Raw genomic sequence first — 56,162 nt, forward strand, 5'->3', positions numbered from 1 at the left:
ACCGCACCTGGACCCGTGTCGCCGTCGCCCCCGACAGCGGCTGCAAGGACGCCTTCGACCCCCTGCTCCGCAAGGCCCTCGCCCCCGTCGGCTGCCGCCGCCTGCTGCGCGCCACGTACACCGACGCCACCCAGAGCCACGTCACCACCGTCGGCCTGCTGTTCACCGACGCCGACGCCGCCGCCATGACCACCCTCGCCGGCCGCTTCCGCAAGGACGGCCTCGACAGCCGCACCGACCTCATGCCGCTCCCGTACGCCGCCGAGGACACCCCCGCCGCACGCTTCGGCGCCGAGCAGCGCGCCGCCTGGGAGATCTCCGTCCTCACCGACGCCCCCGTCGTCGTGTTCGCCGTCTCCGGCTGGGCCGACGGCCGCACGGTCGACAAACCGCTGCCCGCCGAGGAGGCCATGAAGACCGGCACCACCGCGGCCCCCGCCCAGGCCGGCCTCGGCCACGAGGCGCGCGGCCTCGCAGACCGCGTCGAGCGCGGCCTGCGCAAGACCGTCGGCCGGACCACGGAGCAGCCGTCATGACCCGTCGCCCAGTGGCCCCGGTGGTCCCGGCGGCCCCAGTGCGCCCGGTGGCCCCGGTGGTCTCCCGCCGGGCGGCGACCCTGCTCGCGCCGCTCCTCGCCGCCGCCCTCGCCCTGATCCCGGGCACCGCCCACGCCGACGGCATCCGCGCCCAGCAGTGGGCCCTCGACGCCATGCACACCCAACAGGCCTGGCGCACCACCAAGGGCGAGGGCGTCACCGTCGCGGTCCTCGACACCGGCGTCGACGCCGACCACCCCGACCTCCGGGGCAACGTCCTCACCGGCAAGGACATGGTCGGCTTCGGCGCGAAGCGCGGCGACCGCGCCTGGGCCCGGCACGGCACCGCCATGGCCGGCATCGTCGCGGGCCACGGACACGGCAGCGGCGGCGACGAGGGCGTCATGGGCATCGCGCCCGAGGCGAAGATCCTCCCGGTCCGCGTGATCCTGGAGGACGGCGACCCCTCCCGCGCCAAGGCCCGCAAGACCCGCGGCAACGCCCTCGCCGAGGGCATCCGCTGGGCCGCCGACCACGGCGCCGACGTCATCAACCTCTCCCTCGGCGACGACTCGGCCTCCGCGCACCCCGAACCCGCCGAGGACGAGGCCATCCAGTACGCCCTGAAGAAGGGCGTGGTCGTCGTCGCCTCCGCCGGCAACGGCGGCGAGAAGGGCGACCGCATCTCCTACCCGGCCGCCTACCCGGGCGTGATCGCCGTGACCGCCGTCGACCGCTACGGCACCCGCGCCTCCTTCTCCACCCGCCGCTGGTACGCCACGGTCAGCGCCCCCGGCGTCGACGTCGTCATCGCCGACCCCGACCGCAAGTACTACGAGGGCTGGGGCACCAGCGCCGCCGCCGCGTTCGTCTCCGGCGCCGCCGCCCTGGTGACCGCCGCCCACCCGGACCTGACCCCGGCGCAGGTCAAGGACCTCCTGGAGGACACCGCCCGCAACGCCCCCGCCGGCGGCCGCGACGACTCACGCGGCTTCGGCTTCGTCGACCCGGCCGCCGCGATCGAGGCGGCGGGCGCGCTGAAGCCCGAACGGCTGCGCCCGGCGGCGTACGGCGAGAAGTACTTCGGCCCCGGCCCGGACGCCGCCGCCTCCGCCGACGACACCGCCGACTGGGCCGCCCCGCTCGCGGGCAGCGCGGGCGCCGTGCTGCTGGTCATGGCGGTGGTGATGTGGCGCGCCCGCCGCACCCCCGTCACCTGGTCCCCGGACCGGCACTGAGGCCTGTCGTCCGGATCGGCCCGGCAGCCCCGTACGGCGCCCCACGGCGCCCCCGATAGGGTCGGTGACCGTGGCGAACAAGAACATCCCCGACCCCGGCTTCTCCGACGACGACGGCTCCGCCGACCCCCGGCTGAGCGCGGCGCTCGCCGCCTGGGCCGAGGACCGCGCCGCCGTCGCCCCCGTCCTGGAGGCGCTCAAGGGCGCCCGGCTGCTCGTCCCCGTCGTCGCCGTGCTCGGCGAGGTGGAGGAGGACGAGAAGGGTCTGCGGCGCGAGAAGACCAGTGACATGGCCGTCCCCACCCTCAAGGCGGCCGGCCGCACCGCCCTCCCGGCCTTCACCTCCACCGACTCCCTCGCCCGCTGGGACCCGGCGGCCCGCCCGGTCGCCGTACCCCTGCACCAGGCGCTCCAGGCCGCCGCCCACGAGAAGGCGGACACCGTCGTCCTGGACCTGGCCGGCCCCGTGCCGTTCGAACTGACCGGCCCCGCGCTGCTGGCGCTCGCGGAGGGCCGCACCAGCGCCGACCCGCTCGCCGACCCGGCCGTCGTCGAAGCCGTACGGCGTGCCGTGGCCGCCGAACCCGCCGTCCTGCGCGCCCACCTCGGACCGGGGCGGGCCGACGGCACCCTCGCCCTCGTCCTCGACGCCTCCGCGCCGCCCGCCGAGACCGCCCGCGCTGTCGCCGGTCGCCTCGCCGCCGACGAAACACTGAGGGCCCGCCTGGTGCGGGGCCTCGACCTGGCACTGCTGCCGGCCGGGGCCACGCCACCGGGCGAGCCCTTGTACGTCCGCGACTGAACCCTTGTACGTCTGTACGTCCGCGACTGAGTCAGCCCCCGCCCCCGAGCGTCACCCGGGGGCCGGGCGCCGGCCGAAGCCCGGAGTTCACCCGAAGACGGGCCCCGTGTACTTCTCGCCCGGGCCCTGGCCCGGCTCGTCCGGGACGACCGACGCCTCGCGGAACGCCAGCTGCAGCGACTTCAGACCGTCACGCAGCGGCGCCGCGTGGAAGGAGCTGATCTCGGTCGTGCTCGCGTCGAGCAGACCGGCCAGCGCGTGCACCAGCTTGCGGGCCTCGTCCAGGTCCTTGTGGGCGTCGCCCTCCTCCGTCAGACCGAGCTTCACGGCCGCGGCGCTCATCAGGTTGACGGCGACCGTCACGATCACCTCGACCGCCGGGACCTCGGCGATGTCGCGGGTCATGGCGTCGAAGTCGGGCGTCTCAGGAGGGGTCTCACTCATGCCGCACACGATAGGCGCACGGCGACGGGCGGGCGCACTCGGCGTCGGTTAGCCCTTGCCCCGGCGACCTGCTAACCTTGAGTAAGGACCGGTCGGACGCGTACGCCCTCGGGCGACGGGCCCGGCCCACAAGTGGAGGCTTTCGAACTCCCACCTGACCGTCCCTCTGGGACGGCGGGTCACCGGTCAGGCGGCCCCGCCCCTCCGTGGCAGCGTCGACCCGAAAGCGTGCCCCGCGTTCATCGCGGCGGTGCTCCGGTAGTTCGAGGAGCCCCGCCTGTGATCGGCCGGGGCATTTTTGTTCCCCCGGTGCGGTTAGGTCTGTCAAACACAGACGTTACGCGGCTGTCCGCCAGACCGTCGCGTGGTGCTACCGAGGAGGATCCATCAGCGCCGAGCCCCGCATCAACGACCGGATTCGCGTTCCCGAGGTGCGACTTGTCGGTCCCAGTGGCGAGCAGGTGGGCATCGTCCCCCTGGCCAAGGCACTGGAGCTTGCGCAGGAGTACGACCTGGACCTGGTCGAGGTCGCGGCGAACGCCCGTCCGCCCGTGTGCAAGCTCATGGACTACGGGAAGTTCAAGTACGAGTCGGCCATGAAGGCCCGTGAGGCGCGCAAGAACCAGGCGCACACGGTCATCAAGGAGATGAAGCTCCGGCCGAAGATCGACCCGCACGACTACGACACCAAGAAGGGTCACGTCGTCCGGTTCCTCAAGCAGGGCGACAAGGTCAAGATCACGATCATGTTCCGTGGTCGCGAGCAGTCCCGGCCCGAACTGGGCTACCGACTGCTGCAGCGTCTCGCGGAGGACGTGGCCGACCTCGGGTTCGTGGAATCGAACCCGAAGCAGGACGGCCGAAACATGATCATGGTTCTCGGTCCGCACAAGAAGAAGACCGAGGCGATGGCCGAGGCCCGCCAGGCGCAGGAAGCCCGCAAGGCCGAAGCGAAGGCCAACCCCGGCCGCTCGCAGAACGCCGCGGAGCTCGACGCGCCGGCCGACGAGCCCGCCGAGGCGTGACCCCGGGGACGCCAGTCCCAGGGAAGCAGTAACCGATACAAGCGACGCTCCACCGTGCCCGGTTTCACGACCGGGCACCGGAGCGCCACCGACGAGGAGAGAACGGCGCTATGCCGAAGAACAAGTCGCACAGCGGTGCCAGCAAGCGCTTCAAGGTCACCGGCTCCGGCAAGGTGCTCCGTGAGCGCGCCGGCAAGCGCCACCTGCTCGAGCACAAGTCGTCCCGTCTGACGCGGCGCCTCACCGGCAACGCCGAGATGGCCCCGGGCGACGCCAAGAAGATCAAGAAGCTTCTCGGCAAGTGACGCTGCGGCGCCTGAGCGCCCTTCGTCTGGACCGGGACCCAATCGATATCGGGCCGCGTGACGACCACCGCGGCCCCGCTACAAGGAGTTAACAAGTGGCACGCGTCAAGCGGGCAGTCAACGCTCACAAGAAGCGCCGGGCGATCCTCGAGCAGGCCTCCGGCTACCGCGGTCAGCGCTCGCGCCTGTACCGCAAGGCCAAGGAGCAGGTCACCCACTCGCTGGTCTACAACTACAACGACCGCAAGAAGCGCAAGGGCGACTTCCGTCAGCTGTGGATCCAGCGGATCAACGCCGCCGCCCGCGCCAACGGCATGACCTACAACCGCTTCATCCAGGGTCTGAAGGCCGCCAACGTCGAGGTCGACCGCAAGATCCTCGCCGAGCTCGCCGTGAACGACGCGAACGCGTTCGCCGCGCTCGTCGAGGTCGCGCAGAAGGCTCTGCCGAGCGACGTCAACGCGCCCAAGGCCGCGTGACGCTGCGCCGGCTCTGAGCCGACGTGACGGAACGGACCCGTGGGGTGAACCCGCGGGTCCGTTGTGTTGTGTGAGTAGGTTGGTTCGGCACCGCCGAACACCGCCGTCGTGGCCGATCGCCGTCGCGGCGGATTTTTCTGCACCGAAGGTGAGTTGCTGCATGCCCCCCGCCGTCCCCGAGCTGATCTCTCCCCGCTCGCCCCGCGTGGTCGCCGCGCGGCGGCTCGCCAAGCGGAACTTCCGGGGGAAGGACCGGCTGTTCCTCGCGGAGGGGCCGCAGGCCGTGCGGGAGGCCGCCGGGCACCGGGTCGACGGCGTGCCCACCCTCGTCGAGCTGTTCGTCACGCCGGACGCCGCCGACCGGTACGCCGACATCGTCGGCGCCGCCCGTGACGCGGGCGCCCGCGTGCACCTCGCCGCCGAGCAGGTCATCGCCGACATCTCCACCACCGTCACCCCGCAGGGCCTCGTCGGGGTGTGCCGGTTCCTGGACACGCCCTTCGAGGACATCCTCGCGGCCCGGCCCCGCCTCGTCGCCGTCCTCGCCAACGTCCGCGACCCCGGCAACGCCGGAACCGTCCTGCGGTGCGCCGACGCCGCCGGCGCCGAGGCCGTCGTCCTCACCGACGCCTCCGTCGACCTGTACAACCCCAAGGCCGTCCGCGCCTCCGTCGGCTCCCACTTCCACCTGCCCGTCGCCGTCGGCGTCCCCGTCGACCAGGCCGTCGGGCGGCTCAGGGACGCCGGAGTGCGCGTCCTCGCCGCCGACGGCGCCGGCGACCGCGACCTCGACGAGGAACTCGACAAGGGCACCATGGGCGAGCCCACCGCCTGGCTGTTCGGCAACGAGGCCTGGGGCCTGCCCGAGGAGACCCGTGCGCTCACGGATGCCGTCGTCCGCGTCCCGATCCACGGAAAGGCCGAGAGCCTGAACCTCGCCACCGCCGCCGCCGTATGTCTCTACGCGTCCGCGCGTGCACAGCGCGCCTCCGGAGGGTGCCGCTCCGTCACCGACAGCTAGTAGGGTGACCAGCCCAGGGGCACCTCCCATGGCTTCTGAGAGGTGGGATACGGGGATGAGCGTCGGCACGAGCAGCGCACCGGGAACGCGGGAGGCGCGGCGGCGCCCGCCCACGCGCAGGCCCGGTGATACCGCCGAGCTCGGCATCGACCCCGACGAGCTGCCCGACGGCCTCGTCGTCGCCGACGAGGACGGCCGGGTGATCTGCTTCAACGCAGCCGCCGCCCGCATCGCCGCCGTCCCCGCCGAACAAGCCCTCGGCATGCGCCTGGAGGCGGCCCTGCCCCTGGAGGACCTGGAGGGCCGGCGCTGGTGGCAGGTCACCGACCCCTACGGCGGCCTCGCCATCCGCACACGCCAGCCCGAGCGGAACCTGTTACTGCCCGGCGGGCGTGAGGTCCTCGTCACGGCCCGCTACGTCCGCACCGAGCCCACCGGCCCCGTCCACCGCGTCGTCGTCACCCTGCGCGACACCGAGGCCCGCCGCCGCACCGAGCGCAGCCACGCCGAGCTGATCGCCACCGTCGCCCACGAACTGCGCTCCCCGCTGACCTCCGTCAAAGGCTTCACCGCGACCCTGCTCGCCAAATGGGAACGGTTCACCGACGACCAGAAGCGGCTGATGCTGGAGACCGTCGACGCCGACGCCGACCGCGTCACCCGGCTCATCGCCGAACTCCTCGACATCTCCCGCATCGACTCCGGGCGCCTGGAGCTGCGCCGCCAGCCCGTCGACATCGGCGCCGCCGTCGGCCGCCACATCCAGGCGTACGTCGCCGCCGGACTGCCCGCCGACCGCTTCCTGCTCCGCCTCGAACAGCCGCTGCCCGACCTGTGGGCCGACCCCGACAAGGTCGACCAGGTGCTCAGCAACCTCCTGGAAAATGCCGTGCGGCACGGCGAGGGAACCGTCACCATCGACATCACGGCCACGGCGTCCCCCCGCGAAGGCGAGGACACCGGAACGTCGGTCACGGTGAGCGACGAAGGGTCCGGCATCCCGGAGGAGTCCATGAACCGCGTCTTCACCCGCTTCTGGCGGGGCAGCAAGCGCGGCGGCACGGGCCTCGGGCTCTACATCGTCAAGGGCATCGTCGAGGCCCACGGCGGAACCATCACGGTCGGCCGCGCCCCCGGCGGCGGCGCCGAGTTCCGATTTACGTTGCCCGTGGCGGCACCGGCGTATCTCACCTGAGACGGCCGAGAGCCCCACGGGCGCGTTCGCCCACCTCCACCCCCGTTAGACTCGGCCTTTGGCACCTTTGTGTCCCGAAGTCGGCGACGATCCGCCATCGGATCAGTGACGGGGACCTCCAGCCAGCCAATCGGAAGCACGGGAAGAGATGTCGGCACCGAATAAGTCGTACGACCCTGTCGAGGTCGAGGCGTTGAAACCGGAAGAGATCGAGCGCATGCGGGACGAGGCGCTCGCCGCCTTCGCCGCCGCGGACTCCCTCGACGCGCTCCAGGAGGCGAAGGTCGCCCACACCGGGGGCACCTCCCCGCTGGCCCTCGCCAACCGCGAGATCGGCGCCCTGCCCCCCCACGCCAAGGCCGACGCCGGCAAGCGCGTCGGGCAGGCCCGCGGCGCCGTCAACAAGGCCCTCGCCGCCCGCCAGGCCGAGCTGGAGGCCGAGCGCGACGCCCGGGTGCTGGTCGAGGAGGCCGTGGACGTCACGCTGCCCCACGACCGCGTGCCGGCCGGCGCCCGCCACCCGCTGACCACGCTGTCCGAGCGCATCGAGGACATCTTCGTGGCCATGGGCTACGAGGTCGCCGAGGGCCCGCAGGCCGAGGCCGAGTGGTTCAACTTCGACGCCCTCAACATCGGCCCGGACCACCCCGCGCGCGGTGAGCACGACACGTTCTTCGTGCAGGGCCCCGAGGGCGGCACCGAGTCCGGCGTCGTGCTGCGCACCCACACCTCGCCCGTGCAGATCCGCTCCCTGCTGGAGCGCGAACTGCCGGTCTACGTGATCTGCCCCGGCCGCGTGTACCGCACCGACGAGCTGGACGCCACGCACACGCCCGTCTTCCACCAGGTCGAGCTCCTCGCCGTCGACGAGGGCCTCACCATGGCCGACCTCAAGGGCACCCTGGACCACATGGTCCAGTCCCTGTTCGGCGAGGGCATGAAGACCCGGCTGCGGCCGAACTTCTTCCCCTTCACCGAGCCGAGCGCCGAGATGGACATGCTCTGCTACGTCTGCAAGGGCGACTCCGTCGGCAACCCCGACCGGCCCTGCCGCACCTGCTCCAGCGAGGGCTGGATCGAGCTCGGCGGCTGCGGCATGGTCAACCCGCGGGTGCTCACCGCCTGCGGCGTCGACCCGGAGAAGTACAGCGGCTTCGCCTTCGGGTTCGGCATCGAGCGGATGCTGATGTTCCGCCACAACGTCGAGGACATGCGAGACATGGTCGAGGGTGACGTCCGGTTCACCCGGCCGTTCGGGATGGAGATCTGATGCGGGTCCCGCTTTCTTGGCTGCGGGAGTACGTCGACCTGCCGGCGACCGAAACCGGCCGTGACGTCCAGGCCAAGCTCATTTCCGCAGGCCTAGAGGTCGAGACCGTCGAGCAGCTCGGCGCCGACCTCAAGGGCCCGCTGGTCGTCGGCCAGGTCCTCACCATCGAGGAGCTGGAGGGCTTCAAGAAGCCCATCCGCTTCTGCACCGTCGACGTCGGCCGGGCCAACGGCACGGGCGAGCCGCAGGAGATCGTCTGCGGCGCCCGCAACTTCTCCGTCGGCGACAAGGTCGTCGTGGTCCTCCCGGGCGCGGTCCTGCCCGGCGGCTTCGCGATCGCCGCGCGCAAGACCTACGGCAAGGTCTCGCACGGCATGATCTGCTCCAGCGACGAGCTCGGCATGGGCGACGACGGCACCAAGGGCATCATCGTGCTGCCGCCCGAGACCGAGGTCGGCAAGGACGCCATCGAGCTGCTGGAACTGGTCGACGAGGTCCTGGACATCGCCGTCACGCCCGACCGCGGCTACTGCCTGTCCCTGCGCGGCGTCGCCCGCGAGACCGCCACCGCCTACGGACTGCCGCTGCGCGACCCGGCGCTCCTCGACGTGCCCGGCCCGAACGCCTTCGGCTACCCGGTGAAGGTCTCCGACCCGTCCGGCTGCGACCGCTTCACCGCCCGCACCGTGACCGGCCTGAGCCCCGAGGCGCGCTCCCCGATCTGGCTCCAGCGCCGGCTCCAGAAGGTCGGCATGCGCCCGATCTCCCTGGCCGTCGACGTCACGAACTACGTGATGATGGAGCTGGGCCAGCCCCTGCACGCCTACGACCGCGCCCTCGTCCAGGGCACCATCGGCGTGCGCCGCGCCGAGCCGGGCGAGAAGCTCACCACCCTCGACGGCGTCGAGCGCACGCTGGACGCCGAGGACCTGGTCATCACCGACGACCGCGGCCCCATCGGGCTCGCCGGTGTCATGGGCGGCGCCAACACCGAGATCGCCGACCACGACGGTGCGGAGAACGGCACGACCGACGTGGTCATCGAGGCCGCGCACTTCGACGCCGTGACCGTCGCGCGCACGGCCCGCCGGCACCGCCTGTCGTCCGAGGCGTCCCGACGCTTCGAGCGGGGCGTCGACCCGCAGGCCGCCGCCGCTGCCGCGCAGCGCACCGTCGACCTGCTCGTGCTCCTCGCGGGCGGCACCGCCGAGGCCGGCGTCACCGAGGTCATCGCGCCGACCGCGCCGCGCACCATCACCATCCCGGCCGACCACCCGGACAAGGTCGCGGGCGTCGCGTACGGCCGCGAGACCGTCGTGCGCCGGCTCCAGCAGGTGGGCTGCGACGTGTACGGCCAGGACGAGCTGATCGTCACCGTGCCGTCCTGGCGGCCCGACCTCACCGACCCGAACGACCTCGCCGAGGAGGTCATCCGGCTGGAGGGTTACGAGAACCTGCCCTCCACGCTGCCCAAGCCGCCGGCCGGCCGCGGACTGACCTACCGTCAGCGCCTGCACCGCCGTATCGGCCGGGCGCTGGCCGGGGCGGGCTACGTCGAGGCTCCGAACTACCCCTTCGTCAGCGAGCAGGTCTTCGACCAGCTCGGCCTCGACGCCGACGACCCGGCCCGCCGCGTCGTGAAGCTCGTCAACCCGCTCAACGACGAGGAGCCCGCGCTGCGGACCTCGCTGCTGCCGGGCCTGCTGGGCGCCCTGCGCCGCAACGACGGCCGGGGCTCGCACGACCTGGCGCTGTTCGAGACCGGCCTGGTCTTCCAGCCGCGCGAGGAGCAGCGGGCCGCCGCCGTCCTGCCCGTCGACCGGCGCCCCACCGACGCCGAACTCGCCGAGCTGGACGCCGCGTTGCCGCACCAGCCGCGTCACGTCGCCGTCGTCCTCGCCGGCGCCCGTGAGCAGGCCGGCTGGTGGGGGAAGGGCCGCCCGGCCGACTGGGCCGACGCGATCGAGGCCGCCCGCACCGTCGCCCGCGAGGCCGGCGCCGAACTCGCCGTCCGCAAGGGCCAGTACGGGCCGTGGCACCCGGGCCGGTGCGCCGAGCTGGTGGTCACCGTCGACGGCGCCGAGCGCGTCATCGGCCACGCCGGTGAACTGCACCCGCGCGTCCTCAAGACGCTGGGTCTGCCGGAGCGCGGCTGCGCGATGGAGCTCGACCTGGACGCCCTGGAGCGGGCCGGCGACGGCGCGCCGCAGGCGCCGGGCATCTCCACGTTCCCGGTCGCCACGCAGGACGTAGCCCTCGTTGTCGAGAAGCCGGTCCCCGCCTCCGAGGTCGAGGCCGCGCTGCGCGACGGAGCCGGTGAACTGCTGGAGTCCATCCGGCTGTTCGACGTCTACGAGAACGAGGACCAGCTCGGCGACGGCAAGAAGTCGCTGGCCTACGCGCTGCGCTTCCGCGCCGCCGACCGGACGCTGACCGTGGACGAGGCGTCGGCCGCCCGGGACGCGGCGGTCGCCCTCGCCGGCGAGCGCCTCGGGGCCGTACTGCGCGGCTGAGCGTCGCGAAGGGAACCGCGCCGCGCCCCGCGCGGCGTGCGGCGCGGTTCCCCGCACTCGTCTCTTTCAGGGCTCCGCGAGCCCTCTGCGGCTTCCCCCGGCACCTCACTCGTACGGGTGCTTCTCGGGCGATACGGCCTCCCGCGGCTGTGGCGTCGACAGAATCGGACCGGCCTTTCGGGGCCGTCTGCGCTGTCACGGCCTACTTGGGGGGCCATCGGCATGTTCCGCATCAGGTCACGGGCCCGGCCGGTCACGCCGCGGTTCCCCCGGACACCGCTCGCCCTCGGACTGGCCACGGCATGGGGGGCCGCCGGGCTCGTCCTGCACATGCGGCGGTGATGCTGCGCGAGGTGCGGCAGGCCCGCCGGGTGGCGAGCGCCGCGCAGCGCGCCCTGCTGCGTCCCCTGCCGCCCCGCGTCGACGGACTGCGCGTGGCCGCCGCGCAGCTCTCCGCCGACCGGGGCGCCTCGATCGGCGGAGACCTCTACGAGGTGATCCCCACCGAGCACGGCGTGCGGGTCGTCATGGGCGACGTACGCGGCCACGGCCTCGCCGCGGCGTCCACGGCGGCCGCCGTCCTCGGCAGTTTCCGGGAGGCCGCGCACGACGAGACCGACCTCGGGGGCGTGCTGCGCCGGCTGGACCGGGCGCTGGCCCGGCACCTGCGGGAGCACGCGCGCGACGAGGCCCCGGACCCCGGGCGGGAGGCGGAGGTGCCGGCCGGCGAGGAGTTCGTCACCCTGGTCCTGCTGGAGATCCGTGGCGACGGCGGCCTGCACGTCCTCAACTGCGGGCACCCCTGGCCGTATCTGCTGACCGGGCAGAGCGCCGCGCCGATCGCCGGGGCCGAACCCCTGCCGCCCGTCGGGCCCTTCCCGCTGCCGGCCGAACTGCCCACCCTGCCCTGCGGCCGACTGCGGCCCGGCGACGCCCTGTTCCTGCACACCGACGGGGTGGAGGAGGCCCGCGACGACCACGGCCGGTTCTTCCCGCTCACCGACGTCCTCGCCGAAGCCGTCCGCGAGACACCGGTCTGCCCGGAGAGCGTGCTGCGCACCGTCCTCACCCGACTCCTGCGCCACACCGGCCCGTCGCCCGCCGACGACGTCGCCCTGCTCGTCCTGCGCAACGACCGGCGCCCCGTCGCGCCGCACGCGGGCCCACCCGTGGGACACCGGGCGCACCACGTCACGTGACGTCGAGGCCGCGAAGCATCACGCTGCCGCGGCGCGCCCCGGCGGCCCGCCGGGTGTGTCCGCGCGGCGCGCCGTCCGCCCCGCCACGGAGTGTCGGGCAGGCAGCCGGGCGGACGGCGCGGGATCGGGCCGCCGCACTGTACGAGGGGGAGCCGGCGGCCCGGCCGGCCTCTTGCGAGGCATTTCAGTCAACCGGCGGGACACTCTCCGCGACAGCGCGCACACGGTGCGGATTCGAGCACTCCGTTCACACCCCGTGTGAAGCCGTCCGCACTAGTCTGTCCCGCACCCAGCCACCGGGGGGCCACCCATGCAGCCCAACACCCTGCTCGACGCGATCCTCGACGAGGCCGGGATCTCGCACGCGGGTCTCGCGGCCCACGTCAACCAGGCGGGCCGCGCGCGCGGGCTCTCGCTCCGCTACGAACACACCGCCGTGGCACGGTGGTTGAAGGGTCAGCGGCCCCGCGGCCAGGTCCCCGACCTGATCTGTGAGGTGCTCGCGGCCCGGCTGCGACGGCCCGTCACCCTGGACGACATCGGCCTCGGCGTGCCCGGCGAACCGTCCGCCCCGCACACCGGATCGCTGTCCGGCTTCGTGGAACGCGCCACCGCGCTGTGGCGCTCCGACCAGCAGCGGCGCCCGCACATCCTGGACGCCCCGGCCGTCACCGGCACCCCCGCCGTGATGCCCGTGTGGGAGTGGGAGAACCCGCCCGAGGACGTGGACGTCTCCCGCGGCGGGCGGCACCGCGTCACGACGGCCGACCTCCAGCTGCTGCGCGCCGCCCGCACCCACTACGAGCAGATGTACCGCAAGGCCGGCGGCGTGGCGACCCGCGCCCGCATCGTCGGCTTCCTCAACTCCGAGGCGGCGCCCCTGCTGCGCGGCGGCTACACCGACGCCACCGGACGCCAACTGCACCGGGCCACCGGCGGGTTGGTGGCGATCGCCGGCATCTGCGCGTACGACTCCGACGCGCACGGCCTCGCCCAGCGCTACTTCCACCAGGCCCTCAGACTCGCCAAGGCCAGCGGCGACCGGGGACTCGGGGCGTATGTCATCGCGCTGCTCGTCAACCAGTCGCTGTTCATGCGGGAGTACCGCCAGGCCGTCGCCTTCGCGGAGGCCGCGCTGCGCGCCGCGGGACGGCACATCACCCCGGCGCTCGCCTCCGACCTGTACGCGATGCAGGCCAAGGCGTACGCACACCTGGGCGACGGCAGCAGCGCCCTGTCCTGCATCCGGCGCGCCGAGCAGGCCGCGGAACGCATCCGGCGCGGCCACGAACCCGACGAGACCGGCTACGTGCAGCCCGGTCTGGTCAACGTGCAGGTGGCCGAGGCCCTGCTGAGCCTCGGCGAGCTGGCGGCGGCCGGGGAGCACGCCGCGGCGGCGGTGGACAGCCCCGCCCACGACCGGGGGCGGGTGCACCGGCTGGCCATGCTCAGCACCATCGAGCTGCGGCAGGGCAACGCGGACAAGGCGGTCGCCGTCGCCGTCCAAATGGCCGAGCAGGCGCGGGGGATGGAGTCGCAGCGGCTGCGCGACAGACTGCGCGCGGTCCGCGAGCGCCTGGTGCGCAGCGGCTGTCCGGGCACCGCCGAGGCCGCCGAACTCATCGACGGGGCGCTGCGCGTACCCCTGTAGGAGGCCGGTGCGGCCCGCGTGGCCGAAGGCCGCCCGAGCACCGACGCGTCACAGCTGCTGCTGCGATATTGCCACTCACCCGACGGAAGGTGGCAGAACCGTGCAGTGGACGAAACAGAGCGAACAGACTGTGTATGAAAACCGCTGGTTCACCGTCAACCTGGCGGACGTGGCGCTCCCGGACGGCCGGCACCTGGACCACTTCCTTTTACGGCTGCGGCCCGTCGCCGTGGCCACCGTGGTCAACGAGGCGAACGAGGTCCTCCTGCTGTGGCGCCACCGTTTCATCACCGACAGCTGGGGGTGGGAACTCGCGGCGGGCGTCGTCGAGGACGGCGAGGACGTCGCCGACGCGGCGGCCAGGGAACTGGAGGAGGAGACCGGCTGGCGGCCGGGACCCCTGCGCCACCTCATGACCGTGGAACCGTCCAACGGCCTCACCGACGCCCGGCACCACGTCTACTGGGCCGACGACGGCGAGTACCTCGGGCACCCGGTGGACGACTTCGAGTCGGACCGGCGGGAATGGGTCCCGCTCAAGGTCGTCCCCGACCTGGTCGCCCGCGGCGAGGTCCCGGCCGCCACCATGGCGGCCGCGTTACTCCTGCTGCACCACCTCAGGCTCGGAGAGGACTCCCTGCCCTGACCCCCCCCGTGCCGTGCCCGGCACCGAGTGGGGTGCCGGGCACGTCGGCCGGCCGACGTCCGACCGTGCGTGATCAGCCGTAGGTGTAGAAGCCGGAACCGGTCTTGCGGCCCAGCCGGCCCGCGTCGACCATCCGCTGGAGCAGCGGGGGAGCGGCGTACAGCGGCTCCTTGTACTCCTCGTACATGCTCTGCGCGACCGAGGCGACCGTGTCCAGGCCGATGAGGTCGGACAGCTTCAGCGGACCCATCGGGTGGGCGCAGCCCATCTCCATGCCGTTGTCGATGTCCTCGCGGCTGGCGATGCCCGTCTCGAACATCCGGATCGCGGACAGCAGGTACGGGATCAGCAGCGCGTTCACCACGAAGCCGGAGCGGTCCTGGGCGCGGATGGCGTGCTTGCCGAGCACCTTCTCGGTGAAGAGCTGGGCCCGGCTCAGCGTGCCCTCCGAGGTGGTCAGCGCCGGGATCAGCTCGACGAGCTGCTGCACCGGCGCCGGGTTGAAGAAGTGGATGCCGATGACCTGGTCGGGACGCGAGGTGGCGACCGCGAGCTTCACCAGCGGGATGGAGGAGGTGTTGGAGGCCAGGATGGCGTCCGGCCGGGTCACGACCTGATCGAGCACCTGGAAGATCTCGGTCTTGACCTGCTCGTTCTCCACGACGGCCTCGATGACCAGGTCGCGGTCGGCGAACTCGCCGAGGTCCGTGGTGAAGCTCAGGCGCGCCTGCGTCGCCTCCTGCTCCTCCTCGGTGATCTTGCCGCGCTGGGCGGCCTTGTCCAGGGAGTTGAACAGCCGGGTACGGCCTATCTCCAGGGCTTCGCCGGTGGTCTCGGCGACCTTCACGTCCAGTCCGGCCCGGGCGCAGACCTCCGCGATGCCCGCTCCCATCTGGCCGCAGCCCACGACTCCGACGCGCCCGATGTCTCCCGCTGGGGTGTCCGTCACATCGTCCCTTTCGCTGATCTACGGCTGGGGGCAGGTCGCCGGGTCACGGCCCTGCTCCGATCGAGCACGTTACCGCGAAGTACCGATGATCGATCGCCTGGGTCGGGCATGCTGGGGGACTTCGGTGCGATCCGTGACCGCACGGATCCGGAGGGTCCCCGGGGGCGCAGATGAGCAGATTGTCACGCAGGACGTTCGCGGCCGCGGCACTCGCCGCCCTGACGACCGTGCCGGGGTCGGCCGCTTCGGCGTCGGCCGCGCCGGGCGGCGGACGGCGGGTGATCACGGAGATGCGGGGCGTGTGGCTGGCGACCGTGGCCAACCGCGACTGGCCGTCCCGGCCCGGCCTGAGCGCGGCACAGCAGCGCGCGGAGCTGATCGACCACCTCGACACGGCCGTGCGCCGCCGGCTCAACACGGTGATCTTCCAGGTGCGGCCGACGGCCGACGCCCTGTGGCCCTCGCCGTACGAGCCGTGGTCGCAGGTCCTCACCGGCACGCAGGGCAGGTCGCCCGGCTGGGACCCGCTCGGCACGGCCGTCGAGGAGGCCCACGCCCGCGGCCTGGAACTGCACGCCTGGTTCAACCCGTACCGCGTCGCCAACCACACCGACCCCGGACGGCTCGTCGCCTCGCACCCGGCCCGCCGCAACCCCGAGTGGGTCGTGAAGTACGGCGGGAAGCTCTACTACAACCCCGGCCTGCCCGAGGTCCGCGCCTTCGTCGAAGACGCCATGCTCGACGCCGTGCACCGCTACCCGGTCGACGCCGTCCACTTCGACGACTACTTCTACCCCTACCCGGTGGCCGGCCAGACCTTCGACGACGACGCGGCCTACGAGGCGCACGGCACGGCCTTCCCGGACCGCGCCTCCTGGCGGCGCGACAACATCGACCGGCTGGTGCGGGAGACCGCGGCCCGCGTCAAGGGCATCAGGCCCACCACCCGCTTCGGCATCAGCCCGTTCGGCGTGTGGCGCAACGCCGCGACCGACCCGCGCGGCTCCGACACGCGCGCGGGCGTGCAGACGTACGACGACCTGTACGCGGACACCCGGCGCTGGGTGCGCCGGAACTGGATCGACTACATCTGCCCGCAGCTGTACTGGAACATCGGCTTCACCGCCGCCGACTACGCCAAGCTGCTGCCCTGGTGGGCCGACGTGGCGCGCGGCACCGGCACCAGCCTCTACGTCGGCGAGGCGCTCTACAAGGCGGGCGACCCGGCGCAGCCCGCCGCCTGGCAGGACCCGGCCGAGCTGTCCCGGCACCTCACGCTCGCCGAGCGGTACCCGCAGGTGCGCGGGCACGTCTACTTCGCCGCCCGGGAGGTGGCGGCGGACCGCAACGGCGCCCTGGCGCGGGTGGTCGCCGACCACTACCGGCGGCCGGCGGGCCCCCCGCGCTGATCTACTGCCGCGTCTCCCTGTGCCGGATCTCGGTGTCCGGGCCGGGGGAGCACACGCCCTCGTGCCCGTCCTCGAACCGGACGCGGTACGGCGGGGTGCCCTCCCGGCCCAGCACCTCGACGATCTCGCCGACCTTGTCGTGCTGACCGACCACCCTGCCGTGCTGGACAAGCTGGTCGCCCTCGGTTGCGCGCATCTGCGGGGCCTCCTCACGAAGGTGCGAAAGCAGCGGTCCACGGCCTCGCGTCCACGGCGCGGGGTCCCGGCCGGAGCCGGCCCGTGCGCCCCGTTCAGCCGCGCGCCCGCTGCGTGACGGCGATGCAGACGAGTACCGCGGCGGCCGTCAGCGGGGCGGCCACCGTCAGGTGCTCGCCCAGCAGCAGCACCGACCACACCAGTGTGAGCAGCGGCTGGGCGAGCTGCAACTGGCTGGCCTTGGGTATGCCGATCGCCGCCATGCCCCGGTACCAGACGACCAGACCGAGGAACTGCGAGCCCGCCGCCACCCACAGCAGCCCCGTCACGCTGTGCGCGGTCAGCTCCACCGGCTCGTACGCGAGTGCCACCGCGGCGGCCGGTACGGCGACCGGCAGGCACAGCACCAGCGCCCAGCCGATCACCTGCCAGCCCGGCATGACCCGGGCCAGCCGGCCGCCCTCGGTGTAGCCCGCCGCGCACACCAGCAGCGCCGCGAACAGATACGCGTCGGCGGCCGTGACGGCGCCGCCGCTCTGCTCCACGGTGAAGGCGACCACGGCCGCCGCGCCCGCCAGCGCCGCCGCCCAGAAGGTGCGCGACGGCCGGGTGCCGACCCGCAGCGCCGAGAACAGGGCGGTGGTCAGCGGCAGCAGGCCCACCACCACGGCCGCGTGCGCGGTCGTCGACGTCTGCAGGGCCAGCGTGGTCAGCAGCGGGAAACCGAAGACGACCCCGGCGGCGACGACCGCGAGCCCCGGCCAGTGCGCGCGGGCCGGCGGCCGGATCCGCAGCGCGAGCAGACAGCCGCCGGCGATCAGCGCGGCGAGGACGCTGCGCACGGCCACCAGCGACCAGGGGCCGAAGCCCTCCAGACCCCAGGCGGTGGCCGGGAAGGTGAGGGAGAAGGCGACGACGCCGAGCGCGGCGAGGGCGGTGCCGAGACCGGGGCGCTGTCCGGGAGAAGTGCCGACTGCTATCGAGGGTGACGCGATAGCGCTACTCTGTGCTCTCATGCACGAGCGTAGCAGTGTCAGTGACCTGGCGAACCGGCTCCGGAGTGAACTCGACCGCTACTCACCGGGTGGAAAGCTCCCGTCGAGCCGTGCCCTGGTCGAACGGTTCCGGGTCAGCCCGGTGACCGTCTCGCGCGCCCTGGCGCAGCTGGCCGCCGAGGGGCTCGTCGTCACCCGGCCCGGCGCCGGCGCCTTCCGGGCCCGGCCGCGCACCTCCGCCGCGCCCGCCGGGGACACCTCCTGGCAGGAGGTCGCCCTCAGCGCGGACGCCACCGCCGACCTCGTGCCGCGCTCCGTCGACGCCTCCGGAGTCCTCGTCTCGCTGGCCGCCCCGTCACCCGGCGTCGTGGAGTTCAACGGCGGCTATCTGCACCCCTCCCTCCAGCCGGAACGCGCCATGGCCGCCGCCCTGTCCCGGGCCGGACGCCGCCCCGGCGCCTGGGGCCGCCCGCCCATGGAGGGCCTGCCCGAACTGCGCGAGTGGTTCGCGCGCGGCATCGGCGGTGCCGTCACCGCCGCCGAGGTGCTCGTCACGTCCGGCGGGCAGACCGCCCTCACCACCGCGCTGCGCGCCCTGGCCCCGCCCGGCGCGCCCGTCCTCGTCGAGTCGCCGACCTACCCGGGCATGCTGGCCATCTGCCGCGCCGCCGGACTGCGCCCCGTGCCCGTCCCCGTCGACGCCGACGGCGTGAAACCGGCCCTCCTCGCCGACGCCTTCCGCGCCAGCGGGGCCCGCGTCCTGGTCTGCCAGCCGCTGTTCCAGAACCCGACCGGCGCCGTGCTGTCCCCCGAGCGGCGACCCGAGGTGCTGCGCATCGCGCGCGAGGCCGGGGCGTTCGTCGTCGAGGACGACTTCGTCCGGCGGCTGGTGCACGAGGACGCCGGGCCGCTGCCCCGCCCGCTCGCCGCCGACGACCCCGACGGAGTCGTCGTCCACGTCGGCTCGCTGACCAAGGCGACCTCGCCGAGCTTCCGGGTGAGCGCCCTCGCGGCCCGCGGTCCCGTGCTGGAGCGGCTGCGGGCCATCCAGGTCGTCGACACCTTCTTCGTGCCCCGGCCGCTCCAGGAGGCCGCGCTCGAACTCGTCGGCTCGCCCGCCTGGCCCCGCCATCTGCGCGCCGTCTCCGCGCAGTTGCGGGCCCGCCGCGACGCCATGACCGCCGCGCTCCGCCTCCGCCTGCCCGAACTCGCCCTGCCGCACATCCCGTCCGGCGGCTACCACCTCTGGCTGCGGCTGCCCGACGGCGCCGACGACACCGCCCTGACGGCCGCCGCCCTACGCGCCGGCGTCGCCATCACCCCCGGCCGCCCCTACTTCAGCGCGGAGCCCCCGGCCGCGCACGTACGGCTGAGCTTCGCGGCGGTCGCCGGGACGGGGGAGATCGCGGAAGGCGTACGCCGGCTGCGCGCCGCCTGGGACGAGCTGCCGGGGCGCGCGCCGGTCGCGGGCCGGCCCGCCGACGCGTGAGCGCGCCGCCGCCCGGACCGCTGGGGCGAAGCCCGTCGCCTGTCAACAGGTCGACGCCGGCCGCGCCCGCCTGCGACGATCCCTGCATGAGCGACACGCCGGGCCTCCCCGAGGGCTACGAGATCTCCACCGACCGCGAGCGCGTCGACGCGGGACGCGTGCACCACTGGCTGTCCACCGACGCCTACTGGGCGCTCGGCCGACCGCGCGAGACGCAGGACCGGGCCATCGAGGGCTCACTCAACTTCGGGGTGTACGACAGCGCCTCCGGAGTGCAGGTCGCGTACGCCCGGGTCGTCACCGACCGCGCCACCTTCGCCTGGCTGTGCGACGTGTACGTCGACCCGGCCGTGCGCGGCAAGGGCGTCGGCACCGCCATGGTCGCCGCCGTACGCGACCACCTGCGACCCCTCGGCCTGCGCCGCATCATGCTCGCCACGCACGACGCGCACGGCGTCTACGCGAAGCTCGGCTTCGCGCCGCTGGAGCGCCCCGACCACTGGATGCTGCTCGAATTCGACTGATGTGTCCGCCCGGTGACCCGGTCCTTCTGACCACCGAGTAAGGTCACACGCACCTTCGGTTAATCGCAGGTAACTCCTCTTGACCTGCGCACTTTCCGGGACCACCATCACCGCATGTCGCTACGCGTCACGTTCGTCGCCGCCGCGCGCAGTTCGCCGCTGCTCGCGGAACGCTTCGACGACGACCGGCCGCTGGACGCGGCCGGCTGGGAAGAGGTGCAGCGCGTCGGCCGTGACCTGCTGCCCCTCGCCGCGGCCGAGCTGCGCTACTGCTCGCCGACCCCGCGCTCCCGCGCCACCGGCGACGCCCTCGGCTACGCGCCGCTCGTGCAACTCGCCCTGCGCGACTGCGACATGGGCCGCTGGCGCGGACTCACCCTCGGCGAGGCGATGGCCCGTGAACCGCAGGCCGTGGACGCCTGGCTCGCCGACCCGCGCTGCGTGCCGCACGGCGGTGAGTCACTGATCGCCTTCATCACCCGCGTCGGCGGCTGGCTCGACACGCGGCCCGTCGGCGACGGCGGTCACATCGTCGCGGTGGCCGAGCCCGCGGTGATCCGGGCCGCCCTGGTCTACGTCCTGAAGGCGCCGCCCGCGACGTACTGGAACATCGACGTGCGCCCGCTGTCGGCGACGTCCGTGACCGGCCACGCCGGCCGCTGGAACCTGCGCTTCGACGGCGTGCCGCTTCAGCCCTCGCGCACGTAGTCCGTGGTCAGCACCAGGTCCTTGGCGGGACCGCCCACCCGCCACACGGTCCGCCAGCGGTCCGCGTCCAGGACCTCGAACTCGCCGCGGTAGAGGTCCGCCGCGCACGGATGGCCGGCGACATGGCGTCCGGTGGTCAGGTCCAGGTCGTGGAAGGGCCGTCCGTCCCCGAAGCGGACGTCCGCCGTCCCCGGGGTGCTCCCCGGCAGGAAGCGCAGGGTCCGCTCGGCGGGCCGGGCGACGCCCCGCCAGACGAACGTGCCGGACTCGTGGTGCAGCAGCCCTCCGCCGTCCAGCGGCCGGAAATCGGTGGTCCCGGTGAAGCGACCGTCCTGCCCGTTCGCCAGATCCCGCACCGACCGGCGCACCCGCCAGCGCCCCGCGAGGTACGCCAGCGTGTCCGGCACTGGCCAGAACTCGCCCATCCCGTCCCGTTCTTCCGTCCCATCGGTTCCTGCGCGACCCATTGACGCGTCAACGCCCCCTCCCTATCTTGCCGTTCGAAGTCCTGATCACCGTACGAAATATCGAACGAACGAGTCCGTGTCATCCCGTACGACCGCGAACGACCCATGCCTCCACCCATGACTCCACCCCCGAGCCGCGGAGCATCCATGTCACGCACCACCCGCACGCGCTGGAGACTCGCTCTCCCCGCCTGCGCGTTCCTGACGGCCGCCGCCGTCGTCTTCCCGGCACCCGTGCAGGCCGCCGACGCCGCCGACTACGCGATCACCGTCGACCCGGCCGAGCAGGGCGCGAAGATCGACGACACGATGTACGGCGTCTTCTTCGAGGACATCAACCGCGCCGCCGACGGCGGCCTGTACGCCGAACTCGTGCAGAACCGGTCCTTCGAGTACTCCACCGCCGACAACGCCACGTACACGCCGCTGACCTCGTGGGCGGTCGACGGCACGGCGAAGGTCGTGAACGACTCGGGCCGCCTCAACGAGCGCAACCGCAACTACCTCTCCCTGGGTGCCCGTTCGTCGGTCACGAACGCGGGATACAACACCGGGATCCGCGTCGAGGCCGGAAAGAAGTACGACTTCTCCGTGTGGGCGCGGGCGGAGTCCGGCACCACGCTCTCGGTGACGCTGAAGGACGCCGCGGGCAGCCTGGCGACCGCCCGCCAGGTCGCCGCGCAGGGCGGCTGGGCCAAGTACACGGCGACCTTCACCGCCTCGCGCACCAGCAGCACCGGCCGCCTCGCCGTCGCCTCCTCGGCCGACGCCGCCCTCGACATGGTGTCGCTGTTCCCGCGCGACACGTACAAGGGTCAGGCGAACGGCCTGCGCAAGGACCTCGCCGAGAAGATCGAGGCGCTCCAGCCGGGCTTCGTGCGCTTCCCCGGCGGCTGCATCGTCAACACCGGCTCCATGCGTGACTACAGCGAGGCGTCCGGCTGGGAACGCAAGCGGGCCTACCAGTGGAAGGACACCGTCGGCCCCGTCGAGGAGCGCGCCACCAACGCCAACTTCTGGGGCTACAACCAGAGTTACGGTCTCGGCTACTACGAGTACTTCCGCTTCGCCGAGGACGTCGGCGCGATGCCGCTGCCCGTCGTCCCGGCCCTGGTGACCGGCTGCGGCCAGAACCGCGCCACCGACGACGAGGCGCTGCTCAAGCGGCACATCCAGGACACCCTCGACCTCATCGAGTTCGCCAACGGCCCGGCGACCTCCACCTGGGGCAAGGTCCGCGCGGACATGGGCCACCCGAAGCCCTTCGGCCTCACGCACGTCGGGGTGGGCAACGAGGAGAACCTGCCGGTCGAGTTCATGGACCGCTTCAAGCGGTTCCGGACCGCCATCGAGGCGAAGTACCCGGACATCACGGTGGTCTCCAACTCCGGCCCCGACGACTCCGGCACGACCTTCGACACCGCCTGGCGGCTCAACCGCGAGGCCGGCGTCGACATGGTCGACGAGCACTACTACAACAGCCCGCAGTGGTTCCTGCAGAACAACGACCGCTACGACTCCTACGACCGGCAGGGCCCGAAGGTCTTCCTCGGCGAGTACGCCTCCCAGGGCAACGCCTGGAAGAACGGCCTCGCCGAAGCCGCCTTCATGACCGGCCTGGAGCGCAACGCCGACGTCGTCGAGCTGGCCTCGTACGCGCCGCTGCTGGCCAACGAGGACTACGTGCAGTGGCGGCCGGACATGATCTGGTTCAACAACCACGCCTCCTGGGGCTCGGCCAACTACGAGGTCCAGAAGCTGTTCATGACCAACACCGGCGACCGCGTCGTGCCGTCGACGGCCACGACCACGCCGGACGTCAGCGGCCCGATCTCCGGTGCCGTGGGCCTGTCGACGTGGGCGACCAGCGCGGCGTACGACGACGTGCGGGTGACCGCGGCGGACGGCTCGACGCTGCTCAGCGACGACTTCTCCGGTGACGCGTCGAAGTGGACGCACCACGGCACCGGGAACTGGAGCGTCGTGGACGGCGCGTACGTCCAGACCGACGCGGCGGCCGAGAACACCCTGGTCACGGCCGGCGACCCGGCCTGGCACGACTACGACCTGCACGTGAAGGCCACCAAGAAGTCGGGCAACGAGGGCTTCCTCGTCGCCTTCGGCGTCAAGGACACCGGCAACCACTACTGGTGGAACCTCGGCGGCTGGAACAACACCCAGTCCGCCGTGGAACAGGCCTCCGACGGCGGCAAGTCCACCCTGATCTCGAAGGCGGGGTCCATCGAAACCGGCCGCGCCTACGACATCGACATCAAGGTGCGCGGCCGCCAGGTGACCCTGTACCTCGACGGCCAGGAGTGGGGCAGCTTCACCGACGACAAGCCGGCCGAGCCCTTCCGGCAGGTCGTCACCAAGGACGCGAAGACCGGCGACCTGATCGTCAAGGTCGTCAACGCCCAGTCCACGGCCGCCCGTACGGCCATCGACCTGGGCGGCGCCAAGGTCGCGTCCACGGCCCGCGTGACGACGCTGGCGGCCGACCCGGAGGCGGTCAACACGCAGACGGACACGCCGGTCACCCCGGTCGCGTCCACCTTCCGCGGAGCGTCGGCGAAGTTCACGTACACCTTCCCGGCGAACTCGATCACGTTCCTGCGGCTGAAGCGGGGGTGACGTCCTCCGGCTGAGGCGGCAGGGGTGACGGGACCCGGTCGGGGCGGCGGCGATCAAGGCTGTCGCCCCGACCGGGGCGCGGGACCGGCCGCGGCGGGAGCCGTGAACGGGCCGTGGGACCGTGGCAAGAGCCGTGAACGGGGCCCGGGGCTGCGGCGGGAGGCGTGGGCGAGTATCCGGTTGCCTGCCGGGACGGCGACGGATGCAATGTCCGGCATGGCCTCCCCACTGCGCCCGCCGTCACCCGTCCGGATCGGCGCCCTCGCGCCGCTCACCCGCCCGGGGTGGGTGGAGGCGGGTCAACACCTCCTCGCCGGCCTGGAGTTGGCCACCGAAGAGGTCAATGCGACCGGCGGGATCGACGGACGGCCGATCGAGCTGCTGGTCCGTGACACGGCGGCCGACCCGCGCCGCGCCGAGGCGGCGGTGGACGAACTGGCCGGCCTGGGTGTGGCAGCGCTGGCGGGGGAGTACCACAGTGTCGTCGCCCGAGCCGTCGCGGCCAGGGCGCATGCCCTGCACGTGCCGTTCCTCTGCTCGTCGGCGGTCCTGGACACGCTCACCGACGAGCCGACGCCATGGGTCGCGCGGCTCGCGCCGCCCCAGTCCCGAGGCTGGCGGATCTTCGCGGACTTCCTTCTCGACGCGGGCCACGGCCGCATCGCCGTGGCCACCCAGCCGAGCGTCTACTGGGCGTCCGGGACACGAATCCTGCGGGACCACGCGGCACGACGCGGCGGCACGGTCGTGGAACTGGAAGCCGCCACGCTCCCCCCAGAGGCGATGTGCGACGCAGTCTTCTCGAACCGCGCCACGGCTCTGCTCCTCCTGACCGGCCACCCGGAACCGGCCGTCCCGCTCGTCAGCGCCGTCCGCCGCGACCCACGCCTCGCCGACGTCCTGATCGGCGCCCCGGCGGGCCAGCCCGAGTTCCCGGAATGGCAGACCCTGCTGGGCGACGAGGGCGCCGCGATCCCCTTCCTGCGCTACCTCCCCGAGCGCCTCGGCCCACTCGGCACACGCGTCGGTACGGCCCTCCGCGGGCGCCTGGCCGCCCCACCGTCCTTCGTCGCCTTCGAGGGCTACGACACGATCACGGTCCTGGCGAAGGCCCTGCGCACCCACGGCACGGACCGATCGAGCATCGCGGCCGCCTGGCCGGACGTCGAGGCACAGGGCACCCGAGGCCGCATCCACTTCTCCCGCACCCCGGACACAGGCATCCACCAGTGGCCGGGCCCGCCCACCCAGATCGCCGACCGCCCCCCGGCCAGCCCTGACCGCTTCCGAACCCTCCGCACGGGCTGAACAGGTACGGCGGGTGAGGGACCGGACTGCCGTCGGGCCGCACGACGAACATCGACGCGTTGCATAAACGTGCAGCGATACGTATAGTCATGCCATCGAGAGAGTCGGTGGAGGATGTCCATGACGGTACGTGCGGCAGTGGCCGGGGCGAGTGGGTACGCGGGTGGGGAGCTCCTGCGGCTGCTCCTCGCCCACCCCGGGGTCGAGATCGGTGCCCTGACCGGGAACTCCAACGCCGGGCAGCGGCTCGGGGCGCTTCAGCCGCATCTGCTGCCGCTGTCCGACCGGGTGCTCGGGGAGACGACCGCCGATGTCCTCGCCGGTCACGACGTCGTCTTCCTCGCGCTGCCGCACGGCCAGTCCGCCGCCGTCGCCGAGCAGCTCGGACCGGACGTGCTCGTCGTCGACATGGGCGCCGACTTCCGGCTCACCGACGCCGCCGACTGGGAGAAGTTCTACGGCTCCCCGCACGCCGGCACCTGGCCCTACGGCCTGCCCGAACTGCCGGGCGCCCGCGCCGCGCTGGAGGGGTCCAAGCGCATCGCGGTGCCCGGTTGCTACCCGACCGCCGCGTCGCTGGCGATGTTCCCGGCCTACGCCGCCGGGCTCGCGGGGACGGAGGCCGTGATCGTCGCGGCCTCCGGCACGTCCGGCGCGGGCAAGGCGCCCAAGCCGCACCTGCTGGGCAGCGAGGTCATGGGCTCCATGTCGCCGTACGGCGTCGGCGGCGGCCACCGGCACACCCCCGAGATGATCCAGAACCTCAGCGCGGTCGCCGGCGAACGCGTCTCGGTGTCCTTCACCCCCACCCTCGCCCCGATGCCCCGCGGCATCCTCGCCACCTGCAGCGCGAACGCGCCGGAAGGCGTCACCGCCGAGTCCCTGCGCGCCGCCTACGAGAAGGCGTACGCCGACGAGCCGTTCGTCCACCTCCTGCCCGAGGGGCAGTGGCCCGCCACGGCGTCCGTCCACGGTTCCAACGCCGTTCACGTGCAGGTCGCGTACGACGCGGCGGCGGGACGGATCATCGCGATCAGCGCCATCGACAACCTGACCAAGGGCACCGCGGGCGGTGCCGTCCAGAGCATGAACATCGCCCTCGGCCTCGACGAGACCACCGGACTGACGACGATCGGAGTTGCGCCGTGAGCGTGACGGCAGCGAAGGGATTCACGGCGGCGGGCATCGCCGCCGGGATCAAGGAGAACGGCAACCCTGACCTGGCCCTCGTGGTCAACACCGGTCCCCGCCGCGCCGCCGCAGGCGTGTTCACCTCCAACCGCGTCAAGGCCGCCCCCGTCCTGTGGTCCGAACAGGTGCTGAAGAGTGGACAGTTGAGCGCCGTCGTCCTCAACTCGGGTGGCGCCAACGCCTGTACGGGTCCCAAGGGATTCCAGGACACCCACGCCACCGCCGAGAAGGCCGCCGACGTGCTGGGCGTCGGAGCCGGCGAGGTCGCCGTCTGCTCCACCGGCCTCATCGGCGTGCCGCTCCCGATGGACAAGCTGCTCCCGGGAGTCGAGACCGCCGCCGGTCAACTCTCGGAGCACGGCGGCGAGAAGGCCGCCATCGCCATCAAGACCACGGACACCGTCCACAAGACGTCCGTCGTCACGAAGGACGGCTGGACCGTCGGCGGCATGGCCAAGGGCGCCGGCATGCTCGCCCCGGGCCTCGCCACCATGCTCGTCGTCCTCACCACCGACGCCGACATCGAGGCCGAGGCGCTCGACAGGGCCCTGCGCGCGGCCACCCGCACGACCTTCGACCGCGTCGACTCCGACGGCTGCATGTCCACCAACGACACCGTGCTGCTGCTCGCCTCCGGCGCGTCCGGCATCGCGCCCGGGTTCGCCGAGTTCGCCGAGGCCGTGCGCGCCGTCTGCGACGACCTCGGCCAGCAGCTCATCCGCGACGCGGAGGGCGCCAGCAAGGACATCAAGGTCGAGGTCGTGGGTGCCGCGAGCGAGGCCGACGCCGTCGAGGTGGGCCGCTCCATCGCCCGCAACAACCTCCTCAAGTGCGCCATCCACGGCGAGGACCCCAACTGGGGCCGCGTCCTGTCCGCCATCGGCACCACCTCCGCCGCCTTCGAGCCCGACCGGCTGAACGTCGCCATCAACGGCGTCTGGGTCTGCAAGAACGGCTCCGTCGGCGAGGACCGCGAGAAGGTCGACATGCGCTACCGCGAGGTGCACATCGTCGCCGACCTCGCCGCCGGCACCGAGACCGCCACCATCTGGACCAACGACCTCACCGCCGACTACGTCCACGAGAACAGCGCCTACTCCTCATGAGCACCCGCAAGCACACCGCCCTGCCCAAGGCCCAGATCCTCATCGAGGCGCTGCCCTGGCTCACCCGGCACCACGGCAAGATCGTCGTCATCAAGTTCGGCGGCAACGCCATGGTCGACGAGGAGCTGAAGGCCGCCTTCGCCCAGGACGTCGTCTTCCTGCGGCACGCCGGCCTCAGGCCGGTCGTCGTGCACGGCGGCGGCCCGCAGATCAGCGCCGCCCTCGACAAGCACGGCATCGTCAGCGAGTTCAAGGCCGGCCTGCGCGTCACCACCGAGGACGCCATGGACGTCGTACGGATGGTGCTCGCCGGACAGGTGCAGCGTGAGCTGGTCGGACTGCTCAACCAGCACGGCCCGTTCGCCGTCGGCCTCACCGGCGAGGACGCGCACACCATCACCGCCACCCGCCACCGGCCCGAGATCGACGGCGAGCCGGTCGACATCGGCCGGGTCGGCGAGATCACAGAGATCGACACGGGCGCGATCGAGGCGCTGCTGGCCGACGGCCGCATCCCGGTCGTCTCCTCGATCGCGCGCTCCCAGGACGATCACCATGTCTACAACGTCAATGCTGATACGGCGGCTGCGGCACTCGCTGCTGCGCTCGGCGCCGAAACGCTCATGGTCCTCACGGACGTCGAGGGCCTCTACGAGGACTGGCCCCACAGCGACGAGGTGATCAGCCGCCTCACCGCCTCCCAACTGGAGAAACTGCTGCCGGAGTTGTCGTCCGGCATGGTGCCCAAGATGGAGGGCTGCCTGCACGCCGTCCGCGGCGGCGTGAACACCGCACGCGTCCTCGACGGGCGGGTCCAGCACTCGATCCTGCTGGAGATCTTCACCGACGAGGGCATCGGAACGATGGTCGTGCCCGACGAGCACGAGGGGGAGTCGTCATGAGCGACGTCACGAGCGACGTCACGAGCGACGTCACGAGCGAGGCCACGGACAGCCGGGGCACCGGCAACCAGGAGCTCACCGCCCGCTGGCAGGGCGCGCTCATGAACAACTACGGCACCCCGCGCCTGCCCCTCGTACGCGGCGCCGGCGCGAAGGTGTGGGACGCCGAGGGCACCGAGTACCTCGACTTCGTCGGCGGCATCGCCACCAACGCCCTCGGCCACGCCCACCCGGCCGTCGTCGAGGCCGTCACCCGGCAGATCGGCTCCCTCGGCCACATCTCCAACTTCTTCATGGCCGAGCCGACCGTCGCCCTCGCCGAGCGGCTGCTGCGGCTGTTCGGCCGCGACGGCAAGGTCTTCTTCTGCAACTCCGGCGCGGAGGCCAACGAGGCCGCGTTCAAGATGGGCCGGCTCACCGGCCGCAGTCACGTCGTCGCCACCGACGGCGGCTTCCACGGCCGCACCATGGGCGCCCTCGCCCTCACCGGCCAGCCCGGCAAGCGCGACCCGTTCCTGCCGCTGCCCGGCGACGTCACGCACGTGCCCTACGGCGACGCGCAGGCCCTGGCCGCCGCGGTCACCGACGAGACCGCGCTCGTGATCATCGAGCCGGTGCAGGGCGAGAACGGCGTCGTCGTCCCGCCGTCCGGGTACCTCAAGGCCGCCCGCGCGATCACCGCCGCGACCGGCGCGCTGCTCGTCCTGGACGAGGTGCAGACCGGTATCGGCCGCACCGGCCACTGGTTCGAGTACCAGGCCCACGAGGGCGTCCTGCCCGACGTCGTCACCCTCGCCAAGCAGCTCGGCGGCGGGCTGCCGCTCGGCGCCACCGTCGCCTTCGGCCGGGCCGCCGACCTGCTCCGGCCCGGCCACCACGGCACGACCTTCGGCGGCAACCCGGTGGCCTGCGCCGCCGGACTCGCCGTGCTCGACACCATCGACCGCGAGGGACTGCTGGACAACGTCAAGCGGCAGGGCGAGAAACTGCGCGACGGAATCGAGGGTCTCGGCCACTGTCTGATCGACCATGTCCGGGGCGCGGGCCTGCTCCTGGGTATCGTGCTCACCGAGCCGCTCGCGCCCAAGGCGCAGCAGGCGGCTCAGGACGCCGGCCTCCTGGTGAACGCGCCCGCCCCCGATGTCGTACGGCTGATGCCACCGCTGAACCTGCGCGACGACGAGGCGGACGCCCTTCTCCGGGCGCTGCCCGGCATCCTTGACCAGGCCCTGGAAGGGGCCGACGGGGAAGGACGATCCGGAGAATGAGACGACGATGAGCCAGGCGCAGGACCACGAGCCGGGCGGCGGGCCCGCCGTGCCGCAGACCCGCACCGCACGCCACCGCCGGATCGTGGACATCCTCAACCGGCAACCCGTGCGCTCGCAGAGCCAGTTGGCGAAGCTGCTCGCCGACGACGGGCTGACCGTCACGCAGGCGACGCTCAGCCGCGACCTCGACGAGCTGAACGCGGTGAAGATCCGCAACACCGACGGCGACCTCATCTACGCGGTCCCCAGCGAGGGCGGCTTCCGCACGCCGCGCGCCCCGCTCGGGGAGTCCGCGAAGGAGGAGCGGATGCGGCGGCTGTCGCAGGAGCTGCTGATCTCCGCCGAGGCGTCCGCGAACCTCGTGGTCCTGCGCACCCCTCCGGGCGCCGCGCAGTTCCTCGCCTCGGCGATCGACCAGGCGGAACTGCACGACATCCTGGGCACGATCGCGGGCGACGACACGCTGCTGCTGATCTCACGGGAGCCGACCGGCGGCCAGGCCCTGGCGGACCACTTGCTGCGCCTGGCCCAGAACGGGCACTAGGCGGGCGAGGGTTGAGGGCCGGGGGGTTGAGCAACCGGCGTCCCCCCGAGCCCTCGCCCCTCACCCCAGTCGGGACGCCAGGCCCGCCGTGCACCGCACCTCGTCGCCCGCCGTGATCAGCAGCGCCTCCACGTCCGGCAGCGACTCCAGCCACGCCAGCCCGGCCCGCGCCCCCATCGCGAACGCCGCCGTCGCCCAGCAGTCCGCCCACGTCAGCGACGGCCCGATCACGGTCACCGCCAGCAGGTCCGTCACCGCCGACCGCCCCGTGCGCGGGTCCACGATGTGCGCGCCCCGCTCCGCCGTCCCGGACGTCGCCACCGCCAGCTCGGCGGCCCCCGCCGCCGAGACCACCGCCGCAAGACCCCCGGGCCGCAGCGGATCCGACACTCCCACGCGCCACGGCCGCTCCGCGCCCGGCACCCCGAGCAACTGCACGTCACCGCCCCCGTTGACGCTCACGCCCGCCGCGCCCGCCGCCGCGATCCGCCGCGCCGCCCGCTCCACGGCCCAGCCCTTCACGATCCCGGTCGGGTCGAGCCGTCCCTCGTACGACGTGCTGAACCAGCCCTCGCTGACCCGCTCCGCCTCCGCCGCCAGCTCCAGCACCTCGGCGACCTCGGCGTCGCAGTCCCCGACGGTCAGCTCCCCGCGCGCCAGCCGCATCACCTGACTGTCCTCGCGGTACGTGCTGAACACCGCGTCCGCCCGGTGCAGTCCGGCGACCGCCCCGTCCAGCGCGGCCCGCACGGCGTCCGGATCCCCGCCGCGGACGTCGAAGGAGAAGACGGTCCCCATCGCCTCCTCCACGTGACGCACCGCGGCGGGAGCCTGCCCGGACCCGGCCACCGCGTCAGCCACTGGCCCGGTCCAGCGCCGACTGCAGCGACTCCTTGTACCCGGCGCTCGTGTACGTCGCCCCCGACACCGCGTCGATGTCCGCGCTTCCGGCCGCCACCGCCGCCATGTTGAGCCTCGGCACGGCGTTGTTGGTGATCCGGTCGCTGCGCCCGCCCTGCGGCGCCTGGACGGCGACGGCCTTGGTGATCCGCCCGCCGCTGAGCGTGACTCGGACCTGCACGGGCCCGTACTGCGTCCGCACGGCATCACCGGTGACGGTCCGGACCCGGGGGTCGCCACCGGCACTCGACCCCGCGCCCGAGCCGGCACCCGCACCCGCACTCGCACCCGACCCCGCGCCCGCCCCGTCCTCCGCGGGCGCCTCCGACCGCTGGGGCGGCCGGGAGGCCTCCGGCGCCCGGGACTCCCGCGCCGCCCCGCCTCCCGCTCCCGCCCGCACCTGGTCCAGCGCCGACTGCAACGACGTCCGGTACCCCGCGCTCGTGTACGTCGCCCCGGACACCGCGTCGATGTCGGCGCTCTGCGCGGCGACCGCCCGCTGATTGAGCGTGGGAACGGCGCTCTCGGTGATCTGGCTGCTGCGCCCGCCCTCCGGCGCCCGCACCGCCTCCGCCTTGGTGATCCGCCCGCCGCTCACGGTGAGCCGGACCTGCACCGGCCCGTACTGCGTCCGCGCCGCGCCGCCCGTGACCGTGCCGGACCCGGACGCCCGGGCGCCGCCCTGCGGCGCGTCGGCCGCGGCCGGTGGGACCGCGCCGCCCGCGGCCGACGCGCCCGCCGGGTCCGACGCCGGCTTCAGCGACAGCAGCAGCACGATCCCGGACACGGTGGCGGCGGTGGTGAGCACGACACGCCGGACCGGATGACTCTTCTTCATCGTTCCCACAGCTCCTGAAGTCCCTTGCTCCTGCGGTCCGTCGACGACCCGTCGGTCACATCTCGAACGACTCGTGATGGATGCGGCGGGCGGGCACACCCGCGCCGCGCAGCGCCTCGTACACCGACTGCGCGAAGCCCGGCGGCCCGCACAGGAAGACGTCGTGGCGGTCGACGTCCGGGATCTTCCGCCCGAGGCTCTCCGCGGAGATGTCCGGTCGTTCGCCGTCCGGGCTGTTGACCGCGTACATCAGCCGCGCGCCGCGCTCTTCGGCGATCTCCGCGAGCTCGTCCCACAGCGCGAGGTCCTGCGTGCTGTTGGCCCGGTACAGCAGCGTGATGTCGCCGGAGGCGCCCGGCAGCGTCTCGAACAGGGCCCGCATCGGGGTGATCCCGACACCGCCCGCGACCAGCAGCACCTTGCCCCGGCTGCGCCGCTGGGCGGTCAGCGCGCCGTACGGCCCTTCCGCCCACACGCGGGTGCCGGGCGCGAGCTCGCGCAGCCGGGAGCTGTGGTCGCCGATCGCCTTGACGGTGATCCGCAGCATGCCCGGGCGGGGCGCCGCCGACAGCGAGTACGGATGGGAGCTGAACCGCATGCCCGGCGCGAGGAACCGCCACCGGAAGAACTGCCCGGCCTCCGCGCCGATCCGGTGCAGCCTCCGCCCGGAGATCAGCACCGAGACGATGCCCGGCGTCTCCTCGATCACCGCCTCCACGCGCAGCCGGTGCCGCAGGTTGAGCCGGACCGGCGTGAGGATCCGGTACCAGAGCACCAGCGTGGTCACCGCCCCGTACAGCCCGTACCAGAAGGTCTTCGCGGCCGGCTCGACGGCGAACTCGTTGCCGGCGCTGATCTGGTGCCAGAACGTCAGGAACACCGCCGCGTACGTCAGCAGGTGCACGTGGTACCAGACGTCGTACGGCAGCCTGCGGCGCACCGGCCCGATCGACAGCAGGCCGATGACGAGCAGCAGGGCGGCGCCGATCGCGGCCTTGCCCATGTCCGGCAGCCGGTTCAGGGTGTCCACGAACTGCGCCACGACGTCGCCGAAGCCCTGGCCCGCCTGGAGGGCGTAGGCCCACATGGTGAGGACGACGTGCGCGGCGACCAGGCAGAGCGTGTAGCGGCCGGTCATCGCGTGCCAGCGCGCGACCCGGTCCGAGCCGACCCGCCGCTCCAGCGCGGGCACCCGGGCCATCTGGAGCACCACGAGCGCCATCAGGTACCCGGCGAGCAGCCCGGTGATCCGCCCCGCGCCCAGGACCCGGCCCGCGAGGTCCGCGATGGACGCCGTGTTGTGCCACCACAGCCACAGCACGCCCGCCGCGCCGGCCCACACGGCGATCAGCAGCGGCACGGCCGGGGAGCGACGCGGACGGATCCGGCGCATCGTCTGGCGTCGGGCGGCACGTCCGCCTGCGAGCGTGGTGGTCACGGTTCCTCCGGGGGCGGGAGCAAGGGGAGTGGCGTGGTCCCTCGGCCCAGAGATACGTGCCGTGCGGCGCGAGTGTTCAGCGCCTTCCCGCCCGCCTCCCGCTCAGTACCGCGTGATCGCCGTGCGCCCCCGCGCGGTGCCGATCGCGATGTGCGGGCGGGCCGCCGGGTCCGCCCAGCGCAGGATGCGGCGCATCGCTTCCTCGGGGACGGACACGCAACCGGCCGTCGCGCCGCGCCCGTTGACGTGCAGGAAGATGCCGGCGCCGCGACCGCGCACCGGGCGGTCGTAGTTGAAGCCGACGACGAGGGCGTGCGCGTACTGCGTGCCGTACGTGACGAGGTGCTCGGACTCGGAGGCCCGGCAGTCGGCGGCGCGGGGCTCGGTCCAGCGGTTGTAGGAGCGCGAGTCGTTGTCCTGGCACCACCAGGAGTCCGGGCCCACGCGGCGGTACGTGTAACGGGTCCCGTCCGGCGCTGCCTCGATGCCGAAGGCGTACGGCAGGTCGTACAGGCCGGTCGGGGTGGTGTTCGTGCCCTGCTCGCGCGAGGCGCCCTCGGTGAGGCCGTTCGCCCCGAAGCGGGCCGGTGCCGAACCGGCCGCCGTCCAGCGCCCGTCGCGCAGGTCCCACCAGGTGACCGTGCCGGTGGTGGAGCCGGGGGCGGGGGCCCGCGCGGTGATCAGCTGGGTGCCGCCGCCGGTGTCCGCCATCCGGGCCGGCAGCGGCGGCGGGCCCTCGTGGGGCGGCGCGGCGCCGAGCAGCAGCAGGGACAGGGACGCGAGGGCGACGACACCGGGGCGCATGCGTCAGACGCTAGAGGGCGGCAGGGGCAGCGGCAGCCCGGGAAGGCCGTCCAGGCTAGTGGCGACGTGGTCCTTCTTGGCGAAGTAGGCGCTGAGCGAGGCGTCGTCCTCGCGTGCGAACCGCTTGCCGTGGAGGTCGCGGTCCTCGTCGTACGTCATGTACGGCACCGCGTAGCCGCAGGAGTCGCGGACGAGTTCGGCGGTGACGACGACGATCGCGCGCAGGCCGTGCGGGGACGGGTCGATGCCGGGGAAGTGGGCGAGGAGTTCCTTGAAGCGCGGGTCGTCGCGGAAGACCGGCTCGCCGCGGCCGTGCACCCGGACGATGTTCGGCGGGCCCTGGAAGGCGCACCACATCAGGGTGATGCGGCCGTTCTCGCGCAGGTGCGCGACGGTCTCGGCGGTGGAGCCGGCGAAGTCGAGGTAGGCCACGGTGTGCTCGTCCAGCACGGCGAAGGAGCCCTTGAGGCCCTTGGGCGAGAGGTTGACCGTGCCGTCGGCGGACAGCGGGGCGGTGGCGGTGAAGAACAGGGGCTGCGACTCGATGAAGGTGCGGAGCCGGCCGTCTATGCGCTCATAAGTCTTTCCCATGTCTAACGATTATGGTCGCGGATCTTTCGGCTGTCTAAGGAATTGGCTGAATTGACGAATCATGCGGACTCCTGCATACTCATGCATGTCAGCGAATGCACTGTGAGGAGAAACCCGTGACCGAGCGCGTCGTACTCGCCTACTCAGGCGGTCTGGACACCTCCGTCGCCATCGGCTGGATCGCCGAGGAGACGGGCGCCGAGGTCATCGCCGTTGCGGTCGACGTCGGCCAGGGCGGCGAGGACCTGGACGTCATCCGCAAGCGCGCGCTCGCCTGCGGTGCCGTCGAGGCCGAGGTCGCGGACGCGAAGGACGAGTTCGCCGAGGAGTACTGCCTCCCGGCGATCAAGGCCAACGCCCTCTACATGGACCGCTACCCGCTGGTCTCCGCCCTGTCCCGGCCGACGATCGTCAAGCACCTCGTCGCCGCCGCGCAGAAGCACGGCGCCACCACCGTCGCCCACGGCTGCACCGGCAAGGGCAACGACCAGGTGCGGTTCGAGGCCGGCATCGTCGCCCTCGCCCCCGACCTCAAGTGCATCGCCCCGGTCCGCGACTACGCCATGACCCGCGACAAGGCCATCGCCTTCTGCGAGGACAAGGGCCTGCCGATCGCGACGACCAAGAAGTCGCCGTACTCCATCGACCAGAACGTCTTCGGCCGCGCCATCGAGACCGGCTTCCTCGAGGACATCTGGAACGCGCCGATCGAGGACATCTACGAGTACACGCAGAACCCGGCCGTCGCCCGCGAGGCCGACGAGGTGGTCATCTCCTTCAAGGAGGGCGTCCCGGTCGCGATCGACGGCAGGCCCGTCACCGTCCTCCAGGCCATCCAGCAGCTCAACGAGCGCGCAGGCGCCCAGGGCGTCGGCCGGATCGACATGGTCGAGGACCGCCTCGTCGGCATCAAGTCCCGCGAGGTCTACGAGGCTCCCGGCGCGATCGCCCTGATCACCGCCCACCAGGAGCTGGAGAACGTCACCGTCGAGCGCGAACTCGCCCGCTACAAGCGGCAGGTCGAGCAGCGCTGGAGCGAACTGGTCTACGACGGCCTGTGGTTCTCCCCGCTCAAGCGCGCCCTGGACGGCTTCGTCAACGAGGCCAACCAGCACGTCACCGGCGACATCCGGATGACCCTGCACGGCGGCCGCGCCGTCGTCACCGGCCGGCGCTCGGAGTCGTCCCTGTACGACTTCAACCTGGCCACGTACGACACGGGCGACACCTTCGACCAGGCCGCGGCCAAGGGGTTCATCGACATCTACAGCCTGTCGTCGAAGATCGCGGCCAAGCGTGACCTCGCGTGAACGACCGGCGTCCGCGCGCACGCGCCTGACGACCCCTCACACGCACTAGCCTGACAGCCGCCTCCCCGCTTGCCGAGAGTGGGGAGGCGGTCGCACATCGCCACCTTCGAGGAGTAACGCAAGTGAGCAGCAACAGCGGTGACGTACGGCTCTGGGGCGGCCGTTTCGCCGACGGTCCCGCCGAGGCCCTGGCGAAGCTGTCCGCGTCCGTCCACTTCGACTGGCGGCTCGCGCCCTACGACATCGCCGGTTCGCGTGCCCACGCGCGCGTGCTGCACAAGGCGGGACTGCTCACCGAGGACGAGCTCACCCGCATGATCGAGGGGCTCGACCGGCTCGAGGCGGACGTGGCGTCCGGCGCGTTCGTGGGCACCATCGCCGACGAGGACGTCCACACCGCCCTGGAGCGCGGCCTGCTGGAGCGCCTCGGACCCGACCTCGGCGGCAAGCTGCGCGCCGGCCGGTCCCGCAACGACCAGGTCGCGACGCTGTTCCGGATGTACCTGCGCGACCACGCCCGCGTCATCGGCGGTCTGATCGCCGACCTCCAGGACGCCCTGATCGGCCTCGCCGAGGCCCACCCCGACGTCGCCATGCCGGGCCGCACCCACCTCCAGCACGCCCAGCCGGTGCTGTTCGCCCACCACGTCCTCGCCCACGTGCAGTCCCTGTCACGGGACGCCGAGCGGCTGCGCCAGTGGGACGAGCGCACCGCTGTCTCGCCGTACGGCTCGGGCGCCCTGGCCGGCTCCTCCCTCGGCCTGGACCCGGAGGCCGTCGCGAAGGACCTCGGCTTCGAACACGGCAGCTCCGCCAACTCCATCGACGGCACGGCGTCCCGCGACTTCGTCGCCGAGTTCGCCTTCATCACCGCGATGATCGGCGTCAACGTCTCCCGGATCGCCGAGGAGATCATCATCTGGAACACGAAGGAGTTCTCCTTCGTCACCCTGCACGACGCCTTCTCCACCGGCTCGTCGATCATGCCGCAGAAGAAGAACCCGGACATCGCCGAGCTGGCCCGCGGCAAGTCCGGCCGCCTGATCGGCAACCTCACCGGCCTGATGGCGACCCTGAAGGCCCTGCCGCTCGCGTACAACCGCGACCTCCAGGAGGACAAGGAGCCGGTCTTCGACTCCATCGACCAGCTGGAGATCCTGCTGCCGGCCTTCACCGGCATGATGGCCACCCTCACCGTGCACCGTGAGCGCATGGCGGAGCTGGCCCCGGCCGGGTTCTCCCTCGCCACCGACATCGCCGAGTGGCTGGTCCGCCAGGGCGTGCCGTTCCGCGTCGCCCACGAGGTCGCCGGCGAGTGCGTGAAGGTCGCCGAGGCCGAGGGCAAGGAACTGGACGAGCTGACCGACGAGCAGTTCGCGAAGATCTCCGCCCACCTCACCCCCGAGGTCCGCACGGTCCTCGACGTCCCGGGCGCCCTGGCCTCCCGCAACGGCAGGGGAGGCACGGCCCCGAGCGCGGTCGCGGTCCAACTCGCCGAGGTCAAGGCGGACGTGGCGGCCCAGCACGAGTGGGCCGGGGCGAAGAAGCAGGCCTGAGGGCAGCGCCTTCGAGGGGCGAACGGCATCACGGGTTACGTTGGTCGGAGCCGGAACGAGACCGGCCCGGAGCCGACCGAACGGAGCCCGCGATGCCCTTCGCCCGCCTCGCGACCGCGACGACCCCGACCTGCCACATCGGCCTGGGCCTCGCCGCCGTCGGCCGCCCCGGCTACATCAACCTCGGCAGAGACCGCGACCTCGGCGAGGACCGCGGCGTCGAGACCCTGCGCGCCCGCACCCACGAACTCCTCGACGCCGCCTACGCGCAGGGCGTCCGCTACTTCGACGCCGCCCGCTCCTACGGCCTTGCCGAGGAGTTCCTCGCCGCCTGGCTGCACGCCCGCCCCGACGTGAACGACGTGGTCGTCGGCAGCAAATGGGGCTACACCTACACCGCCGACTGGTCCACGGACGCCGAGCGGCACGAGGTCAAGGACCACGGCCTCGCCACGTACGAGCGGCAGCGCGCCGAGACCGACGCCCTGCTCGGCGAGCGGCTCGACCTCTACCAGATCCACTCGGTGACCCCGGACAGCCCCGCCCTCACCGACAAGGACCTGCACGCCCGGCTCGCGGAGGCCGCCGCCCAGGGCGTCAGCGTCGGGTTCTCCACCAGCGGCCCCGCCCAGGCCGACGCGATCCGCGCCGCGCTCGACGTGACCGTCGACGGCGCCCCGCTGTTCCGCACGGTCCAGTCCACGTACAACCTCCTGGAGACCTCGGCCGAGTCCGCGCTCGCCGAGGCCCACGCCGCGGGACTCACCGTGATCGTGAAGGAAGCCATGGCCAACGGGCGGCTCGCCGCGCCGCACGCCCCCGATGCCGTGCGGGCGGTCGCGGCGGAGACCGGCCAGGGCCCCGACGCGGTCGCGCTCGCGTTCGTCCTGAGCCGGCCGTGGGCCGGTGTGGTCCTGTCGGGCGCCGCGACCGTGGGCCAGCTGGCCTCGAACCTGCACGCCGCGGTGGTCGACCTCGACGACGACCGGCTCGCCCGGCTCGCCGGCCTCGTCGAGGACCCGGCCGCGTACTGGGAGCGGCGCGGACAGCTGCCCTGGCACTGAGCCGCAAGATCACCGGACTGCGTCGGGATGGTGAGACGCCAACGCCCCTGATGAGACAATCATGTCTCATGTGCGCTACGGTTGTCGCATGGCTGTCGACCGTGACCACGTGCTGCGCACCGCCGCGGCCCTGCTGAGCCGCAAATCCACCGCGACCATGGACGAGGTCGCCAAGGCCGCCGGCATCAGCCGGGCCACCCTGCACCGGCAGTTCGCCGGGCGGGACGCGCTCGTCCGCGCCCTGGAGGCCCTCGGCATCGCCGAGTGCGAGGCCGCGCTGGACGCGGCCCGCCCCGACGAGGGGCCCGCGGGCGACGCCGTACGCCGCATGGTGCGCGCCCTCGAACCGGCCGCCGGGCTGCTCGCCTTCCTCTACTCCGAGAACCAGCTCTTCGAGGGCGAGGAGCGCAACGCCGGCTGGACCCGGCTCGACGACCGCGTCGAGGCGCTGTTCCGGCGCGGCCAGCTGAGCGGCGAGTTCCGCATCGACCTGACCCCGGCCTGGCTCACCGAGGCGCTGTACGGCCTGCTGGCCTCCGCCGCCTGGGCCGTGTCCGAAGGCCGCGTGGCAGGCAAGGACTTCACCCACATGGTCGTCGAGCTGCTGCTCGGCGGCGCCCGACGGAGAGAGGAATCATGAGCAGCACCCTGCGGCCGGCCGACGCGACGGAGGCGGTGAAGCGTCCGGGCCGCTGGCTCGCGCTGTCCGTCCTCGTGCTCGCCGTGCTGCTGGTGGCCGTCGACGCGACCGTGCTCGGTCTCGCGACCCCCTACATCAGCGAGGACCTCGCGCCCACCGGCACCCAACTGCTGTGGATAGGTGACGTCTACTCGTTCGTCATCGCCGGACTGCTGGTCTCCATGGGCGGCCTCGGCGACCGCGTCGGCCGCAAGCGGATCCTGCTCGTCGGCGCCACCGCCTTCGGCGCCGTCTCCGTCCTCAACGCCTACGCGTCGACACCGGAGTTGATGATCCTCGCGCGGGCCCTGCTCGGTGTCGCGGGCGCCACCCTGATGCCGGCCACCCTGGCGCTCATCCGCAACATCTTCCACGACCCGCGCGAGCGCAGCCTCGCCGTCGGCATCTGGGGCGCCACCGCCTCCGCCGGCACGGCCGTCGGGCCCGTCGTCGGCGGATTCCTGCTGGAGCACTTCTGGTGGGGCTCGGTCTTCCTCATCAACCTGCCGGTGATGGCGGTACTCGTCGTCGTGGGCGCCCGGCTGCTGCCCGAGTCCCGCAATCCGCACCCCGGCCCCTGGGACCTGCGCAGCGTCGCCCTGTCACTGGTCGGCATGATCGGGATCGTGTACGCGGTGAAGGAGACCGCCGCGCACGGCTTCGCCCCGGAGGCACTGGCCGCCGGACTGCTCGGCGCCGCGGCCCTGCACGGCTTCGTACGGCGGCAACTCACCCTGCCGGCACCACTGCTGGACATGCGGCTGTTCGCGCGCCGCGGCTTCAGCGGCGCGGTGCTCGCCGACCTGCTGACCATCCTCGGCCTGTCCGGCCTGGTGTTCTTCCTCTCCCAGTACCTGCAACTCGTGCAGGGCCGGGGGCCGTTCGAGGCGGGCCTCGCCGAACTGCCCGCCGCGATCGGCGCGGTGGCGGCCGGTCTCGTCGCGGGGCGCGCGGCCCGGCGGTTCTCCGTGCGGGCGGTGGTCTCCGGCGGACTCGCGGCCGTCGGCCTGTCCCTGGCCGCGCTCGTCGTGATCGACCAGTCCACCGGCTACCCGCTGATCGGGGCCGTGCTGCTGGTCGTCGGCCTCGGTGCGGGCTTCTCGTTCACGGTCACGGCCGACGTCATCCTGTCGTCCGTCCCCAAGGACCAGGCGGGCGCGGCGTCCGCGGTGTCGGAGACGGCGTACGAACTGGGCGCCGCCCTCGGCATCGCCGTCCTCGGCTCGATCGTGACGGGCGTCTACCGGGGCTTCTCGGCCCCGCCGGGCACACCGGCCGCCGCCCACGAGTCCCTGGGCGGCGCGGCGGAGGCGGCGCGAGGCCTCCCGGCGGACACGGCGGCGGACCTCATGTCGGCCGCCCGGGAAGCCTTCGTCCACGGCCTCACCCTGGCAGCGGCAACGGGCGCCACGATCCTCCTCGCGGCGGCAACGGCGGCGTGGTTCCTGCTGCGGAACCAGCGCTTGGACGACGCCTGACCCGCCGGAAAACCTACGCGGCCTTCGCCTTGCTCGCGTACATGTCCACGTACTCCTGCCCCGACAGCCGCATGACCTCGGCCATCACGGAGTCGGTCACCGCGCGCAGCACGTACCGGTCCCGGTCCATGCCCTCGTAGCGCGAGAACTCCATCGGTTCGCCGAACCGCACCGTGACCTTGCCGGGCCGAGGCAACCCCGCACCCCCCGGCTGCAGCTTGTCCGTGCCGATCATGGCGAACGGCACGACCGGCGCCCCCGTCATCAGCGTGAGCCGCGCGATGCCGGTGCGGCCCCGGTAGAGGCGGCCGTCGGGGGAGCGGGTGCCCTCCGGGTAGATGCCGAAGACCTTGCCCTCCTCCAGCACCCGCCGGCCGGTCATCAGCGCCGCGACCCCGCCCCGGCCGCCGTCGCGGTCGACGGGGATCATGCCGACGCCGGTGAAGAACCACGCCATCAACCGGCCCTTGAGGCCCTTGCCGGTGACGTACTCGTCCTTGCCGATGAAGAACACCTGCCGGTCGCAGACCAGCGGCAGCACCATCGAGTCGATGAACGTGAGGTGGTTGCCGGCCAGAATGACGGGCCCGTCGCCCGGAATGTGCTCCATGCCCTCCACCTGGGGGCGGAACATCAGCCGCATGATCGGGCCGAGCACTGCCTTGATGAGCGCGAAGCGGGACAACGGGCCCTCCGGGGTCAACGGTTCTGTATGTGTCTGTGCAGGTGAGGACATTACTCGCGGCCCAGGGGGTCGCGCACATCGGGCACATCGGATTCACCGAGGTCTTACGTGCCGTTGACGCACGTTTACCTGCGGTGGCCTGCCGACGGCCGGACGTCACGCGGCCGCCACGTGTGACGGACGTCGCCCGGGGCAGGCCCGACGGGTTCCCCGCCGCGCCGCACCGAATCCCGTGTCGGTCATATCCGCCTGTGTCGGGACCTGGCGCCGGAACGGCCCCTGACCGGACGCCCCGTCACATCTCCTTCCCCGTACGACATCCGGGATCACCCGGGTGTTCCGCCGGAGGTCTCCCGCACGTCATGTCCGCGCCCATACGATCGGCCCGCACCGACGACAGACGGCACGGCAGGAGGCGCTCATGGGAACGCAAGGGTCGGACGAGCAGACGGGCGGTACCGGGCGGCGGGCGCTTCTCGGCGCGGCGATGCTCGGCGCGGGAGGGGCGGTCCTCGGACTGTCCGGCACCGCGAGAGCCGCCGGGGCCGCGCCGCGCGGCAGCGGCGGACTGCGGGGGCTGCCCGTCCCGACGATCATCGGCCACCGCGGGGCCAGCGGCTACCGCCCCGAGCACACCCTCGGCGCCTACCAGCTCGCCCTCGACATGGGCGCCGACATCGTCGAGGCCGGCGACCTGGTGCCCACCAAGGACGGCCACCTCGTGTGCCGCCACGAGCCGGAGATCGGCGGCACCACCGATGTCGCGGACCACCCCGAGTTCGCCGACCGCAAGAAGACCAAGCTGCTCGACGGCGTCTCCACCACGGGCTGGTTCACCGAGGACTTCACGCTCGCCGAGCTGAAGACCCTGCGGGCCAAGGAGCGCATCCCCGCCAACCGCCCGCACAACACCCTCTACGACGGCCGCTGGGAGATCCCCACCTTCGAAGAGGTGCTCCGCTGGCAGGACCGGCAGACCCGCGAGACCGGCAAGCAGGTGTGGATCTACCCCGAGCTCAAGCACCCCACCTACTTCCGCGAGCTGGGCCTCGGCCTGGAGGACCTCGTCGCCAAGGTGCTGCGCCGGCACGGCAAGGACAAGAAGGGCTCGCCGGTCATCCTCCAGTCCTTCGAACCGACCAGCATCCAGCGCCTGAACAAGCTCGTCGGCAACCCGCTGGTCGTCCTGCTCTCCGGCGCGAACAGCCGCCCCTGGGACTTCCAGAAGACCGGCGACCCGCGCACCGTCGCCGACCTCGTCACCCCCGAGGGCCTGCGGGAGATCGCCGGCTACGCGCAGGGCATCGGCCCGACCCTCGACCTGGTCATCCCGAAGGACTCCACCGGCAGGCTGACCGAGCCGACCACGCTCGTCCGGGACGCCCACGCGGCCGGCCTGATCCTGCACCCGTACACGCTGCGCAACGAGAACCCGTTCCTGCCGGCGAACTTCCGCAAGGGCACCGACCCGGACGCCTACGGCGACGTGTTCGGCGCCTACCGCGCCTACTTCGCCACCGGCATCGACGGGGTCTTCACCGACCAGCCGGACACCGGCCTGCTGGCCCGCGAGGACTTCGTCAACGACTGAGCCGCCGCGCCCCGATCGGGGTGACCCACGGCCGCCCGGGCAACCCGTCGCCCGGGCGGCCGCGTCGCTCCGCACATGACACCCGAACGCGCCGCCTCACACCCGTCGCCCCACGCGGTCCACGCCCCGCCCCCGGCGCCCCACGCGGCCCACGCCCCGCGCCCGCCCTCGACGCCCCGGCCGCTCTCCGCCTCGCCCCCGACGCCCCGCCTGGTCCTCGCCCTGCGTCCGCTGCTCGCCGCCGAGGCCGCCGCCGAGGCCCCCGCCGCCGGGACCGAGCCCGGCGACCTGGAACAGGCGGTCTGGCTGCGTCTCCTGGAACGCCTCGCGGCCCACGACCCGCCGCCCGACCCGCCCCGCTGGCTGCGCGCGGCCGTCCGCGCCGAGGCTCGCCGCAGCCGCCGCGCCCACCGCCTCGAACGGCCGTACGTCACCGAACCCGCCGACGACGGCCGGTACGACCCCGAGCGCCTCGCCCTCGCCGCCGCCCACGGTCGTGCCCTGCGCGAGGCGGTGCGCCGGCTGCCGGGCCGCTGCCCCCGCCTGCTGGACGCCCTGCTGTCCCCGCGGGACCTGACATACCGGGAGATCGCGGGGGAGTTGGGTATCTCACAGGGCGGTCTTGGACCGGAACGTTCCAGATGCCTGGGATGTCTGCGTCGATTGCTCACATCGGAGGTTGCGGCCCGCTGAGCGCGGGGATAGGAGTGAGGGACAACAGGTGATCAGGTGAGCGGGAGGCGTGCGCACATGGGCATGAGCGTGACCATCTCTGCGGCGGCCGAGCAGGACGCGGAGCAGATCTTCAGGCTGCAGTACCTCTGCTTCCAGAGCGAGGCCGCGCTGTACGGCAACTACCGCATCGACCCGCTCGTCCAGAGCCTGGACTCCGTCCGCGAAGAGGTCGCCACCGACTGCGTCTTCGTGGCCCGGCTCGGCGACGAGGTCGTCGGCTCCGTGCGCGGCCGCGTCACGGAGGACGGCGCCGCCGCCATCGGCAAGCTGTGCGTCCACCCCCGCCTCCAGGGCCACGGCATCGGCGCCCGCCTGCTCAAGGCGGCCGAGGCGGCCCTCGCCGACGAGCGCGGCGCGACGACGTTCCGCCTGCACACCGGCCACCGCAGCGAGGGCAACCTCAGCCTCTACCGCAAGGTCGGCTACGAGACGGTGGGCACCGCGCAGGGCACGGACGGCGTACCGATGATCGTCCTCGAGAAGCGGGCCGGGGCGTACGTCCAGACGGCCTGACGCCAGGAGCCCGCGCCGCCGGAGCGCGTGACGCTCAGGCGGCGTGCGGCTCGGCGGCGCGCGCCTTGCGCAGCCAGTGGATCGCCGACAACGGCAGCAGGACCGGGATGAAGAGATAGCCCATCCCGTAGTCGGACCACACGGTCGCGTCGGGGAACGCGGACGGATCCAGCACCGTCCACGTCCCCACGACCAGCACACCGGCCAGTTCGGCCGCGCAGCACACCAGTGCCGCGCGGCGAGCCGTCTCCCCGCCCCGCACCAGCGAGTACGTGATGAACCCGTACACCAGCCCCGCCGCAGCGGACAGCGAGTAGGCCAGCGGCGCCCGGTCGAACTCGGTCGCGATCTGGTACACCGACCGCGACACCGCGCCGACCACCATCACGCCGTACAGCCAGACCAGCAGCATCCCGGGTCCGCCGATGAGCCTCTTCCCGGCCATCTCAGCCTCCCCAGATGTCGTACAGCCGCACCTCGAGCACGGCCAGCACCACGCCGCTCGCGGCGACCGTCACCGAACCCCAGCGGGTGCGCTCCGCCAGCGACATGAAGGCCGCCGCGGGCACGCACGCGAACGCGCCGATCAGATACGCCACGAAGATCGTCGTGCCCTGGCCCGGCTCCTCGCCCCGCGCCAGCAGCACGATGCCGACCACCAACTGGATCAGGGTCAGCAGCGTCACCACGGCCATCCCGATGAAGTGCCAGTCCTTCGTCGGCTCGTCGCGGTAGGCGGCCCAGCCGCACCAGGCGGCGAGCAGCAGCGCGGCGACGCCGGTCGCCGGCATCAGGACATCAAGCATGGCAGTGACCCTATTACGGCCCCGGGGCCGTACCGAGGCCGACCCCGGGCCGCACCGGCACGGCACCTCGCCGCGTTGCCGCGCCTGCCGGCACGCCCCGTACCGACCGTGGTCTTGGCCACAACCCACCCGGCCGGGAACTCGGCGCCGGCCTCCTGGTGCCCGACCTGCCGGCCCTGTCCGCGCTGGTCACCGGCGGTGTCGTGGAGATCGCGGCCCGCGCCCGACAGGTGTCCACGGCTGTCCGGCATGCGGACAGCGGATGCCCGGTCAGCACCGTAGGTCTGGTTTACTGATCGCATGACCACGACGAGCGACCGCATCCCTGCGACCGAGGCGACGATGACGCCCGGTGCTCGTTGTCTGTGTCGGCTGTGCCGAATGCGCGCCTTCTAGAGGGCCCCCGCACCATCTGAGCCTCGCGCCCCGAAGCGAGTGCCCGCTCCTTTCCCGTGTGCGCCCCGCGTACCGGACCGGAGCCATGCCCCCGCGCACCGGTTTCTCCCGGTTTCACCACGTTCGTGAGAGCCGTGCCGCGTTTCCCCGGAACCCGGAAGAACAATGCCCCGTGCCCGGCGCCCACTCCCGCGCCGCGCACTCGACAGTGACGGAAACCCACGTGATCACCACATCGGGCCTCACCAAGGTCTACCGCTCGCGCGGCCGAGAGGTCACCGCCCTGGACGGCGTCGACCTGCACGTCCGCGAAGGCGAGGTGTACGGCGTCATCGGCCAGTCCGGCGCCGGAAAGTCCTCGCTGATCCGCTGCATCAACCTCCTGGAGCGCCCCACCTCCGGCACGGTCACCGTCGCCGGACAGGACCTCACCGCGCTCGCCGGCCGCGGACCGCGCGCCGGCCGGGAACTGCGGCAGGCGCGCAGCCGGATCGGCATGGTCTTCCAGCACTTCAACCTGCTGTCCTCGCGGACCGTGCAGGACAACGTCGAACTGCCGCTGGAAATCCTCGGCGTCTCGGGGAAGGAACGTTCCCGCAAGGCGCTCGGGCTCCTCGACCTCGTCGGTCTCGCCGACAAGGCCAAGGCCTACCCCGCCCAGCTCTCCGGCGGCCAGAAGCAGCGCGTCGGCATCGCCCGCGCCCTCGCCGGCGACCCCAAGGTGCTGCTGTCCGACGAGGCCACCAGTGCCCTCGACCCGGAGACCACCCGCTCCATCCTCCAATTGCTGCGCGACCTGAACCGGCAGCTCGGCCTCACCGTCCTGCTCATCACGCACGAGATGGACGTCGTGAAGTCGATCTGCGACTCCGCCGCCCTCATGGAGAACGGCCGCGTCGTCGAGTCCGGCACCGTGAGCGAACTGCTCGCCACCCCCGGCTCCGAACTGGCCGCAGCCCTCTTCCCGGTCGGCGGCGAGGCCTCCGCCGGGGACCGCACCGTCCTGGACGTCACCTTCCACGGCGAGTCCGCGACGCAGCCCGTCATCTCCCAGGTGGCGCGCACCTACAACATCGACATCTCCATCCTCGGCGCCGCCATCGACACCGTCGGCGGGCTCCAGGTCGGCCGGATGCGCCTCGAACTGCCCGGCCGCTACGAGGACAACGTCGTCCCCATCGGCTTCCTGCGCGAACAGGGCCTCCAGATCGACGTCGTGAACCAGGACGAGCCGTCGCTGGTGAAGGAAGGTGCCAAGTGACCTGGTCCGAGATGCAGCCCCTGCTGGAACAGGCCTGTCTGGAGACGCTGGTCATGGTCGGCTGGTCGACCCTGATCGCGGTCCTCGGCGGCCTCCCCGTCGGCATCCTGCTCGTCCTGACCGACCGGGGCGGCCTGCTGCAGAACACCGTGGTGAACAAGGTCCTCGGGCAGATCGTGAACATCGCCCGCTCGATGCCGTTCATCATCCTCATGGTCGCGCTGATGACCTTCACCCGCTGGGTCACCGGCACCACCATCGGCAGCGAGGCCGCGATCGTGCCGCTCGCCATCGGGGGCATCCCCTTCTACGCCCGGCTCGTCGAGACCGCCGTGCGCGAGGTCGACCACGGGCTCGTCGAGGCCGTGCAGGCGATGGGCGGCAACGTGTGGACCATCGTCCGCAAGGTGCTCGTCCCCGAGTCGCTGCCCTCCCTGATCGCCGGCACCACCACCACGGTCATCGCCCTCATCGGCTACTCCGCCATGGCCGGCACCGTCGGCGGCGGCGGACTCGGCGACCTCGCCGTCCGCTACGGCTACCAGCGCTTCGAGGCCGGCCTGATGTGGGTCACCGTCGCGATCCTCGCGGTCGTCATCTCCCTCATCCAGTTCGCCGGCGACTACGCGGCCCGCGCCCTGCACCACCGCGGCGCCCGCTCGGGACCCGGCCCGCGACTCCGCCTGCTGAAGGCGAAGGAGCCCGCCGCGGCAGACGTGACAGCCGCTGTGAAGGCCGACGCCAAGGCCGACGCGAAGGCCGACGCGAAGGCCGACGCGAAGGCCGACGCGAAGGCCGGCGTGAGCAAGGTCGCGTAACTCCCCAAGACCCCCCGTCCTACCCGTTGACGGGGTCGCACCACCCATCAGGAAAGGCACTTTTCGTGCGTAACACCGCCAAGATCACCACTGCCGTCCTCGCCGCCGGAGCTCTCACCCTCGGGCTCTCCGCCTGCGGCGCGGACCAGGACGCCGCCACCGACACCTCCGGGCCGCTCGTCGTCGCCGCGAGCCCCGTCCCGCACGCCGAGATCCTCACCTTCGTGAAGGACAACCTGGCCAAGGACGCGGGACTCGACCTGGACGTCCGGGAGTTCACCGACTACGTCACGCCGAACACGGCGACCGAGGACGGCTCCGTCGGCGCCAACTACTTCCAGAACCAGCCGTATCTCGACGACTTCAACAAGAAGAACGGCACCCACGTCGTGCCCGTCGTCACGGTCCACCTGGAACCGCTCGGCCTCTACTCCCACAAGGTCAAGAAGGCCGACGACCTCAAGAGCGGTGCGACCGTCGCCGTCCCCAACGACACCGTCAACGAGGCCCGCGCCCTCAAGCTGCTCGCCGACAACGGGATCATCGCCCTCAAGGAGGGCGTCGGCAACGAGGCGACCCCGGCCGACATCACCAAGAACCCCAAGAACCTCAAGTTCAAGGAGCTGGAGGCCGCCCAGACCCCGCGCTCCCTGGACGACGTCGACGCCGCCGTGGTCAACGGCAACTACGCCATCGAGTCCGACCTCGAACCCTCCGAGGACGCCCTCGTCCTGGAGTCCGCCAAGGACAACCCCTACGGCAACTTCCTCGCCGTGAAGGAGGGCAACGAGGACGACCCGCGCGTGAAGAAGCTCGCGAAGCTCCTCACCTCGCCCGAGGTCAAGAAGTTCATCGAGGACAAGTACGCCGGCTCCGTCGTCGCCTCCTTCTGAGGGCCGCTCGCGGTCCGGCACGCACGGGGTCCGCTTCCTGAAGGGAGCGGGCCCCGTGGTGCGGTTCAGTGCTTTCATGCTGCATGCTGGGCAGTTCAGCAGGCCATGAAGGTTCCCGAAGGTTACGGAGCGGCGCATGACTAGCACCTTCCCCAACGTCTCCATCAGCACGGAGCGGTTGGTGCTGCGCCCCTTCGAGGAACCGGACGTCGAGGCCTTCGCCGAGATGATGAACGACGAACTCGTCACCGCCTGGACCTCCGCCCCGCACCCCTACACCGAGGCCGACGCCCGCGCCTGGATCACCGAACGCGCCCCGGCCGAACGGACCGAGGGCCGCGGCATCGTCTTCGCCGTCACCGAGTTCCTCACCCAGCGCCTCGTCGGCATCGTGCACCTCCAGCACACCGACTGGCGCGTCCGCTCCAGCGAGATCTCCTACGTCATCGCCCCCTGGGCGCGCGGCGAGGGCTACGCCTCCGAGGCCGCCTTCGCCACCGCCCGCTGGCTGTTCCAGGACCAGAAGTTCGAGCGCCTCGAACTGCGCACCGCCGCCGACAACACCGCCTCCCAGCAGGTCGCCCAGAAGATCGGCTGCATCAGCGAGGGCGTCCTGCGGGGCGCCTGGATAGCCCGCGCCAAGGCCGAGGACGGCCGGTGGACCGACGTACGCACCGACGTCATCGTCTGGAGCCTGCTCCCGGAGGACCTCGCCGGTGTCGCCGAGCAACTCGCCGACACCGGCGGTTTCACCTCCTTCGACGACTGGAACTGAACCCACGGGCGACGCCACCGCCGTCCGCCCCACCAGGTAGTCTCACCAAGCCCGCCCTCGCGGGACGACCAGCCGACCTGCGCAAACCCCCTGGAGACTGACGACGATGGCCGACCGGGTCACGGTGATCGGCTGGGACGGTTCGCCGCTGACCGCCGCGGCACGAGCCGCCCTGGGCGCAGCAACACTCGTCGCGGGCGCCGCCCACCACCTCGCGCTCCCCGAAGTCCCGCGCGGCGCCGAACGCGTCCGCCTCGGCAGCGTCGCCCTCGCCGCCCGCCGCATCGCCGCCCACCGCGGCACCGCGGTCGTGCTCGCCGACGGCGACCCCGGCTTCTTCGGCGTCGTACGGACCCTGCGCGCACCCGAGTTCGGCCTCGAGGTCGAGGTCGTCCCCGCCGTCTCCTCCGTCGCCTCCGCCTTCGCCCGCGCCGGCATGCCTTGGGACGACGCCCACGTGGTCGTCGCACACCCCCGCACCCTGCGACGCGCGGTGAACGTATGCCGCGCCCACACCAAAGTCGCCGTCCTCACCTCGCCCGGCGCCGGCCCCGCCGAACTGGGCCTGCTCCTCGAAGGCGTGCACCGCACCTTCGTCATCTGCGAGGAACTCGGCACCGACCGCGAACAGGTCAGCGTCGTCACCTCCGACAACGCCGCCGACCACACCTGGCGCGACCCCAACGTCGTCATCGTCATCGGAGGCCCCGTCGGCGGCGCCGAGAGCGGCGGCTGGATCGCCGGACGCGACCCCGCCACCGGACCGCGCGGCTGGACCCTGCCCGGAGAGACGTACGGCAGCCTCGGTGAGGGCGAGAACGACCTGCTGCGCGCCGCCCAACTCGCCCGCCTGGGACCGCGAACCGGTGACCTCGTGTGGGACATCGGCTGCGGCGGGGGCGCGTTCGCCGTCGAGGCCGCCCGCGCCGGCGCCGCCGTCATCGCCGTCGACCGCGACCCCGACGCCTGCGCCCGCACCGCCGCCGCCGCGCGTCGCCTCGGCGTCCAGCTCCAGATCGTCCACGGCACCGCGCCGCACGTCCTGGAGAACCTCCCCGAACCCGACGTCGTGCGCGTCGGCGGCGGGGGAGCGGCCGTCGTCTCCGCGGTCGCCGACCGGCGCCCGCAGCGCGTCGTCACGCACGCCGGCACCCGGGACGCCGCCGAACTCGTCGGCCGCGACCTGACCGAGCACGGATACGGCGTCGAGTGCGCCCTCCTCCAGTCCGTCGAACTCGACACCCGGGCCTGGACGGAGAAGGAACGGAGCGTCGCGTTCCTGCTCAGCGGCGTGCTGCCGGTCCGCGCGGGCTGATCCCGACACCGTCCCGGTGATCCGGTTGTCGTACCGCGCGCGGTAGGCTGGCCGATCGCTGCACACCACACGGGCGCCCGGCGCTTCGTCGGCCAATGTCCGGAAAACACGACCGTTTTGGGGCGGGTGTGGTACGGCAGTAACCGGGAGGGCGCGCAACGTGGCGCAGTCCACATCGGGCAGTCGTGGATCACGCTGTCGTGACGGAGGAACGACCGCGACAATGCCACTGAATGGATTGCCACTGAATGGCTTTGTCGTCTTTTCCGGCGGGTCGTTCGTGCCGCTGGGCACGCACGCTCGTTCTTCACTGCGGGGCGGTCAGTGCGCCGTTCCGGGTGAGCTGGTCGTAGAAGCACTAACCGATGGGCGAGGGGTACGCATGACCGACACCGGCCAGGTCCCGGGCGACGGGCTGCCGGAGAACGCAGGCACGGTGGAACAGCCGGGCGCCCACGCGCACGGCTCGTACACCTACCTCTCCGAGACCACCGCCCAGGACGAAGACCTGTTGCTGCTACCGGGCGCGCAGAGCCCCTGGGGCAACGAGGTCGCGCCGCCCGCCCCGGAGCCCGTCGTGGAGGCCGTGCACCAGCCCGGCCCGCACGAGACCGCCGGCCGCGACAGCGGCTTCGTCGACCTCGGCGGCGTCCGGCTCCCCGACACGGGCCGGCGGAGCGCGTCCACCGGGTCCACCGCGTCGACCCCGTCGGCCACGCTGCCGCCGCGTCGGCCGCTGCACCTCGGCCCGCCCGTCCCGAACATGTCCGCGAGCCCGGTCCGCTCCCTCGCCGACCGCGGCCCCGCGGACGCGCCGCGCCAGCCGAACCCGGAGTACCTCGACGCGACCGCACCGACCGCACCGACTGCGGTGGGCGCGCCGGGCGCACCGGCGTGGGCCGCCCAGGCCCGCCCCGCCGAAACGGTTTCCCCGGCCGAGCCCGGCGCCGCCGAGGCAGCGGTGACCCGCGCGACGCGGTCCGCCGCCGGCGAGGGGGAGGCGCAGCCCCGGAACGTCCAGGAGGCCGCTCCTCAGGACGGTCCCGACCTGGCGTCCAGCGCACCGGAGGAGACCGACGCGCCGGAGACCGCGCAGGGACCGGACGGTGCCGCTGCGGTGGAGGACGTGGCGGCTCAGGAGGCTGCCGCGCCCGAGCAGGCGCAGGTCACCGAGGCGGTCGTCGCCGAGGAGACGCCCGAGCCCGGCGCGGTGACGGCGGAACAGGTTCCGGAGGCCGAGGACGCCGCGCAGGAACAGACGCCGACGGCTGTCGAGGCTGTGGCCGACGCGGCCGACGCGGCCGGCGGGGAGCAGGGCGTCGAGGGCGACGCGGGTGTCGCCGAGCGGCGTGCCGAGGGCGGCGCGGCCGGCGGGGAGCAGGGTGCCGAGAGCGGCGCCGCTGCTGAGCAGGTCCCCGCGTCCGGCGCGGCTGTCGGTGAGTACGTCCCCGAAGCCGCCGAGCAGGTCGAGGACGCTGACGCGCCGGTCGCGCAGGCCCCGGCTTCCCAGGTGCCGGGCGCAGAGGTTCCCGTTCCGGGAGCATCCGATGCCGGGGAGACCCCGGTCGCCGTGGCGGCCGCCGCTGAGCAGGACACCGTGACCGAGGCGGTTACGGCCGAGCAGGCCGCCGTCTCCGAGGCGGTGGTGGCCGACCAGGCCCCCGCGCCCGACGCCGACGCCTCCGAGCAGGCCCTCGCATCGGCACAGGATGCCGCAGAGCAGGCCCTGGCCCCGCAGCAGCCCTCGGCGTCCGACGCCGACGCCTCCGAGCAAGCACAGGGCACCGACGCCCCGGCTCCCGAGCAGCCCTCGACGTCCGACGCCGCCGCTCCGGCCACCGCCACGGCCCCGGAACCGCTCACCCCCGAGACCACCCCGTCCGCCCCCGAGGCGCAGGCCTCCGAGGCGGGCCCAGTCTCCAGCCAGGGCAGCCCTGAGGCGGCCACCGCCCCCGTCGGCCAGGACGCCCCCGAGCCGACCGCGCACCCGGTTCACGCCACCCCTGAGGCCGCCCCGCACCCCGGCCAGACCACCCCGGACGCGGCCGCAGTCCCCGCAGACGGGGCCACCCCTGAGGCAGCTACGGCCCCTGCGGACCAGACCACCGCGGACGCAGCCACGGCCCCGGCGGGCCAGGCCACCCCGGACGGGGCCGCAGTCCCCGCAGACGAGGCCACCCCTGAGGCAGCTACGGCCCCTGCGGACCAGATCACCCCGGACGCAGCCACGGCCCCCGTGGACCAGGCCACCCCCGAGGCCCCCACCGCCTTTTCCGCCGAGGCAGCCCCCGAAGCGACCCCGCTCCCGGACCAGGGCACCCTCCAGGCACCCCAAGCACCCCACGGCCTCCACGCACCCCACGGCCTCCACGCACCCCAAGGCCTCCACGCACCCCAAGCCTCCCAGGCCCCCCAAGTCCCCCAAGCCACCCCAGAAGCCACCCTCCCCACCCAAGCCCCCACCGCCACCGAAGCCCCCGCACCCCCCCACCCCGCCGCTCCCGACGTCGCCGACCTCCCCACGGCCGCCCCCGCCCAGGTAGCCTCCGAAGCCTCCGTGGGCAGCCCCGCCCCGGTCAGTCCCGACTCCGCCGCAGGCGCCCCCGTTCCCGCAGCCGTTCCGTTCCCCGAAGCAGCCGAGGCCGACCCCACGCAGGCCGCGCAGCCCGCCGGGGAGACCGTTGCCGTCACCGGGGACACCCCCGCCGCCGGTACCGACACGACGGTGCCGCAGGACGCGACGCGGCAGGACGGGCAGTCCCCCCAGGAGGTGCAGGTGACCCCGGACCAGCGGATCACCCACGACCCGCAGCAGCCCGAACCCCAGTCGGCGGTCCACGCCGCGCCGGTCGGCGGGCCCGCGGACCCGAACCGGGCGACCCCGGCCCCGCAGGGCCCCCAGTCCTCCCCCGGCGGCGCGCCCGCACACGCGCAGCCCGCCCCGGAGCCCGCGCACGTGTCCACCGCTGCCTTCGCCCCCGCCCACCCGGCGGACGCCACCGGCAATGGCCACCACGAGCCGCCCGTCGGCCAGTTCGTCCCCGTCGAGGGCACCGTGCCGACCACCCCGCACCTCGCCCCGACCCCGCCGCACGCGATCACCGTGCCCGCCGTGGCCGGCGAGGTCGCCGACGCACCCGCCGAGCAGCCGGAGGCCCCCGCGGTGCCCGCACCCCGCGAGGCCGAGCAGGCGCAGGCCGACCCCGGGCTCGTACAGCACGCCGACGACCTGGACACCCGGGCCGCCGAGCAGGACGACCAGAACGACCAGGAAGCAGAGGGCGCGGCCGCAGTGGCAGAAGCACCGCAGTCCACCGGTCCGGCCGCCCCCGGCTACGACGACGCCGAGCGCGAGGCCGTCCTGAAGGTCATGCGCGAACGCCGCGACATCCGCAACGGCTTCCGCGGCGACCCCATCCCGCACGAGGTCCTGCTCCGCGTCCTGGAGGCCGCCCACACCGCGCCGTCCGTCGGCCACTCGCAGCCCTGGGACTTCGTGGTCATCCGCTCCGCCGACACCCGGCGCGCGATGCACGAACTCGCCATGCGCCAGCGCGACGCGTACGCCAAGTCCCTCCCCAAGGGCCGGGCCAAGCAGTTCAAGGAACTGAAGATCGAGGCCATCCTCGACACCCCGGTGAACATCGTCGTCACCGCCGACCCCACCCGCGGCGGCCGGCACACCCTGGGCCGGCACACCCAGCCGCAGATGGCCCCGTACTCCTCCGCGCTCGCCGTCGAGAACCTCTGGCTCGCCGCCCGCGCCGAGGGCCTCGGCGTCGGCTGGGTCAGCTTCTTCGACGAGCGCGAGATGGTCCGCGCCCTCGGCCTGCCCGAGCACCTGGAGGTCGTCGCCTACCTCTGCGTCGGCTACGTCGACGAGTTCCCGGACGAGCCCGAGCTGATGCAGGCCGGCTGGTCCAAGCGCCGCCCGCTGTCCTGGGTCGTGCACGAGGAGACGTACGGCCGCCGCGCCCTGCCCGGCGAGGACCCGCACGACCTGCTCGCCGAGACGGTCGCGCAGATCCGCCCGCTGGACGCCAAGGCGCTCGGCGAGGCGTGGGAGCGGCAGAAGCGCATGACGAAGCCGGCCGGCGCGCTCGGCATGCTGGAGATCATCTCCGCGCAGCTGTGCGGACTGTCCCGGCAGTGCCCGCCGCCGATCCCGGAGCCCGCGGCCGTCGCGATCTTCGCCGGCGACCACGGCGTGCACGCCCAGGGCGTCACCCCGTGGCCGCAGGAGGTCACGGCCCAGATGGTCGCCAACTTCCTCGGCGGCGGCGCCGTCTGCAACGCCTTCGCGAGCCAGGTCGGCGCCGAGGTCTGCGTCGTCGACGTCGGCGTGGTCGCCGACCTGCCCGCCACCCCGGGCCTGCTGCCGCGCAAGATCCGCGCCGGTACGTCCGACATGACGACGGGCCCCGCCATGTCCCGCGAGGAGGCCAAGCAGGCCATCGAGGTCGGCATCGAGACCGCCCGCGACCTGGTGGCCGCCGGCAACAAGGCCCTGCTCACCGGCGAGATGGGCATCGCCAACACGACCGCGTCCGCCGCCCTGATCTCGGTGTTCACGGGCGCCGACCCGTCCGAGGTCACCGGCCGCGGCACCGGCATCAACGACGAGACCCTCGCCCGCAAGACCGAGGTCGTGCGCCGCGCCCTCGACGTGCACCGGCCGGACCCCGCCGACCCGATCGGCGTCCTCGCCGCGATCGGCGGTTTCGAGCACGCCGCCATGGTCGGCCTCCTCCTCGGCGGCGCGTCCCTGCGTACGCCGGTGATCCTGGACGGTGTCAGCGCCGGCGCCGCCGCGCTCGTCGCCCGCGCGATCGCCCCGGAGGTCCTCGCGGCGTGCATCGCCGGTCACCGCAGCGCGGAGCCGGGCCACGTCGCGGCCCTCAACAAGCTGGGCCTGCGCCCGCTGGTCGACCTCGACCTCCGCCTCGGCGAGGGCACCGGTGCCCTGCTGGCCCTCCCGCTCGTGCAGAGCACGGCCCGCGCGATGCACGAGGTGGCGACGTTCGACTCGGCGGGCGTCACGGAGAAGTAGCGACGGACCGGGCGTCCGGGTGCCCAGCCCCCGGACGCCCGAGCCGCCCTCTCCGGCCGCGCCGTAAAATCCGCACGTCAGGGCATCGCACCGCCGCAACAGGAGCCGCACCCTCATGGCCGAACACCCCGCCTACCCCGTAGGCCTCCGCCTCACCGGCCGCCGAGTGGTCGTCCTCGGCGGCGGCCAGGTCGCCCAGCGCCGCCTCCCGGCCCTCGTCGCGGCCGGCGCCGACGTCCTCCTCGTGTCGCCGGACGCGACCCCGTCCGTCGAGGCGATGGCGGACGCCGGCGAGATCACCTGGGAGCGGCGCCCGTACGCGGACGGCGACCTCGCCGACGCCTGGTACGCCCTGATCGCCACCAGCGACCCGGAGGCCAACGCCCGCGCCTCCGCGGAGGCCGAGCGGCACCGCGTCTGGTGCGTGCGCTCCGACGACGCCGACGCCGCGACGGCCTGGACCCCGGCGACCGGCCACAGCGAGGGCGTCACCGTCGCCGTGCTCACCACCGACGCCAAGGGCCGCGACCCCCGGCACACCGCAGCCATCCGCGACGCGGTCGTCGAGGGCCTGCGCGACGGCACGCTCGTCGCCCCGCACCACCGCACCCGCACCCCGGGCGTCGCCCTCGTCGGCGGCGGCCCGGGCG

52 protein-coding genes (2 of these 52 cut by a window edge) are annotated in these 56,162 nt (G+C 73.0%); 39 read left to right on the plus strand and 13 right to left on the minus strand.

Translation table 11 applies throughout. The features are described 5' to 3' along the window. The 3 genes from ACZ7D7_RS23475 to ACZ7D7_RS23485 form a co-directional block, all read left to right on the plus strand. On the plus strand, positions 1–536 hold the 3' portion of the coding sequence (locus ACZ7D7_RS23475; protein WP_470826730.1) for a hypothetical protein. Its footprint begins 277 nt before the window's first position; only the last 536 of its 813 coding nucleotides appear in the window; the start codon falls outside the window, past its left edge; it ends in the stop codon at positions 534–536. Further along, entirely contained in the window at positions 533–1,774 is a 1,242-nt protein-coding gene (gene mycP, locus ACZ7D7_RS23480) for a type VII secretion-associated serine protease mycosin (RefSeq protein ID WP_470826731.1), read from the plus strand. The genes ACZ7D7_RS23475 and mycP overlap by 4 nt, the downstream gene beginning before the upstream one ends. 70 nt (positions 1,775–1,844) lie before the next feature. Further along, positions 1,845–2,576 (plus strand): SseB family protein, encoded by a 732-nt coding sequence (locus ACZ7D7_RS23485; protein WP_470826732.1) that lies wholly within the window; start codon positions 1,845–1,847, stop codon positions 2,574–2,576. 87 nt (positions 2,577–2,663) lie between these two features. On the opposite strand, the gene ACZ7D7_RS23490 is transcribed toward ACZ7D7_RS23485, so the two are convergent. Beyond that, positions 2,664–3,020, minus strand: a complete 357-nt coding sequence (locus ACZ7D7_RS23490; protein WP_470826734.1) for a DUF1844 domain-containing protein — start codon at positions 3,018–3,020, stop codon at positions 2,664–2,666. A 386-nt stretch (positions 3,021–3,406) separates the two neighbouring features. Between ACZ7D7_RS23490 and infC the strand changes: the two genes are divergently transcribed. The 10 genes from infC to ACZ7D7_RS23540 all read left to right on the plus strand — a co-directional run bounded on the left by infC (position 3,407) and on the right by ACZ7D7_RS23540 (position 14,324). Next, positions 3,407–4,045 (plus strand): translation initiation factor IF-3, encoded by a 639-nt coding sequence (infC, locus tag ACZ7D7_RS23495; RefSeq protein WP_470826991.1) that lies wholly within the window; start codon positions 3,407–3,409, stop codon positions 4,043–4,045. 110 nt (positions 4,046–4,155) lie between these two features. Continuing rightward, positions 4,156–4,350 (plus strand): 50S ribosomal protein L35, encoded by a 195-nt coding sequence (rpmI, locus tag ACZ7D7_RS23500; protein ID WP_007829094.1) that lies wholly within the window; start codon positions 4,156–4,158, stop codon positions 4,348–4,350. A gap of 95 nt (positions 4,351–4,445) precedes the next feature. Further along, positions 4,446–4,829, plus strand: a complete 384-nt coding sequence (gene rplT, locus ACZ7D7_RS23505; RefSeq protein WP_030381833.1) for a 50S ribosomal protein L20 — start codon at positions 4,446–4,448, stop codon at positions 4,827–4,829. A gap of 160 nt (positions 4,830–4,989) precedes the next feature. Beyond that, on the plus strand, positions 4,990–5,850 hold the full coding sequence (locus tag ACZ7D7_RS23510; RefSeq protein ID WP_470826736.1) for a TrmH family RNA methyltransferase: 861 nt from the start codon (positions 4,990–4,992) through the stop codon (positions 5,848–5,850). A gap of 55 nt (positions 5,851–5,905) precedes the next feature. Continuing rightward, a complete protein-coding gene (locus ACZ7D7_RS23515) occupies positions 5,906–7,045 on the plus strand; it encodes a sensor histidine kinase (protein WP_470826738.1) in 1,140 nt (379 codons plus the stop codon). A gap of 148 nt (positions 7,046–7,193) precedes the next feature. Then, a complete protein-coding gene (pheS, locus tag ACZ7D7_RS23520) occupies positions 7,194–8,315 on the plus strand; it encodes a phenylalanine--tRNA ligase subunit alpha (RefSeq protein WP_470826740.1) in 1,122 nt (373 codons plus the stop codon). Further along, complete coding sequence (gene pheT, locus ACZ7D7_RS23525) at positions 8,315–10,828, plus strand: phenylalanine--tRNA ligase subunit beta (RefSeq protein WP_470826742.1); 2,514 nt, start codon at positions 8,315–8,317, stop codon at positions 10,826–10,828. The genes pheS and pheT overlap by 1 nt, the downstream gene beginning before the upstream one ends. Before the next feature lie 341 nt (positions 10,829–11,169). Beyond that, the gene (locus tag ACZ7D7_RS23530; RefSeq protein ID WP_470826992.1) at positions 11,170–12,027 is read left to right on the plus strand and encodes a PP2C family protein-serine/threonine phosphatase; all 858 of its coding nucleotides are present in this window, start codon (positions 11,170–11,172) and stop codon (positions 12,025–12,027) included. A 310-nt stretch (positions 12,028–12,337) separates the two neighbouring features. Continuing rightward, entirely contained in the window at positions 12,338–13,678 is a 1,341-nt protein-coding gene (locus ACZ7D7_RS23535; protein ID WP_470826744.1) for a transcriptional regulator, read from the plus strand. 100 nt (positions 13,679–13,778) lie between these two features. Continuing rightward, positions 13,779–14,324, plus strand: coding sequence for an NUDIX hydrolase (locus ACZ7D7_RS23540; RefSeq protein ID WP_470826745.1), 546 nt, complete (start codon positions 13,779–13,781; stop codon positions 14,322–14,324). Between the two features lie 73 nt (positions 14,325–14,397). Here ACZ7D7_RS23540 and ACZ7D7_RS23545 read toward each other — a convergent pair whose 3' ends face one another. Next, positions 14,398–15,273 carry a 3-hydroxybutyryl-CoA dehydrogenase gene (locus tag ACZ7D7_RS23545; RefSeq protein WP_470826747.1) on the minus strand — a complete coding sequence of 292 codons (876 nt, stop codon included), beginning with the start codon at positions 15,271–15,273 and terminating at the stop codon, positions 14,398–14,400. Between the two features lie 170 nt (positions 15,274–15,443). On the opposite strand from ACZ7D7_RS23545, the gene ACZ7D7_RS23550 reads away from it, so the two are divergent. After that, positions 15,444–16,682: a glycoside hydrolase family 10-like protein gene (locus tag ACZ7D7_RS23550; RefSeq protein ID WP_470826748.1), complete on the plus strand. Its 1,239-nt coding sequence runs from the start codon at positions 15,444–15,446 to the stop codon at positions 16,680–16,682. 1 nt (position 16,683) lies between these two features. Here the strand turns inward: ACZ7D7_RS23550 and ACZ7D7_RS23555 are convergent, their stop codons facing one another. Next, entirely contained in the window at positions 16,684–16,878 is a 195-nt protein-coding gene (locus tag ACZ7D7_RS23555; protein ID WP_470826749.1) for a DUF1918 domain-containing protein, read from the minus strand. Between the two features lie 94 nt (positions 16,879–16,972). Beyond that, positions 16,973–17,893 carry a DMT family transporter gene (locus tag ACZ7D7_RS23560; protein ID WP_470826750.1) on the minus strand — a complete coding sequence of 307 codons (921 nt, stop codon included), beginning with the start codon at positions 17,891–17,893 and terminating at the stop codon, positions 16,973–16,975. Here ACZ7D7_RS23560 and ACZ7D7_RS23565 point away from each other — a divergent pair. The 3 genes from ACZ7D7_RS23565 to ACZ7D7_RS23575 all read left to right on the plus strand — a co-directional run bounded on the left by ACZ7D7_RS23565 (position 17,892) and on the right by ACZ7D7_RS23575 (position 20,593). After that, a complete protein-coding gene (locus tag ACZ7D7_RS23565) occupies positions 17,892–19,361 on the plus strand; it encodes an aminotransferase-like domain-containing protein (protein ID WP_470826752.1) in 1,470 nt (489 codons plus the stop codon). The genes ACZ7D7_RS23560 and ACZ7D7_RS23565 overlap by 2 nt on opposite strands. Before the next feature lie 86 nt (positions 19,362–19,447). After that, positions 19,448–19,885 (plus strand): GNAT family N-acetyltransferase, encoded by a 438-nt coding sequence (locus tag ACZ7D7_RS23570; protein ID WP_470826753.1) that lies wholly within the window; start codon positions 19,448–19,450, stop codon positions 19,883–19,885. Between the two features lie 114 nt (positions 19,886–19,999). Continuing rightward, positions 20,000–20,593 carry a histidine phosphatase family protein gene (locus tag ACZ7D7_RS23575; protein WP_470826755.1) on the plus strand — a complete coding sequence of 198 codons (594 nt, stop codon included), beginning with the start codon at positions 20,000–20,002 and terminating at the stop codon, positions 20,591–20,593. On the opposite strand, the gene ACZ7D7_RS23580 is transcribed toward ACZ7D7_RS23575, so the two are convergent. Then, on the minus strand, positions 20,575–21,018 hold the full coding sequence (locus tag ACZ7D7_RS23580; protein ID WP_470826756.1) for a DUF6314 family protein: 444 nt from the start codon (positions 21,016–21,018) through the stop codon (positions 20,575–20,577). The genes ACZ7D7_RS23575 and ACZ7D7_RS23580 overlap by 19 nt on opposite strands. A gap of 189 nt (positions 21,019–21,207) precedes the next feature. Between ACZ7D7_RS23580 and ACZ7D7_RS23585 the strand changes: the two genes are divergently transcribed. From ACZ7D7_RS23585 to ACZ7D7_RS23615, 7 genes are all read left to right on the plus strand, one after another. Then, on the plus strand, positions 21,208–23,694 hold the full coding sequence (locus ACZ7D7_RS23585; protein ID WP_470826757.1) for an alpha-L-arabinofuranosidase C-terminal domain-containing protein: 2,487 nt from the start codon (positions 21,208–21,210) through the stop codon (positions 23,692–23,694). A gap of 216 nt (positions 23,695–23,910) precedes the next feature. Then, on the plus strand, positions 23,911–25,002 hold the full coding sequence (locus ACZ7D7_RS23590) for an ABC transporter substrate-binding protein (RefSeq protein ID WP_470826758.1): 1,092 nt from the start codon (positions 23,911–23,913) through the stop codon (positions 25,000–25,002). Between the two features lie 120 nt (positions 25,003–25,122). Further along, on the plus strand, positions 25,123–26,151 hold the full coding sequence (gene argC / locus ACZ7D7_RS23595; protein ID WP_470826759.1) for an N-acetyl-gamma-glutamyl-phosphate reductase: 1,029 nt from the start codon (positions 25,123–25,125) through the stop codon (positions 26,149–26,151). Continuing rightward, positions 26,148–27,299, plus strand: coding sequence for a bifunctional glutamate N-acetyltransferase/amino-acid acetyltransferase ArgJ (gene argJ, locus ACZ7D7_RS23600; protein ID WP_470826761.1), 1,152 nt, complete (start codon positions 26,148–26,150; stop codon positions 27,297–27,299). Before argC ends, argJ begins: the two co-directional genes overlap by 4 nt. Further along, on the plus strand, positions 27,296–28,201 hold the full coding sequence (argB, locus tag ACZ7D7_RS23605; protein ID WP_470826762.1) for an acetylglutamate kinase: 906 nt from the start codon (positions 27,296–27,298) through the stop codon (positions 28,199–28,201). Before argJ ends, argB begins: the two co-directional genes overlap by 4 nt. Then, a complete protein-coding gene (locus ACZ7D7_RS23610) occupies positions 28,198–29,469 on the plus strand; it encodes an acetylornithine transaminase (protein ID WP_470826764.1) in 1,272 nt (423 codons plus the stop codon). Before argB ends, ACZ7D7_RS23610 begins: the two co-directional genes overlap by 4 nt. Positions 29,470–29,476: 7 nt before the next feature. Next, positions 29,477–30,016 (plus strand): arginine repressor, encoded by a 540-nt coding sequence (locus ACZ7D7_RS23615; RefSeq protein WP_470826766.1) that lies wholly within the window; start codon positions 29,477–29,479, stop codon positions 30,014–30,016. A gap of 60 nt (positions 30,017–30,076) precedes the next feature. Here the strand turns inward: ACZ7D7_RS23615 and ACZ7D7_RS23620 are convergent, their stop codons facing one another. From ACZ7D7_RS23620 to ACZ7D7_RS23640, 5 genes are all read right to left on the minus strand, one after another. Beyond that, positions 30,077–30,814 (minus strand): FAD:protein FMN transferase, encoded by a 738-nt coding sequence (locus ACZ7D7_RS23620; RefSeq protein ID WP_470826993.1) that lies wholly within the window; start codon positions 30,812–30,814, stop codon positions 30,077–30,079. Positions 30,815–30,869: 55 nt separating this feature from the next. Beyond that, positions 30,870–31,754: an FMN-binding protein gene (locus ACZ7D7_RS23625; protein WP_470826767.1), complete on the minus strand. Its 885-nt coding sequence runs from the start codon at positions 31,752–31,754 to the stop codon at positions 30,870–30,872. Between the two features lie 55 nt (positions 31,755–31,809). Further along, on the minus strand, positions 31,810–33,192 hold the full coding sequence (locus ACZ7D7_RS23630; protein WP_470826768.1) for a ferredoxin reductase family protein: 1,383 nt from the start codon (positions 33,190–33,192) through the stop codon (positions 31,810–31,812). A gap of 102 nt (positions 33,193–33,294) precedes the next feature. Continuing rightward, entirely contained in the window at positions 33,295–33,996 is a 702-nt protein-coding gene (locus tag ACZ7D7_RS23635; RefSeq protein WP_470826769.1) for a L,D-transpeptidase family protein, read from the minus strand. A 3-nt stretch (positions 33,997–33,999) separates the two neighbouring features. After that, positions 34,000–34,587, minus strand: coding sequence for a pyridoxamine 5'-phosphate oxidase family protein (locus ACZ7D7_RS23640; RefSeq protein ID WP_470826770.1), 588 nt, complete (start codon positions 34,585–34,587; stop codon positions 34,000–34,002). A 116-nt stretch (positions 34,588–34,703) separates the two neighbouring features. Between ACZ7D7_RS23640 and ACZ7D7_RS23645 the strand changes: the two genes are divergently transcribed. The 5 genes from ACZ7D7_RS23645 to ACZ7D7_RS23665 all read left to right on the plus strand — a co-directional run bounded on the left by ACZ7D7_RS23645 (position 34,704) and on the right by ACZ7D7_RS23665 (position 40,674). Continuing rightward, positions 34,704–35,897: an argininosuccinate synthase gene (locus ACZ7D7_RS23645; RefSeq protein ID WP_470826772.1), complete on the plus strand. Its 1,194-nt coding sequence runs from the start codon at positions 34,704–34,706 to the stop codon at positions 35,895–35,897. Between the two features lie 122 nt (positions 35,898–36,019). Continuing rightward, positions 36,020–37,453 (plus strand): argininosuccinate lyase, encoded by a 1,434-nt coding sequence (gene argH, locus ACZ7D7_RS23650; protein WP_470826774.1) that lies wholly within the window; start codon positions 36,020–36,022, stop codon positions 37,451–37,453. Between the two features lie 92 nt (positions 37,454–37,545). Next, the gene (locus ACZ7D7_RS23655) at positions 37,546–38,517 is read left to right on the plus strand and encodes an aldo/keto reductase (RefSeq protein WP_470826776.1); all 972 of its coding nucleotides are present in this window, start codon (positions 37,546–37,548) and stop codon (positions 38,515–38,517) included. Positions 38,518–38,605: 88 nt separating this feature from the next. Then, on the plus strand, positions 38,606–39,157 hold the full coding sequence (locus tag ACZ7D7_RS23660) for a TetR/AcrR family transcriptional regulator (protein ID WP_470826778.1): 552 nt from the start codon (positions 38,606–38,608) through the stop codon (positions 39,155–39,157). Next, positions 39,154–40,674, plus strand: a complete 1,521-nt coding sequence (locus ACZ7D7_RS23665) for an MFS transporter (RefSeq protein ID WP_470826779.1) — start codon at positions 39,154–39,156, stop codon at positions 40,672–40,674. The genes ACZ7D7_RS23660 and ACZ7D7_RS23665 overlap by 4 nt, the downstream gene beginning before the upstream one ends. 13 nt (positions 40,675–40,687) lie before the next feature. On the opposite strand, the gene ACZ7D7_RS23670 is transcribed toward ACZ7D7_RS23665, so the two are convergent. Continuing rightward, the gene (locus ACZ7D7_RS23670) at positions 40,688–41,359 is read right to left on the minus strand and encodes a lysophospholipid acyltransferase family protein (protein WP_470826995.1); all 672 of its coding nucleotides are present in this window, start codon (positions 41,357–41,359) and stop codon (positions 40,688–40,690) included. Positions 41,360–41,780: 421 nt separating this feature from the next. Between ACZ7D7_RS23670 and ACZ7D7_RS23675 the strand changes: the two genes are divergently transcribed. From ACZ7D7_RS23675 to ACZ7D7_RS23685, 3 genes are all read left to right on the plus strand, one after another. Continuing rightward, positions 41,781–42,950 (plus strand): glycerophosphodiester phosphodiesterase, encoded by a 1,170-nt coding sequence (locus tag ACZ7D7_RS23675; protein ID WP_470826780.1) that lies wholly within the window; start codon positions 41,781–41,783, stop codon positions 42,948–42,950. 75 nt (positions 42,951–43,025) lie between these two features. Continuing rightward, the gene (locus tag ACZ7D7_RS23680; RefSeq protein ID WP_470826781.1) at positions 43,026–43,643 is read left to right on the plus strand and encodes an RNA polymerase sigma factor; all 618 of its coding nucleotides are present in this window, start codon (positions 43,026–43,028) and stop codon (positions 43,641–43,643) included. 57 nt (positions 43,644–43,700) lie between these two features. After that, positions 43,701–44,198, plus strand: coding sequence for a GNAT family N-acetyltransferase (locus ACZ7D7_RS23685; RefSeq protein ID WP_470826996.1), 498 nt, complete (start codon positions 43,701–43,703; stop codon positions 44,196–44,198). Between the two features lie 34 nt (positions 44,199–44,232). Here ACZ7D7_RS23685 and ACZ7D7_RS23690 read toward each other — a convergent pair whose 3' ends face one another. Both ACZ7D7_RS23690 and ACZ7D7_RS23695 read right to left on the minus strand, forming a co-directional pair. Further along, complete coding sequence (locus ACZ7D7_RS23690) at positions 44,233–44,643, minus strand: hypothetical protein (protein ID WP_470826782.1); 411 nt, start codon at positions 44,641–44,643, stop codon at positions 44,233–44,235. A gap of 1 nt (position 44,644) precedes the next feature. Further along, positions 44,645–45,004 carry a hypothetical protein gene (locus ACZ7D7_RS23695; protein WP_470826783.1) on the minus strand — a complete coding sequence of 120 codons (360 nt, stop codon included), beginning with the start codon at positions 45,002–45,004 and terminating at the stop codon, positions 44,645–44,647. 619 nt (positions 45,005–45,623) lie between these two features. On the opposite strand from ACZ7D7_RS23695, the gene ACZ7D7_RS23700 reads away from it, so the two are divergent. From ACZ7D7_RS23700 to cobA, 7 genes are all read left to right on the plus strand, one after another. Next, on the plus strand, positions 45,624–46,661 hold the full coding sequence (locus tag ACZ7D7_RS23700; RefSeq protein WP_470826785.1) for a methionine ABC transporter ATP-binding protein: 1,038 nt from the start codon (positions 45,624–45,626) through the stop codon (positions 46,659–46,661). Next, the gene (locus ACZ7D7_RS23705; protein WP_470826786.1) at positions 46,658–47,479 is read left to right on the plus strand and encodes a methionine ABC transporter permease; all 822 of its coding nucleotides are present in this window, start codon (positions 46,658–46,660) and stop codon (positions 47,477–47,479) included. The genes ACZ7D7_RS23700 and ACZ7D7_RS23705 overlap by 4 nt, the downstream gene beginning before the upstream one ends. 65 nt (positions 47,480–47,544) lie before the next feature. Beyond that, positions 47,545–48,372 carry a MetQ/NlpA family ABC transporter substrate-binding protein gene (locus tag ACZ7D7_RS23710; protein WP_470826787.1) on the plus strand — a complete coding sequence of 276 codons (828 nt, stop codon included), beginning with the start codon at positions 47,545–47,547 and terminating at the stop codon, positions 48,370–48,372. Between the two features lie 136 nt (positions 48,373–48,508). After that, positions 48,509–49,147: a GNAT family N-acetyltransferase gene (locus ACZ7D7_RS23715; RefSeq protein ID WP_470826789.1), complete on the plus strand. Its 639-nt coding sequence runs from the start codon at positions 48,509–48,511 to the stop codon at positions 49,145–49,147. A gap of 106 nt (positions 49,148–49,253) precedes the next feature. Next, positions 49,254–50,462 (plus strand): precorrin-6y C5,15-methyltransferase (decarboxylating) subunit CbiE, encoded by a 1,209-nt coding sequence (gene cbiE / locus ACZ7D7_RS23720; RefSeq protein ID WP_470826791.1) that lies wholly within the window; start codon positions 49,254–49,256, stop codon positions 50,460–50,462. Between the two features lie 382 nt (positions 50,463–50,844). Then, positions 50,845–55,512 (plus strand): nicotinate-nucleotide--dimethylbenzimidazole phosphoribosyltransferase, encoded by a 4,668-nt coding sequence (gene cobT / locus ACZ7D7_RS23725; RefSeq protein WP_470826792.1) that lies wholly within the window; start codon positions 50,845–50,847, stop codon positions 55,510–55,512. A 115-nt stretch (positions 55,513–55,627) separates the two neighbouring features. After that, on the plus strand, positions 55,628–56,162 hold the 5' portion of the coding sequence (cobA, locus tag ACZ7D7_RS23730) for a uroporphyrinogen-III C-methyltransferase (RefSeq protein ID WP_470826793.1). 698 nt of this gene lie beyond the right edge of the window; only the first 535 of its 1,233 coding nucleotides appear in the window; it begins with the start codon at positions 55,628–55,630; the stop codon falls past the right edge of the window.

Source organism: Streptomyces sp. NPDC037054 (assembly GCF_055606745.1).

Excerpts from the sequence above, each read along its gene's own strand:
- ACZ7D7_RS23535 (WP_470826744.1), top strand. The coding sequence starts at position 12,338 with ATGCAGCCCAACACCCTGCTCGACGCGATCCTCGACGAGGCCGGGATC.
- ACZ7D7_RS23635 (WP_470826769.1), bottom strand. The coding sequence starts at position 33,996 with ATGCGCCCCGGTGTCGTCGCCCTCGCGTCCCTGTCCCTGCTGCTGCTC.
- ACZ7D7_RS23510 (WP_470826736.1), top strand. The coding sequence starts at position 4,990 with ATGCCCCCCGCCGTCCCCGAGCTGATCTCTCCCCGCTCGCCCCGCGTG.
- ACZ7D7_RS23640 (WP_470826770.1), bottom strand. The coding sequence starts at position 34,587 with ATGGGAAAGACTTATGAGCGCATAGACGGCCGGCTCCGCACCTTCATC.
- ACZ7D7_RS23575 (WP_470826755.1), top strand. The coding sequence starts at position 20,000 with ATGTCGCTACGCGTCACGTTCGTCGCCGCCGCGCGCAGTTCGCCGCTG.
- ACZ7D7_RS23515 (WP_470826738.1), top strand. The coding sequence starts at position 5,906 with ATGAGCGTCGGCACGAGCAGCGCACCGGGAACGCGGGAGGCGCGGCGG.
- ACZ7D7_RS23715 (WP_470826789.1), top strand. The coding sequence starts at position 48,509 with ATGACTAGCACCTTCCCCAACGTCTCCATCAGCACGGAGCGGTTGGTG.
- ACZ7D7_RS23665 (WP_470826779.1), top strand. The coding sequence starts at position 39,154 with ATGAGCAGCACCCTGCGGCCGGCCGACGCGACGGAGGCGGTGAAGCGT.
- pheT (WP_470826742.1), top strand. The coding sequence starts at position 8,315 with ATGCGGGTCCCGCTTTCTTGGCTGCGGGAGTACGTCGACCTGCCGGCG.
- argB (WP_470826762.1), top strand. The coding sequence starts at position 27,296 with ATGAGCACCCGCAAGCACACCGCCCTGCCCAAGGCCCAGATCCTCATC.
- ACZ7D7_RS23580 (WP_470826756.1), bottom strand. The coding sequence starts at position 21,018 with ATGGGCGAGTTCTGGCCAGTGCCGGACACGCTGGCGTACCTCGCGGGG.
- ACZ7D7_RS23695 (WP_470826783.1), bottom strand. The coding sequence starts at position 45,004 with ATGCTTGATGTCCTGATGCCGGCGACCGGCGTCGCCGCGCTGCTGCTC.
- ACZ7D7_RS23570 (WP_470826753.1), top strand. The coding sequence starts at position 19,448 with ATGAGCGACACGCCGGGCCTCCCCGAGGGCTACGAGATCTCCACCGAC.
- ACZ7D7_RS23585 (WP_470826757.1), top strand. The coding sequence starts at position 21,208 with ATGTCACGCACCACCCGCACGCGCTGGAGACTCGCTCTCCCCGCCTGC.
- ACZ7D7_RS23565 (WP_470826752.1), top strand. The coding sequence starts at position 17,892 with ATGCACGAGCGTAGCAGTGTCAGTGACCTGGCGAACCGGCTCCGGAGT.
- pheS (WP_470826740.1), top strand. The coding sequence starts at position 7,194 with ATGTCGGCACCGAATAAGTCGTACGACCCTGTCGAGGTCGAGGCGTTG.
- ACZ7D7_RS23660 (WP_470826778.1), top strand. The coding sequence starts at position 38,606 with ATGGCTGTCGACCGTGACCACGTGCTGCGCACCGCCGCGGCCCTGCTG.
- ACZ7D7_RS23615 (WP_470826766.1), top strand. The coding sequence starts at position 29,477 with ATGAGCCAGGCGCAGGACCACGAGCCGGGCGGCGGGCCCGCCGTGCCG.
- ACZ7D7_RS23620 (WP_470826993.1), bottom strand. The coding sequence starts at position 30,814 with ATGGGGACCGTCTTCTCCTTCGACGTCCGCGGCGGGGATCCGGACGCC.
- cobT (WP_470826792.1), top strand. The coding sequence starts at position 50,845 with ATGACCGACACCGGCCAGGTCCCGGGCGACGGGCTGCCGGAGAACGCA.
- ACZ7D7_RS23490 (WP_470826734.1), bottom strand. The coding sequence starts at position 3,020 with ATGAGTGAGACCCCTCCTGAGACGCCCGACTTCGACGCCATGACCCGC.
- ACZ7D7_RS23655 (WP_470826776.1), top strand. The coding sequence starts at position 37,546 with ATGCCCTTCGCCCGCCTCGCGACCGCGACGACCCCGACCTGCCACATC.
- mycP (WP_470826731.1), top strand. The coding sequence starts at position 533 with ATGACCCGTCGCCCAGTGGCCCCGGTGGTCCCGGCGGCCCCAGTGCGC.
- ACZ7D7_RS23590 (WP_470826758.1), top strand. The coding sequence starts at position 23,911 with ATGGCCTCCCCACTGCGCCCGCCGTCACCCGTCCGGATCGGCGCCCTC.
- ACZ7D7_RS23560 (WP_470826750.1), bottom strand. The coding sequence starts at position 17,893 with ATGAGAGCACAGAGTAGCGCTATCGCGTCACCCTCGATAGCAGTCGGC.
- cbiE (WP_470826791.1), top strand. The coding sequence starts at position 49,254 with ATGGCCGACCGGGTCACGGTGATCGGCTGGGACGGTTCGCCGCTGACC.
- ACZ7D7_RS23675 (WP_470826780.1), top strand. The coding sequence starts at position 41,781 with ATGGGAACGCAAGGGTCGGACGAGCAGACGGGCGGTACCGGGCGGCGG.
- rpmI (WP_007829094.1), top strand. The coding sequence starts at position 4,156 with ATGCCGAAGAACAAGTCGCACAGCGGTGCCAGCAAGCGCTTCAAGGTC.
- ACZ7D7_RS23610 (WP_470826764.1), top strand. The coding sequence starts at position 28,198 with ATGAGCGACGTCACGAGCGACGTCACGAGCGACGTCACGAGCGAGGCC.
- ACZ7D7_RS23680 (WP_470826781.1), top strand. The coding sequence starts at position 43,026 with ATGACACCCGAACGCGCCGCCTCACACCCGTCGCCCCACGCGGTCCAC.
- ACZ7D7_RS23625 (WP_470826767.1), bottom strand. The coding sequence starts at position 31,754 with ATGAAGAAGAGTCATCCGGTCCGGCGTGTCGTGCTCACCACCGCCGCC.
- ACZ7D7_RS23685 (WP_470826996.1), top strand. The coding sequence starts at position 43,701 with ATGGGCATGAGCGTGACCATCTCTGCGGCGGCCGAGCAGGACGCGGAG.
- ACZ7D7_RS23555 (WP_470826749.1), bottom strand. The coding sequence starts at position 16,878 with ATGCGCGCAACCGAGGGCGACCAGCTTGTCCAGCACGGCAGGGTGGTC.
- ACZ7D7_RS23690 (WP_470826782.1), bottom strand. The coding sequence starts at position 44,643 with ATGGCCGGGAAGAGGCTCATCGGCGGACCCGGGATGCTGCTGGTCTGG.
- argC (WP_470826759.1), top strand. The coding sequence starts at position 25,123 with ATGACGGTACGTGCGGCAGTGGCCGGGGCGAGTGGGTACGCGGGTGGG.
- ACZ7D7_RS23530 (WP_470826992.1), top strand. The coding sequence starts at position 11,170 with ATGCTGCGCGAGGTGCGGCAGGCCCGCCGGGTGGCGAGCGCCGCGCAG.
- ACZ7D7_RS23550 (WP_470826748.1), top strand. The coding sequence starts at position 15,444 with ATGAGCAGATTGTCACGCAGGACGTTCGCGGCCGCGGCACTCGCCGCC.